At 62.2% G+C, this 47574-nt stretch carries 43 protein-coding genes; 33 read left to right on the forward strand and 10 right to left on the reverse strand.

What is annotated here, in order from left to right:
- The coding region (locus Q8O80_RS01020; protein WP_305575998.1) for an autotransporter-associated beta strand repeat-containing protein at positions 1–770 on the reverse strand (770 nt) is incomplete at its 3' end.
- A gap of 813 nt (positions 771–1583) precedes the next feature.
- Here Q8O80_RS01020 and Q8O80_RS01025 point away from each other — a divergent pair.
- From Q8O80_RS01025 to arsH, 10 genes are all read left to right on the forward strand, one after another.
- Positions 1584–3074, forward strand: a complete 1491-nt coding sequence (locus tag Q8O80_RS01025) for a carboxypeptidase M32 (protein WP_305576000.1) — start codon at positions 1584–1586, stop codon at positions 3072–3074.
- Between the two features lie 329 nt (positions 3075–3403).
- Entirely contained in the window at positions 3404–5011 is a 1608-nt protein-coding gene (locus Q8O80_RS01030; protein WP_305576002.1) for an ABC-F family ATP-binding cassette domain-containing protein, read from the forward strand.
- 94 nt (positions 5012–5105) lie between these two features.
- Positions 5106–5537 (forward strand): curlin, encoded by a 432-nt coding sequence (locus Q8O80_RS01035; protein ID WP_305576004.1) that lies wholly within the window; start codon positions 5106–5108, stop codon positions 5535–5537.
- A gap of 62 nt (positions 5538–5599) precedes the next feature.
- Positions 5600–5983 carry a curli-like amyloid fiber formation chaperone CsgH gene (csgH, locus tag Q8O80_RS01040; protein WP_305576006.1) on the forward strand — a complete coding sequence of 128 codons (384 nt, stop codon included), beginning with the start codon at positions 5600–5602 and terminating at the stop codon, positions 5981–5983.
- Between the two features lie 122 nt (positions 5984–6105).
- Positions 6106–6561, forward strand: a complete 456-nt coding sequence (locus Q8O80_RS01045) for a curlin (RefSeq protein WP_305576009.1) — start codon at positions 6106–6108, stop codon at positions 6559–6561.
- Between the two features lie 93 nt (positions 6562–6654).
- Positions 6655–7011 carry a helix-turn-helix transcriptional regulator gene (locus Q8O80_RS01050; RefSeq protein ID WP_305576011.1) on the forward strand — a complete coding sequence of 119 codons (357 nt, stop codon included), beginning with the start codon at positions 6655–6657 and terminating at the stop codon, positions 7009–7011.
- Positions 7004–7528 carry an arsenate reductase ArsC gene (locus tag Q8O80_RS01055; protein ID WP_305576013.1) on the forward strand — a complete coding sequence of 175 codons (525 nt, stop codon included), beginning with the start codon at positions 7004–7006 and terminating at the stop codon, positions 7526–7528. The genes Q8O80_RS01050 and Q8O80_RS01055 overlap by 8 nt, the downstream gene beginning before the upstream one ends.
- Positions 7529–7531: 3 nt before the next feature.
- The gene (gene arsB, locus Q8O80_RS01060) at positions 7532–8590 is read left to right on the forward strand and encodes an ACR3 family arsenite efflux transporter (RefSeq protein WP_305576015.1); all 1059 of its coding nucleotides are present in this window, start codon (positions 7532–7534) and stop codon (positions 8588–8590) included.
- Positions 8587–9009 carry an arsenate reductase (glutaredoxin) gene (gene arsC, locus Q8O80_RS01065; RefSeq protein ID WP_305576017.1) on the forward strand — a complete coding sequence of 141 codons (423 nt, stop codon included), beginning with the start codon at positions 8587–8589 and terminating at the stop codon, positions 9007–9009. The genes arsB and arsC overlap by 4 nt, the downstream gene beginning before the upstream one ends.
- On the forward strand, positions 9002–9709 hold the full coding sequence (arsH, locus tag Q8O80_RS01070) for an arsenical resistance protein ArsH (RefSeq protein WP_305576020.1): 708 nt from the start codon (positions 9002–9004) through the stop codon (positions 9707–9709). The genes arsC and arsH overlap by 8 nt, the downstream gene beginning before the upstream one ends.
- A gap of 83 nt (positions 9710–9792) precedes the next feature.
- Here the strand turns inward: arsH and dksA are convergent, their stop codons facing one another.
- Together dksA and Q8O80_RS01080 are read right to left on the reverse strand one after the other, a co-directional pair.
- The gene (gene dksA, locus Q8O80_RS01075; protein ID WP_305576022.1) at positions 9793–10212 is read right to left on the reverse strand and encodes an RNA polymerase-binding protein DksA; all 420 of its coding nucleotides are present in this window, start codon (positions 10210–10212) and stop codon (positions 9793–9795) included.
- Between the two features lie 153 nt (positions 10213–10365).
- A complete protein-coding gene (locus Q8O80_RS01080) occupies positions 10366–10785 on the reverse strand; it encodes a flagellar assembly protein FliX (protein ID WP_305576024.1) in 420 nt (139 codons plus the stop codon).
- Positions 10786–11031: 246 nt separating this feature from the next.
- Here Q8O80_RS01080 and Q8O80_RS01085 point away from each other — a divergent pair, with 246 nt between their 5' ends.
- From Q8O80_RS01085 to Q8O80_RS01095, 3 genes are read left to right on the forward strand one after another with little or no spacing between them, the layout of a single operon-like run.
- Positions 11032–12156 (forward strand): flagellar basal body P-ring protein FlgI, encoded by a 1125-nt coding sequence (locus Q8O80_RS01085; RefSeq protein WP_371136068.1) that lies wholly within the window; start codon positions 11032–11034, stop codon positions 12154–12156.
- Positions 12156–12497 carry a rod-binding protein gene (locus tag Q8O80_RS01090; protein WP_305576026.1) on the forward strand — a complete coding sequence of 114 codons (342 nt, stop codon included), beginning with the start codon at positions 12156–12158 and terminating at the stop codon, positions 12495–12497. Before Q8O80_RS01085 ends, Q8O80_RS01090 begins: the two co-directional genes overlap by 1 nt.
- Entirely contained in the window at positions 12494–12961 is a 468-nt protein-coding gene (locus tag Q8O80_RS01095; protein WP_305576028.1) for a flagellar protein FlgN, read from the forward strand. Before Q8O80_RS01090 ends, Q8O80_RS01095 begins: the two co-directional genes overlap by 4 nt.
- On the opposite strand, the gene Q8O80_RS01100 is transcribed toward Q8O80_RS01095, so the two are convergent.
- Positions 12945–13067, reverse strand: a complete 123-nt coding sequence (locus tag Q8O80_RS01100) for a hypothetical protein (protein WP_305576030.1) — start codon at positions 13065–13067, stop codon at positions 12945–12947. The two genes, Q8O80_RS01095 and Q8O80_RS01100, sit on opposite strands and share 17 nt — an antisense overlap.
- Here Q8O80_RS01100 and Q8O80_RS01105 point away from each other — a divergent pair.
- From Q8O80_RS01105 to flaF, 5 genes are all read left to right on the forward strand, one after another.
- The gene (locus Q8O80_RS01105; RefSeq protein ID WP_305576032.1) at positions 13066–13407 is read left to right on the forward strand and encodes a hypothetical protein; all 342 of its coding nucleotides are present in this window, start codon (positions 13066–13068) and stop codon (positions 13405–13407) included. The two genes, Q8O80_RS01100 and Q8O80_RS01105, sit on opposite strands and share 2 nt — an antisense overlap.
- A 271-nt stretch (positions 13408–13678) precedes the next feature.
- A complete protein-coding gene (locus Q8O80_RS01110; RefSeq protein WP_305576034.1) occupies positions 13679–15475 on the forward strand; it encodes a flagellin in 1797 nt (598 codons plus the stop codon).
- A 263-nt stretch (positions 15476–15738) separates the two neighbouring features.
- On the forward strand, positions 15739–17514 hold the full coding sequence (locus Q8O80_RS01115; protein WP_305576036.1) for a flagellin: 1776 nt from the start codon (positions 15739–15741) through the stop codon (positions 17512–17514).
- A gap of 116 nt (positions 17515–17630) precedes the next feature.
- Positions 17631–18047 carry a flagellar biosynthesis repressor FlbT gene (flbT, locus tag Q8O80_RS01120; protein ID WP_305576038.1) on the forward strand — a complete coding sequence of 139 codons (417 nt, stop codon included), beginning with the start codon at positions 17631–17633 and terminating at the stop codon, positions 18045–18047.
- Complete coding sequence (gene flaF, locus Q8O80_RS01125; protein ID WP_305576040.1) at positions 18007–18372, forward strand: flagellar biosynthesis regulator FlaF; 366 nt, start codon at positions 18007–18009, stop codon at positions 18370–18372. Before flbT ends, flaF begins: the two co-directional genes overlap by 41 nt.
- An 81-nt stretch (positions 18373–18453) precedes the next feature.
- On the opposite strand, the gene Q8O80_RS01130 is transcribed toward flaF, so the two are convergent.
- The 3 genes from Q8O80_RS01130 to Q8O80_RS01140 form a co-directional block, all read right to left on the reverse strand.
- Positions 18454–20526 carry a hypothetical protein gene (locus Q8O80_RS01130; protein ID WP_305576042.1) on the reverse strand — a complete coding sequence of 691 codons (2073 nt, stop codon included), beginning with the start codon at positions 20524–20526 and terminating at the stop codon, positions 18454–18456.
- Between the two features lie 14 nt (positions 20527–20540).
- Positions 20541–22424 (reverse strand): flagellar hook-associated protein FlgK, encoded by a 1884-nt coding sequence (gene flgK, locus Q8O80_RS01135; RefSeq protein WP_305576044.1) that lies wholly within the window; start codon positions 22422–22424, stop codon positions 20541–20543.
- Positions 22425–22494: 70 nt separating this feature from the next.
- A complete protein-coding gene (locus tag Q8O80_RS01140) occupies positions 22495–24279 on the reverse strand; it encodes a flagellar hook protein FlgE (protein ID WP_305576046.1) in 1785 nt (594 codons plus the stop codon).
- A gap of 227 nt (positions 24280–24506) precedes the next feature.
- Between Q8O80_RS01140 and Q8O80_RS01145 the strand changes: the two genes are divergently transcribed.
- The 5 genes from Q8O80_RS01145 to Q8O80_RS01165 all read left to right on the forward strand — a co-directional run bounded on the left by Q8O80_RS01145 (position 24507) and on the right by Q8O80_RS01165 (position 30319).
- A complete protein-coding gene (locus tag Q8O80_RS01145) occupies positions 24507–25373 on the forward strand; it encodes an ATPase (protein WP_305576049.1) in 867 nt (288 codons plus the stop codon).
- A gap of 68 nt (positions 25374–25441) precedes the next feature.
- A complete protein-coding gene (gene metA, locus Q8O80_RS01150) occupies positions 25442–26362 on the forward strand; it encodes a homoserine O-succinyltransferase (protein WP_305576051.1) in 921 nt (306 codons plus the stop codon).
- Positions 26363–26446: 84 nt separating this feature from the next.
- Positions 26447–27898 (forward strand): YcjX family protein, encoded by a 1452-nt coding sequence (locus Q8O80_RS01155; RefSeq protein WP_305576053.1) that lies wholly within the window; start codon positions 26447–26449, stop codon positions 27896–27898.
- Positions 27895–28917, forward strand: a complete 1023-nt coding sequence (locus Q8O80_RS01160; protein ID WP_305576055.1) for a YcjF family protein — start codon at positions 27895–27897, stop codon at positions 28915–28917. The genes Q8O80_RS01155 and Q8O80_RS01160 overlap by 4 nt, the downstream gene beginning before the upstream one ends.
- Before the next feature lie 223 nt (positions 28918–29140).
- Complete coding sequence (locus Q8O80_RS01165; protein WP_305576057.1) at positions 29141–30319, forward strand: MFS transporter; 1179 nt, start codon at positions 29141–29143, stop codon at positions 30317–30319.
- A 283-nt stretch (positions 30320–30602) separates the two neighbouring features.
- Here the strand turns inward: Q8O80_RS01165 and Q8O80_RS01170 are convergent, their stop codons facing one another.
- A complete protein-coding gene (locus Q8O80_RS01170; protein ID WP_305576059.1) occupies positions 30603–35747 on the reverse strand; it encodes a hypothetical protein in 5145 nt (1714 codons plus the stop codon).
- Between the two features lie 356 nt (positions 35748–36103).
- Here Q8O80_RS01170 and Q8O80_RS01175 point away from each other — a divergent pair, with 356 nt between their 5' ends.
- The 10 genes from Q8O80_RS01175 (at position 36104) to Q8O80_RS01220 (ending at position 46240) form a co-directional block, all read left to right on the forward strand.
- Positions 36104–36496, forward strand: coding sequence for an Hpt domain-containing protein (locus Q8O80_RS01175; protein ID WP_305576061.1), 393 nt, complete (start codon positions 36104–36106; stop codon positions 36494–36496).
- A 171-nt stretch (positions 36497–36667) separates the two neighbouring features.
- Complete coding sequence (locus tag Q8O80_RS01180; protein WP_305576063.1) at positions 36668–38269, forward strand: peptide chain release factor 3; 1602 nt, start codon at positions 36668–36670, stop codon at positions 38267–38269.
- On the forward strand, positions 38266–39444 hold the full coding sequence (locus Q8O80_RS01185) for an SAM-dependent methyltransferase (RefSeq protein ID WP_305576065.1): 1179 nt from the start codon (positions 38266–38268) through the stop codon (positions 39442–39444). Before Q8O80_RS01180 ends, Q8O80_RS01185 begins: the two co-directional genes overlap by 4 nt.
- Positions 39445–39636: 192 nt before the next feature.
- Positions 39637–39957 (forward strand): 2Fe-2S iron-sulfur cluster-binding protein, encoded by a 321-nt coding sequence (locus tag Q8O80_RS01190; protein WP_305576067.1) that lies wholly within the window; start codon positions 39637–39639, stop codon positions 39955–39957.
- Between the two features lie 210 nt (positions 39958–40167).
- Entirely contained in the window at positions 40168–41568 is a 1401-nt protein-coding gene (gene cysG, locus Q8O80_RS01195; RefSeq protein ID WP_305576069.1) for a siroheme synthase CysG, read from the forward strand.
- A 4-nt stretch (positions 41569–41572) separates the two neighbouring features.
- Positions 41573–41896: a DUF2849 domain-containing protein gene (locus tag Q8O80_RS01200; RefSeq protein WP_305576071.1), complete on the forward strand. Its 324-nt coding sequence runs from the start codon at positions 41573–41575 to the stop codon at positions 41894–41896.
- Positions 41883–43541 (forward strand): nitrite/sulfite reductase, encoded by a 1659-nt coding sequence (locus Q8O80_RS01205; RefSeq protein WP_305576073.1) that lies wholly within the window; start codon positions 41883–41885, stop codon positions 43539–43541. The genes Q8O80_RS01200 and Q8O80_RS01205 overlap by 14 nt, the downstream gene beginning before the upstream one ends.
- Entirely contained in the window at positions 43528–44802 is a 1275-nt protein-coding gene (locus Q8O80_RS01210; RefSeq protein WP_305576075.1) for a phosphoadenylyl-sulfate reductase, read from the forward strand. The genes Q8O80_RS01205 and Q8O80_RS01210 overlap by 14 nt, the downstream gene beginning before the upstream one ends.
- 92 nt (positions 44803–44894) lie before the next feature.
- Entirely contained in the window at positions 44895–45920 is a 1026-nt protein-coding gene (locus Q8O80_RS01215) for an NAD(P)/FAD-dependent oxidoreductase (RefSeq protein WP_305576077.1), read from the forward strand.
- A complete protein-coding gene (locus Q8O80_RS01220; protein ID WP_305576078.1) occupies positions 45920–46240 on the forward strand; it encodes a 2Fe-2S iron-sulfur cluster-binding protein in 321 nt (106 codons plus the stop codon). Before Q8O80_RS01215 ends, Q8O80_RS01220 begins: the two co-directional genes overlap by 1 nt.
- Positions 46241–46322: 82 nt before the next feature.
- Here Q8O80_RS01220 and Q8O80_RS01225 read toward each other — a convergent pair whose 3' ends face one another.
- The gene (locus Q8O80_RS01225) at positions 46323–47123 is read right to left on the reverse strand and encodes a UDP-2,3-diacylglucosamine diphosphatase (RefSeq protein WP_305576079.1); all 801 of its coding nucleotides are present in this window, start codon (positions 47121–47123) and stop codon (positions 46323–46325) included.
- Positions 47124–47226: 103 nt separating this feature from the next.
- On the reverse strand, positions 47227–47574 hold a 348-nt coding region (locus tag Q8O80_RS01230), incomplete at its 5' end, for a glycoside hydrolase family 3 N-terminal domain-containing protein (protein ID WP_305576081.1).

A 47574-nucleotide genomic window follows, 5' to 3' on the forward strand; every position in this document is an offset into this window, starting at 1 on the left:
TTGAATATCAGCGTCCCCGCATTGGCGACGGGGCCGGTGATAGTGCCTTCGGTGCCGCCATTGCCGATCTGCAGAGTGCCACCGTTGATTGTCGTTCCGCCGGTATGAGCAGCGTTGCCGGTCAAGATCAGCGTACCAGCCCCGGACTTTGTCACAACACCGGTGCCGCTGATATTGCCGCCGAATGTCGAGGTGTCACTGTGGTCAAACGCCAGGGTGCCGGAATTGGCAACATTGCCCAGTATGGTGCCTGCGGCGCCGCCCTCTCCGACCTGCAGGATGCCGGAACTGGAACTGGTCAATGCGCCGTTCCAGGTCCCGATATTGACGATCGTGCCTGTATTGGCCAGCACATCACCATTCCAGGTTCCGGTATTAAGGATGGTGCCGGCATTGGTCTGGACATCGCCGTTCCAAATGCTCTCGGCATAATAGTTGGAAATATAGTCATCATTGCTGACTATATTGCCCTCCCATCGTCCGCCATTGAATATGTCGTCGGCATTGGACCAGATATCTCCGATCCATATGCCCTCCAGATCGTAATTATCGATAACGGAGCTGTTACTGTGGATATTACCGATCCAGATACTGGTGTCCGCATTGACGATGGTGCCCGTGTTTTCCCATATATCACCGTTCCAAGTGCTGTTTAACCGAGATTCGATGTAGTCGTTATTGAGCTCAACATTTCCGCACCAGTCACCGCCCTCCTGTTTTAACACGCTATTATTGACCAGCACGTGTTCGATACGCTGAGGTCGTGCCATATCGCCACTCACGGCTGCCGACTGCGGTGCGCTCGAGGTGCACGTTTGTGCCCGCGCGCCGTGGACGCCTGAGAATAGGGCAGTGCCAGCGATGCCCACCAATAGTGCAATGAGCAGGGGTGTCGGAGTGCGGAATTGTGCAGGCAATACGGGCAGTTGCTTGAAAGATGGCACGAAAACACCGCACTTTGAACGAATCGGCGGCGACTTTGTGGTCAGCAGTCCATCGTGGCAATGCCGAAAAGCCGTGGAGGGCATTTTGCCCTGTATGGTAATAGTATGTCGCCAGCTTTTAACACGCGGCGATAATGACATTGATGACGTGCCTCACTGGGCGCTCAGTGTATCAAGTGTCCGCTTGTCCAATTTCGCCACCAAAAGCCGCCAGTCCCCTTCCCACCCCATTTTTGACATGCAGCAGGCCTTCACCTTGCCCCTGCCTGCATATGGGAAGGAGCGATGGCAATCCTGGCTGATTTATCCCCGCCCCTCGAACCGCGCGCATACTCTGCCCATCACCCCGCATGGGCGGCCTGCAGGCGAACAGTGGCGGGGTGAGCCGGGTGTGGTCTTTGCCTGCCGCACAGGTTCCAGTCCGGCCGTGTGGGGGCGAGCGATCCCCGTGCCGCCGTACAGTTCCAAAAACCGGCGCCCCGAGGCGGTTTCGTCTCACTATTTTTACTTTACCAGAGGCGAAAGCCGTCTCGGGGTCCGCTCGCTTGTGACAACCGCATTTCAGGCGGCGCCTTGGCGTGCTTGCCCCTCGCCGCCAGCTATGGAACACCTTGGTCCTGTTCTGTTCGGAGTCTGACCTTGTCCTTCCAAAAACTCGACGATCTTGGCCGCAAACTCGAATCGCTGGAACATGCCCTCTCCATTCTGGGCGCTGACGAGGCCACCCACATGGCGGTCGGTGGCGGCGAAAAGCGGGCCGAAGCCATGGCCAATCTGGCCGGCATGTATCACGCCCAGGCCACCGCGCCCGAGATCGCCGACTGGATCGAGGCCGCCCGCCCCGAAACCGAAGACCAGACCCTGGCGCTGGCCGAATTCCGGCGCCAATACATCAACGCCACCTGCCTGCCCACCGAATTTGTCGAGCGCCGCACTGCCGCCACCATGCGTTCCGAACAGCTCTGGCGCGAGCTGCGTCCCAAGGGCGATTGGGACAGCTTCCTGCCGGCGCTGGAAGGCGTCGTTGCCCTGGTGCGCGAAGAGGCCCAGCTGCGCGCCGACGCGCTGGGGCTGGCCCCCTATGACGCGCTGATGGATCAGTATGACCCCGGCAACCGCACCGCCGATCTCGACCCGGTCTTCGCCGATCTCAAGAGCTTCCTCACCGGCTTCGTGCCGCAGGCGCTCGACGCCCAGGAGGCCCGCCTCGCCAGACGCCCGCGCAAGCCGCTGAACGGCCCCTACCCGATTGATAGGCAGCGCGAACTGGGCCTGGCCGCCATGCGCGCCGTCGGCTTTGATTTCACCCATGGCTCGCTCGCCGTCTCGCACCACCCCTTCTGCGGCGGCGTGCCCACCGATGTGCGCATGACCACGCGCTATCGCACCGACGAGTTCCTCAGCGCGCTGATGGGCGTACTGCACGAAACCGGCCACGCGCTTTACGAGCAGGGCCTGCCCAAGGCCTGGTCGCACTGGCCGCTGGGCAAGGCACGCGGCATGGGCATCCATGAAAGCCAGAGCCTGTTCGTGGAAATGCAGCTCGCCCGCAGCCCCGAATTCTGGGAATTCGCCCTGCCGCTGGTGCACCTGCATCTGGGCGAGGACGCCATCCCCGGCTGGCAAACCGCCGATATCCTGAGCGAGGTGAACTTCGTCCAGCGCGGCTATATCCGCGTCGACGCCGACGAGGTCACCTACCCGCTGCACGTCATCCTGCGCTACGAACTGGAGCAGGATCTGGTCGCGGGCCAGCTCGAGGCCAGCCAGATCCCCGAGGCCTGGGACGCCAAGATGACCCAGTATCTCGGCCTCTCCACCATCAACGACCCCAAGGACGGCCCGATGCAGGACGTGCACTGGCCCGGTGGCGCCTTTGGCTATTTCCCCAGCTACACCCTGGGCGCCATGATCGCCGCCCAGCAATGGGCCGCGCTGGAAAAGGCCCAGCCCAACCTGCGCGCAGACATCGCCAGGGGCGATTTCACCGGCGTCAATCAGTGGCGGGCCGAGCATATCTGGAGCCAGGGATCGCGCTGGTCGACCCCCGAACTGATCACCAAAGCGACGGGTCAGCCCCTCAACGCCGACATCTTCAAGGCTCATCTGAAGGCGAGGTACTTGGCGTAAGTCTGGATGTTTCAGTCGACACCCTCCCCCTTGCGGGGAGGGATCAAGGGTGGGGGTGGTTTGGCCCGAATATCGGGGCTCACAACACCCCCTCCCAACCTCCCCATCCAGGGGAGGGAGGCGCCAGTTCCGATGCCAGTGCTCATCGCCTCCCTCCCCTTGCGGGGAGGGATCAAGGGTGGGGTGACGGGCTGAACACCGGATACCCAAACTTGACATCCTGGCCCCGCTGCCTATCTTCCCATCACCCGCAGCACTGACCGGACGGTACCCCATGGATAGCACGATGACCGACTGCCTCGCCCGCATCGCTCATCTGGAATCCGTCCATGCCCGTCTCCGTTTCCCTGCACCAGCTCTCCTGGTCCACGCCCGATAACCAGCCGCTTTTCACCGATCTCGAGCTCTCCTTCGGCCCCGGCCGCACCGGGCTGATCGGCCGCAACGGCACGGGCAAATCCACCCTGCTCCGCCTCATTGCCGGACTTGTCCCCCCCGCCGCCGGATCGGTTACCCTTGCCGGAACACTCGGCATGCTGGAGCAATCGGTACAAGTGGAACATGACGCGACCGTCGCCGACCATCTTGGGGTTTCCCAGGCCATGGCTTTGCTCGACCGGCTCGAACAGGGCCGGGGCAGCGTCGAGGATGCCGGCGAGGCGGACTGGTCCCTGCCTGGCCGCATCCAGGCGGCGCTGCAGCAGGTCGGCCTGCCCGAATTCGCCCCCGACCGGCGCCTCGATACGCTCAGCGGCGGCCAGCGCACCCGCCTGTCGCTGGCCCGGCTGATCCTGGCCCAGCCCGATATCATCCTGCTCGACGAGCCGACCAACAATCTCGACGCCGATGGCCGCGAGGCCGTGGCCAACCTGCTGCGGGACTGGCGTGGCGCCGCCATCGTGGTCAGCCATGACCGCGCTTTGCTGCGCGAAATGGACGCCATTGTCGAACTGACCAGCCTGGGCGCCCGCACCTATGGCGGCAACTGGGATCTCTACGCCGAACGCAAGGCACTGGAGTTGGCCGCGGCCGAGCACGATCTGGCCAGTTCGGAACGCAAAATTGCCGAGATCGACCGCAAGCTGCAGGCCGTGGCCGAGAAAAAGGCACGCAAGGACGGCGCGGGCAAGCGCAAGGCGGCCAAGGGTGACATCCCCCGCATCATGCTGGGCGGCATGAAGGAGAATGCCGAAAATACCAGTGGCGAAGGCGCCCGCCTCGCCGACCGCCTGCGCAGCCAGGCCGCCGAGGCCGCCAGTGCCGCCCGCGCTCGGGTGGAAGTGCTCACGCCGTTGACCGTGACCCTGACCCCCACCGGTCTGCCCCAGGGCCGCACCGTGCTGCAGGCCGATACGCTCAGCGGGGGTCCCGATCCGCTCGGCCCAGTCATCCGCGATTTTTCCCTGCATCTGGCCGGGCCCGAGCGCGTCGCCATTACCGGCCCCAATGGCGCGGGCAAGACCAGCCTGCTGCGCCTGCTCACCGGCGACCTGCCGCCCGTGTCCGGCACCGCCCGCATCCACCTGGCTTTTGCCCTGCTTGACCAGACCGTCAGCCTGCTCGATCCGGCCCTGAGCATTCGCGACAATTTCCGCGCCCTCAATCCCGCAGCCGACGAAAACACCTGCCGCTCGGCTCTGGCCCGCTTCATGTTTCGCGCCGATGCGGCGCTGCAGCGCGTCGGCACGCTCAGCGGGGGCGAGACCTTGCGGGCGGGTCTCGCCTGCACCATTGGCGGCAATGCCCCGCCGCAACTGCTGATCCTGGACGAACCGACCAACCATCTCGACATCGAGACCATTGCCCAGGTCGAAGCCGGGCTGCGCGGCTACGATGGCGCCCTGCTGGTGGTCAGCCATGACGCGGCTTTTCTCGACGCCATCGGCATTACCCGCACCATCGCTCTGGGCCCTGCCCCCATCCTGAACCCAGGCTGAATTGCGGGTTCAGGCTCGGTTCGACGGCACGGGTCTATCTCTGGGTCATCGGCAAGAAGCGCTTCGCAGGAAGTGCAGCCAGCAGGAGAGACCCATGCAGCGCACCATCGTCACCACCGCAATCGCCGCCATCATCGCCATCACCGCCCTGCCCGCCATGGCCAATGACGTCTTGATCGACCAGTCCGGCTACAGCCACAGCGCCGGCGGCAGCCAGACCGGCTGGTACAACCGCCTCGGCGTGCAGCAGAGCGGCAGCTGGAACACTGCCACCGGCCGCCAGACCGGCGACCGCAATATTGGCGCCATTGGCCAGCAAGGTCGCTACAACCGGGCCGAAACCATCCAGCGCGGCAATCGCAACGCCGCCGGCATCGGCCAGTTCGGCGACAACCACAACGCGATCATCAGCCAGGACGGCAATGGCAACATCACCGCTGGCGTGCAGGTGGGCAATGGCTGCAACGCCAATGTCGTCCAGGGCGGCAGTGGCAATGTCACCGCCTTCGTCCAGGTCTGCGACTAATCCCCGTCACCGCAGCTGACACTACAATGCCAGCCAGCCGCATTCACCAGGAGGATATGCCAATGACCTCGTTCACCCGGGCCCTGCCCCTGCTCCTTGGCCTCGGCATGGTGGCCGGCGCTGCATCCGCCGGCATGGCCAATGCCGACACCCCCGCGCCCCGCTGCACCATTGTCGAGCACACTCAGAATGGCATGCGCAGCATCGAGGGCTCCGTGCTGAGCCCCAGGGCAGTCACCGGCGAGTATCGCCTTGCCATCAAGACCCGCACAAACGGCAATTCGTCCAGCGTCAGCCAGGGTGGGGTCTTTGCCGCACCCGCCGATGAGCCGGTCTCGGTCGGCCAGGTAATGATCAATGCCGAGGCCCGCTACAGCGTGGATTTTTCCATCGCCGTGGGCGGCCAGACCATCGAGTGCGCCCAGCCCGACGCGCGCTTCACCTGAGGCGCCGCCGCTTGGCGCCGGCTGAACCGGAAATGAAGGCACCGCTCCAAACCGGTTCAGCCAGCCTCCTTCAATCTCTGTCCACTGCCTGCAAAGCATCAGCGTCAAACGGGAGAAACGCCATGACCACAAGCATGACCACCAGCAAGACCACCAGCATCACCACCAAACTGCTCAAGCTATTCGTTCCCGCTGCTACCGCCCTGGTCATTGGCGTGGCCGGCATGACCACACCGGCCACCGCTGGCGGCCAGTTCACCTTCAGCTATGCCCCCCAGGGCAGCGAGCAGCAGCAGGTGCTTAGTCTGGGCCTGTTGGCGCTCTCGCTGGTCAATGGCGTGTCCGATCCCGGTGCCAATGTGCGCCAGCACGGCAGCTTCAACAGCGCAGGGGTCAATCAGGGTGGGCGCAACAATAGCGGCCTGATCGTGCAGGAGGGCAATGGCCATCACGGCACCATCGAACAGCGCGGCGACAACAACAATTGCGCCCTGCTGCAGTTCGGCGAAAACACCCATGGTCAATGCGCCCAGTTCGGCAACAATCAGACCGGCCTGACCACCGTCTTCGGTTTTTGATCAGCGCCGCGGCAACACACCAGCGGGGCCAGCCGGCCCCGTTTGGCGTTTCAGGGCTTTACAGCCGCTCAATCCATCGATAAATCTCGATATATGGAATCCAATCAGGCTATCGACGTCTTCGCCGCCCTCTCCCAGGCCACCCGTCTCGACGCCTTCCGGCTTGTCATGGCCCATGAGCCGCAGGGCCTGCCCGCCGGCGAGATCGCCCGTCATCTCGACGTACCGCAAAACACCATGTCGACCCATCTGGCCATCCTGACCCGCGCCGGTCTGATCGAGGCCGAGCGCCAGGGCCGCTCCATCGTTTATCGTGCCGTGATTGAGCGCGTGCGCGAGATAACGAACTTCCTGGTGCAGGATTGCTGCGGCGGCCGCCCCGAACTGTGCGACCCGCTGATTGCCGATATCACCCCCTGTTGCAGCCCCAAGGAAGCGCACCATGCCTGATCGCGTCTACAATGTCCTGTTCCTGTGCACCGGCAATTCGGCCCGTTCCATCATCGGCGAGGCCTTGATGAACAACCTCCCTGATGGCCGCTTTCGCGCCCATTCTGCGGGGTCCACGCCCAAGGGAGAAGTGCACCCCCTGACGCTGGAAACCCTCGCCAAGGCCGGTATTGCCACCTACGGCCTACGCTCAAAATCCTGGGACGAGTTCGCGACCCCAGACGCGCCAGACCTGGATTTCGTTTTCACCGTCTGTGACAACGCCGCTGGCGAGGCCTGCCCGCTCTGGCCCGGCAAGCCCATCACCGCCCATTGGGGCATCAGCGATCCTGCCGCTGAAGCCGGCACCGCGTTCAAGCAACGCGCGGCTTTCGAAGACACCCTGCGATTTATGCGCAACCGCATCAACGCCTTTGCAAGCCTGCCGCTGGCCTCGATTGATCGGATGACGCTAAAGTCCCGGCTCGCTGACATCGGCGCCATGCCGGGCGCCACCGGCAACCAGGAAACCGCCTAGATCATGTCCATTTTTGAACGCTATCTCTCCGTTTGGGTGGGCCTCGCCATCATTGCCGGCATTGCCCTGGGGCAGTTTCTGCCCGGCGTCTTCTCCGGCCTGGCAGCCCTCGAAATCGCCCAGGTCAATCTGCCGGTCGCGGTCCTGATCTGGGCCATGGTTTACCCCATGATGATCGCCGTCGATCTCGGCAGCCTGCACCGCATTGCCGAACAGCCCAAGGGCCTGGTGGTGACGCTGGTCGTCAATTGGCTGATCAAGCCCTTCACCATGGCCGTGCTGGGGGTCTTCTTCTTCAAGAGCGTGTTCGCCGACTGGATTCCAGCTGCCGACGCCGAGGGCTATATTGCCGGGCTGATCCTGCTGGGGGCGGCGCCCTGCACCGCCATGGTATTTGTCTGGTCCCAACTGACCCGCGGCGACGCCAACTACACCCTGGCCCAGGTCAGCGTAAACGATCTGGTCATGGTGTTTGCCTATGCCCCGATTGTCGCACTGCTGCTGGGCGTTACCGATATTCCGGTGCCCTGGGGCACGCTCATCCTGTCGGTCCTGCTCTATGTCGTGGTGCCGCTGGCCGCCGGCGTACTGACCCGCCGCTATCTCCTGGGCAGCGATGGCAACACCACCCGGCTTGACGGCTTTATCGCCAGGCTCAAGCCCGCCTCGATGGTCGGCCTGCTCGCCACCGTCGTGCTGCTGTTCGGCTTCCAGGGCAATGTCATCCTGGCCCAGCCGCTGATCATCGCCCTGATCGCGGTGCCCCTGCTGATCCAGTCCTATGGCATTTTCGCCATTGCCTATGCCGCTGCCTGGGCACTGCGGATCCCGCACCGCATCGCCGCCCCCTGCGCCATGATCGGCACCTCCAACTTTTTCGAACTGGCCGTGGCGGTGGCCATCAGCCTCTATGGATTGTCCTCGCCCGCCGCGCTGGCAACGGTTGTCGGCGTGCTGGTCGAAGTGCCCGTCATGCTCTCGCTTGTGGCCCTGGCCAACCGCACCCGCACGGCCTTTGACGACAATGCCGCCAGAAACCAGAAGGAAAAGCCGGCCCAATGACCGTCACCATCTATCACAATCCCGACTGCGGCACCTCGCGCAATACCCTGGCCATGATCCGCCAGTCCGGCGTCGAGCCGAAGGTCATCGACTATCGCGCCAACCCTCCATCGCGCGCCCGCCTCGAGCAGTTGATCGCCGATGCCGGCCTTTCCGTGCGCCAGGCGATCCGGCAGAAGGATACGCCCTATGCCGAGCTGGGCCTCGATGACCCTGCCCTCTCCGATGACGCCCTGCTCGACGCCATGCTGGCCCATCCCATCCTGATCAACCGGCCCTTCGTCGAGACGCCGCGCGGCGTCCGGCTCTGCCGCCCCTCCGAAGCGGTGCTCGATATACTGCAGAACCCCGAGATCGGGCCGTTCACCAAGGAAGACGGCGAAGTCATCATCGACGCCGGGGGCCGGCGCCTTGTCTGATCTCCCCAATATCGTTGACGCCGCCTTTGCCATCCCCGACCTGACCCGGCTCTCGGAACGTCCCGCCGGTCACAAGCCGCGCATCCTCATGCTCTATGGCTCCTTGCGCGAGCGCTCCTATAGCCGCCTGCTGACCTTTGAGGCCCAACGCCTGCTCGAAGCCTTTGGCGCCGAAGTCAGAATCTTCCACGCCAACGGCCTGCCCCTGCCCAATGACGCCCCCGAGGATCATCCCAAGGTGCAGGAACTGCGCCAATTGATGCTGTGGTCAGAAGGCCAGGTCTGGACCAGCCCGGAGCGGCACGGCGCCATGAGTGCGGTGCTCAAGGCCCAGATCGACTGGATTCCCCTGCCCGGCGGCGCCATCCGGCCGACCCAGGGCCGCACGCTCGCCTTGATGCAGGTGTCGGGCGGCTCGCAATCCTTCAATGCCGTCAACCAGATGCGCATTCTCGGCCGCTGGATGCGCATGCTCACCATTCCCAACCAGTCCTCGGTCGCCAAGGCCTGGCAGGAATTCGACGCCGACGGGCGCATGAAGCCATCATCCTATTATGATCGGGTAGTCGATGTGATGGAGGAACTGGTCAAGTTCACCCTGCTCAATCGTGGCAATGCCGATTACCTGACCGCGCGCTACAGCGAGCGCAAACAGGCGCTCCTCAGCGCGCGCGAACCAGTCGATGCCAGCGCGGTCTGATTTCCCTGGCGCAATGGGCCGCGCAAGCGCCGTTAACGAAACAGGCCCGCATCGCTGCGGGCCTGTTGCAAGTTTGGTGCGCTCTATTCGTCGCGATAGACCTTTTCACGACGCTCGTGCAATTCCTGGGCTTCCAGGCTCAGCGTCGCAATGGGTCGCGCATCGAGGCGCGCCAGACCGATCGGATCGCCAGTCTCCTCGCAATAGCCGTAGCTGCCGTCTTCCAGCCGCTTCAGCGCCGAATCAATTTTGGCAATCAGCTTGCGCTGACGATCGCGCGTCCGCAGTTCCAGTGACCGGTCACTCTCCGAACTGGCCCGATCAGCCATGTCCGGATGGTTCTGGTTCTCTTCCTGCAGACTATCCAGCGTCCCCCGGCTTTCGCGCAGAATATCGTCCTTCCACGCGTTCAGCTTGGCTCGAAAATATTCCCGCTGGCGCGGATTCATGAACGGCTCGTCGTCACTGGGCCGGTATTCAATCACTTCAGCAATCGAAGACATCAGCAGACTCAACTCCAATGTGCCCTTTAGGCGGACTGTATATGCGTGCGAGCGCCCCCCCGCAAGCGCACAAATTTACCGGTGATTAACATGTGATTTCGCCTGCGTGTCAGTCCCATAGGCGCTTATCGACAACATTTTGATGAATGTCGCTCACAGCGCGGGATAGCGGCCCAGCTTGGCGAGCTCGACCCGCACCCGCAGGTCGATGTCGTCCAGCACCGCGTCGAGCGCCGGCTCGGAGCGCTCCCGCAGCTGGCTCAGCATCGTCGTCAGGGCGTCGAGCCGTTCCGCGCTCACCTGCCCCACCAGCAGGTCGGCCTTGATTTCGTCCAGCGCGTCGAGCAGCGCCCGACCGCGGCGCAACGCCTTCTTCTTGCCCTCCAGCGGTCCGCCGACCGCCTGCAGCGCCAGGATCGCCTCAATGCCCGTCGTGCTGGCCACCGGCGCCGCACCGGCAACACGGCTCGGGCCATCGACACCAGCCGGCACAAAGTCCGCCCGGGCGCCGGCGCGTCCCGAAGCCCCGGCCTTGCCGGTGCCCGAAGTGCGATTATGGGTGTCGATGCGCAACAGCTGGACTCAATTCAGTTCACTTCCTACCGGCAAAATCTGCCGCAGACCCTTAACAAGGCCTTAACGCACCCGGCAAGAAATGCAGGGCCAAGCCCGCTCAGCCCCCGATCAATCCCGATATTACCAGAAAAAATCTTTACTATCAAAGGCGTAGCCTGCCCAATTCAAACTGGCACAGTTTTCGCAATGTGATCCCCGAATGCCGCACCATGGGGATGGCGCGGCCCGAATACGGGGACGATAATGACCAGACCATGGATGCACAGACTGATCGCTGCGGCACTATGCGCCGTGTTGACGCTCATGCCTGCCCTCAATGCCCATGCGGCGGCGGCCCGGATCAAGGACATCGTCAACTTCGAAGGCGTGCGCGACAACCAGTTGGTCGGCTACGGCCTTGTGGTTGGCCTCAACGGCACCGGCGACAGCCTCAACAACTCCCCCTTCACCAAGCAGTCCCTGCAATCCATGCTCGAACGGCTCGGCGTCAACACCGCCGGCGAAAACGTCCGCACCGCCAATGTCGCCGCCGTCATGGTCACCGCCAATTTGCCGGCCTTTGGCACCCAGGGCTCCCGCATGGATGTCTCGGTTGCCGCGCTCGGTGATAGCGACAGCCTGCAGGGCGGCACCTTGCTGGTAACCCCCCTGCTCGCCGCCGATGGCGACGTCTACGCCATCGCCCAAGGCCCGGTGCTGATCAACGGCTTCAGCGCCGGCGGTGACGCGGCCAGCATTGTCTCGGGTGTCCCCACCACCGGTCGCATCGCCTCAGGCGGCCTGATCGAGCGCGAGATCGATTTCCAGCTCGGCGCCCAAACCTCGCTGCGCCTGGCGCTGCGCAACCCCGACCTGACCACCGCCCGCCGCATTGCCATGGCGGTCAATGATTTCATTGGCGCACCCACCGCCACCCCCGAAGACCCCGCCACCGTGCGTGTCACCCTGCCGCCCGGCTTCAACGGCAATATTGTCGACCTGCTCACCGACATCGAACAGTTGATGGTGGAAACCGACCAGACCGCCAAGATCGTCATCGACGAAAACTCCGGCATCATTGTCATGGGCAAGGATGTGCGCGTCTCCAGCGTTGCCGTCGCCCAGTCCAATCTGACGGTCACCATCGCGGAAAACCCCGAAGTGGTGCAGCCCCTGCCCTTCGCCAATGGTCAGACGGCGGTCGAGCCCAACACCACCATCAACGCCAATCTCTCCGATACCGCGCTCTCTGTCGTCAATGAATCCGTGACCCTGCAGCAACTGGTCGATGGTCTCAACGCCCTGGGCATCTCGCCGCGCGATCTCATCGCCATCCTGCAGGCCATCAAGGCCACCGGGGCCCTGCAAGCCGAAATCGAGGTGATGTGATGCCGGCGCTGAACCAGATCACCAGCGCTGACCGCGCCGGTTCCAGCCTCACCCCCGCGCAAACCGCCCGGGTCTGGCAGCAGGCCGAAGAATACGAGGGCGTTTTCCTCAATACCCTGACCCGGCAGCTGTTCTCCAGCATCAAGACCGACAAGGACGCCATGGGTGGCGGCTTTGGTGAGGAAACATGGCGCTCCATGCAGGCCGAACAGCTTGCCGGCACCATGGCCCAGAACGGCGGCCTGGGCATTGCCGAACAATTACTGCCCGACCTGCTCGCCATGCAGGAAGCGGCCAATAACCAGAACAAGATCATGCCGACTATGGGAGCCTACAAGTGACCGCTGCAGCCCGCCTCAATGCCCTCGACACCCTGCCCGCCGACGAATTGTGCCAATTGGCCGCGACGGCTCTGGCCGCCCTGGTCGATGTCATGAACCAGGAAACCACCCTGCTCCGCGCCGGGCACCTCCGTCAGGCCAGCGTCCTGACGCCCGACAAGGCACGGCTGGCCCAGGACTATGTCGGCTTCGCCCGCTCCGTGCAGCGCCAGACCGAGCGGCTCAAGCGCGATGCCCCCCAGGCCATTGACCGCCTGCGACACGGCCACGAAGCCCTCGCCACCCAGATGGCGGAAAACCTGCGCGTCCTGGCCACGGCCCGCAACGTTACCGAAGACATCCTCACTGACGTCGCCCAGATTGTCGGCCAGCAGAACAAGGCCAGGGCCTACGGTCGCGCCGGCACGATAACAGCAGATCCGGCCAGCTCGGCGCGCGGCATCGCAGTCAATCGCGCGCTGTGATTTGTTCTTTATTTGATTTAACTGCGATAACCTGAAGTAATCGAAAACAAGAACCTTTGTCGCAACGCTGTCCGATGGTATTTTGCTGATGCAGGGACAGCGTCATGATCACTCCAGTAATGCCCGTCGCGGCCTTATCGGGTACTATCAATATTACGGAGCTCCGGCCGCGGCCCGCCGCCGCCGAGCGCCCGCTATTGGCTGACAGCACACCGGCAGTAGCAAGGACGCCCACCTCCAGCAGTAACGGTGAGTTTCCGCGCCAGCAGCCAGATCCCCGCCTGCAGCCCCAGCCACAACGGGACCGCAGTTCGACATTTGCGGCCGCCGTGATTGCCGGCGCCCTGTCGCCAACGCCCAAGACCATGGAACAGTTGATCGCGCGTATCGGCGCCAGCACCATCCCCGAGGAATCCCTGGCGCGCCTCAAGGATCTGATGGCCTGACGCAGCCGCAAACTCGACGACCGCAATAGGCCAACCCACCGCGGTTTTACGCCTCCAATGCGTTAACAAAACCTCACCAGGATCTCGCGCCGCCCCCCGCAATTCCCCGGATTCCGGGCGTTTTTCTATGACGGACGCGACCACGCCCCCTCAAAACTAGTCGTGATTTTCGTCCGCCACTTAACGCTTCTTTAGCGGCTCCCGGATGAAGGTGAGCGTGCCTCAGGAAGAGGCATCGTTGTTAGCGTATTCCCAGAAAAGGACTAGTAACATGGGTGATATTTCCCTTTCGAAAGCCGTTCGTTCGAACCTGCTTTCCCTCCAGAGCACCGCGACCATGATGGCCAAGACGCAGGAGCGTCTGTCCACCGGCAATAAGGTGAACTCTGCTCTCGACAACCCGACCAACTTTTTCACCGCTTCGGGCCTGAATTCCCGCGCCGGTGACATGGGCCAGCTGATGGACTCCATGGCCAATGGTATCCAGACCCTGGAAGCCGCTGACAATGGCCTGACCTCGATCACCAAGACCCTGGAATCGATGCAGTCTACCCTGCGTCAGGCTCGCCAGGACAAGTCGTTCCAGACCCAGTCGTTCTCGCTCGACGCGACGACGGTCGGCTCTGCTTCCGCCGAAGTATTGACCTTCAGTGGCGGCGCTTTTGACGGCAGTGCCACGACCAAGCTGCACAACTCGGCCAAGACCGGTAACAACGGCTTCGCTGGCACTGGCGGCACGGTCGGCATCAACGGCACCGTGACCATTCAGGCCGACAGCCTCAATGGCGGCACCGCCCTTTCGGTGGACGCCGTGAAGACCGATACGGCAGCGACCCTGGCCGCCAAGATCAATGACGAACTCAGCCAGGTTGGCAGCGGCAATGGCGGCGTCAACGCTTCAGTTGTCGATGGTCAGCTCAAGATCGTCAGCACCAAGGGTGAAAACCTGACCGTTGCCGGCACCGCCGCCCAGTATGTCGGCCACTCGGCCGCCGCAGCCACCACGCAAGCTGACTCCAGCCACACCGGCACTGGCGGCACTGCCGATCTGACGGCCGATCTGACTGCTCTGGCCGGCAAGACCATCACGCTGCGTTCCGGCGGCGCTTCGGTAGACTATACCTTTGCCGGCGCTGCTGATCAGAGCCCTGATTTGGTGGCCGCACTCAGTGCCGAGGGCTTCACCGTTACCGATGGTGCCGCCGGCCTTGACATCAGCCGCGCTGACTCTGCCGACTTCACCATTGAAACCAGTGACGCTGCGCTGGGTACCGCCATGGGCATTGGTGCTGTGACGAGCTTGGCCGTCACCAACGGTAACGTCGCTTCCGGTACGGTCACTACCATCTCCCAGGCAAACGAGGTGAAGACACTCGATCAGCTGGTGAGCGACATCAACGGCGATGCCGCTCTGCAGGGCAAGATCCGTGCCTCCAACGACAATGGCAAGGTGCGTATCGAAAACCTGAGCACCAAGGCTCTGGATATCGACGGCATCAACTCCTCGGGTGCCATCGATGGCGGTAGCACCGGCGCTGCCAAGATCCTCGGCAACAGCGTTCGCGCCGATCTGGCCGACCAGTTCAACGAACTGCGCGACCAGCTCGACAAGACCGCCGACGACGCCTCGTTCAACGGTATCAACCTGCTGCGCGGCGACAACCTGAAGATCACGTTCAACGAAACCGGAACGTCCTCGATCGACATCTCGACCAAGAACAGCGAGCAGGTCAACGCTGCCAACATGGGCGTGTTCGACATCAAGGCAGAAGACCTTGACAGCGATGCGACCATCGACCAGCTTCTGGGCGACCTCAAGAGCTCGCTGAACAGTGTGCGTTCGCAGTCGTCGGCCTTCGGTTCGAACCTGTCGATCGTGCAGAACCGTCAGGACTTCACCAAGAACATGATCAACACGCTGCAGACTGGCGGCGCCAATCTGACGCTGGCTGACATGAACGAAGAAGCCGCCAACCTGTTGGCCCTGCAGACCCGCCAGTCACTGTCGAGCTCTTCGCTCTCGCTGGCTTCGCAGGCTGACCAGTCGGTCCTCCAGCTGATCCGTTAATCGGTTCAAGCGACTCAAAGAATCGGAAAGGCGGGCTTCGGCCCGCCTTTTTTCGTTTCGGCGCTTCATCGGCAAATTTCATCCACCCCCGCCCTCCCCTGAACGGGGAAGAAAGCCCGGATTACCGGGCACCTCCAAGTTTATGGTTGATGAGATCTCAACCAGCATGGTTAACGCGGCGTTAGGATTTCATGCGTTAAGACTACGTCAACCTCAACTAGAGGCTTGCGCCGCCGGGTCGGCACCGTAGTGAAGGAACCATGATGTCCGATATTTCTCTTTCGAAGGCCGTTCGGTCGAACCTGCTTTCGCTCCAGGACACGGCACGGATGATGGGCCGCACCCAGGAGCGTCTGTCCACCGGCAACAAGGTGAATTCGGCGCTGGATAACCCGACCAATTTCTTCACCGCGTCCTCGCTGAACAGCCGAGCCGGCGATCTCAAGTCCCTGATGGACTCGATGGCCAACGGTATTCAGACGCTGGAAGCGGCGGATAACGGCCTGACCTCGATCACCAAGACGCTGGAATCGATGCAGTCGACACTGCGCCAGGCCCGCCAGGACAAGTCGTTCCAGACCGATTCCTTCTCGCTGGACCCCGAGACCATCGGCGTCGGTCTCGCCCGCAAGCTCGACTTCACCAATGGTGCCTTCGAAACACCCGGCAGCATCGACCTGCACAAGAATGTCGTTGTTGGGCAAAACGGTTTCGCCAATGGTGGCACAGCCGGCAAAGCCGGCACGGTGGAAATCACCACCCCCAGCCTTAACGGCGGCACCGCAATCACCGTGGCCTTCACCGCCGCCGACACCGTCGAGACCTTTGCCGCCAAGATCAATGCCCATATTGGGACCCTGGACGATAGTGGCGGCGTTAGCGCTCGCGTGTCCAATGGACAGCTCGAAATCGCCAGCGCCAAGGCTGAAGCCATCACCCTGGGCGGCACGGAACTCGAATATATCGGCCTAGGCGGCGCAGACGAAGCGGCAACGCCGGCAACCCGCGATGGTAGTGGCGCTGTCGCTGCGGGCGCCATTGGCGCCTTCTCTTTCACCATCAACGGGTTGACGGTCAATGTTGGCGCCGTCAACAACGTTGCGGCAACAGACAACGGCGACGACATCGTCGACCAGATCAACAATTCTTCTGCAGCGCAGGCCGCTGGCGTGGTTGCCGTCAACAACGCTGGCACAGTCGAGCTGTCCAACGCCGACGGCAAGAACTTCACGGTAAACGGCACCGGTCTCGGCACACTCAATATCACAGCCGGCGTCACCACTGATGGTATTCCGGCCTCTGGCACCGCAGTCCCGCCGGTCCCGGCCTTTGCAGTCAAGACCGTCGATGAACTGGTACGCGAGATCAATCGGGACACCGACCTCAAGTCCAAGATCCGCGCCAGCAACGACAATGGCAAGCTGCGCATGGAAAACCTGTCCACCCAGGACCTTGATGTCGCCGGCGTTACCTCGTCAGGCATCGTTGACGGCACCTCATTTGGTGCGGCCAAAATCGCTGGCAACTCCGTGCGCGGCGACCTGGCCGGGCAGTTCAACGAGCTGCGCGATCAGCTCGACAAGCTGGCCGACGACGCTTCGTTCAACGGTATCAACCTGTTGCGCGGCGACAATCTGAAGATCACCTTCAACGAAAACGGTACATCCTCGATCGATATCCAGTCCAAGAATGGCGATGCGCTGAGCGCCGCCAATCTCGGCCTGTACGACCTGGTCGCCAAGAACCTCGATGCAGACACCGACATCGACACCTTGCTCGGCGAAGTGAAAATGGCACTGGGCAATGTACGCTCCCAGGCGTCGTCCTTCGGGTATAATCTGTCGATCGTGCAGAACCGGCAGGATTTCACCAAGGAAATGGTCAATACGCTGCAGACTGGCGCCGCCAATCTGACACTGGCTGACATGAACGAAGAAGCCGCCAACCTGCTGGCCCTGCAGACCCGCCAGTCGCTGTCGTCCTCCTCGCTCTCGCTGGCCAGCCAGGCCGATCAGAGCGTGCTGCAGCTGCTGCAGTAAGATTGTTCGGGCAACGATCCAGTATGTAAGGCGGGCCATGGCCCGCCTTTATTGTTTTCGCCGCCATCACAGGCTAGACCAGTCTTTCCGATTGCGGAGTCGCGGAGACATACCAAATGGCGCTCAAGGTCGAACTCAAGCCCGGCGAGAAATTACTGGTCGGCAATAGCATCATCACCAATTCTGATCAGCGTACGCGATTGTTTATTGCGGGCCGCGCACCAGTGCTGCGCGAAAAGGACATTCTCACCGCCGAAACAGCCAACACCCCTGCCAAGCGCATCTATCTGGCCGTGCAACTGATGTATATCGAGGACGATATCGGCACGACCCGCGATGCCTATTTCCTGCTGGTGAACGAATTTATCCTGGCTGTCCCCTCCGCTACCGAGCTTGTTAACCAAATCAACAACGAGATATTAACCGGACAGCTATACAAAGCACTCAAGGCCTCTCAACGGCTTATCGAATACGAACAGGATCTGATATCCCATGCACCAACAAGGCGCCCAGGCTTACCAACAGACCGCTAATGTCGTAGCATCGTCGCGTGAACGTGAATCCGCGCTGCTCATGAAGGCAGCCGCTGGCCTGCAGAAAATCAAGGACGAGTGGCCCGACAGCTACGATGACCTGAAGCCCGCGCTAACGTTTAACCGCAAGCTTTGGACAATTTTCGCTGCCTCGGTGACCAGGGACGACAGCCCGCTGCCCCATGACGTGCGCGAGAATGTTGCCAATCTGTGCATCTTTATCATGAACCAGACCCGCGAAGTGCTGCTGGAGCCACGGCCCGAAAAGCTGGAAGTCCTGGTGCGCCTGAACCGTCAGATCGCCTCGGGTTTGCGCGGCATGTAGCCCAGCCAGCCCCCGACATACCAAAAACCCCCGCATCACTGCGGGGGTTTTTGCTTGTGATCCGTGCTGGCTGGTGAGCCGCTACATATATTTTGACAGGCTCAGCTGGCTCACCATGGAAGTTACCTGATAGCTCGCCTGTAGCCGCGTCTGCAGCGCCAGGATTTCCATGGCCACGTCTTCCTTGCTCACCGTTTCCACATCGCTGAGCAGATTGTCCAGTTGCGCCTTGTAGTCGGTGTGCCGCGCTGTTGCGCTCTGCAGCCCGTTATGGGCCACCGCCAGTTCCATCGTCAGTATCTGTACCGAACCACGCTCGGCATTGTGCGAGGCGGACAATTGCGCCTGCTGCCGGCTGGCCATCGCATCAAATCGCCCATTGGCGCTGCGACGGTCGGCCGTGACGGCCTTTTCATAGTCAGCCAGGGCGGCAGCGCGCAGCGCTGGATCAGTCTCAGCCATGGCCGCCAGCCGCATCGGCTCACGCGAGGCAAGAATGTTCTCTTCGGTGGGGTAGGTCTCCACCGACAGGGAGGCCATCGTCCGCACCAGCCGCAACAGCCCCGATTCATTGCCTTGTATGCCGTAGGCAACGCGCGTGTTGTCATCAATCTGGGCGGTCACGCTCTGGCGTGGATTGCCCTCTGCCTCAATCGCCGCCTCGGACGCCACGACATTGAGCGCCTTGGCAAAATTGGCTGCGGTTTCAGTGGGGTCCGCGCCGATGGTAAATTGCCCCACGCCTGCCTTTCCCGTTACCGCCGTGAGCGTCAGGGTGCGCGTGATGGTGCTCGGCGCCGGCTCCTGCAGTGTTACCTCAACGGTCTCATCAGCTGCCAGGCCAGCGCCAAACGTCGCGGAGACCGAGCTGCCGGCAGTTGGCGTGGCGGCATTGTAGGTCGTATCGATATTGGCGGTATCAGCAGAGACGCCAGTGATCTTGAAGCCGTGCTGGGCCGAAACAGGAAAGTCCCCCGTCAGCGTGGCGGTATCGCCGAGCGAACCAATCTGCATGCGGCCCAGGCCTTCTGCGGCGACGGCGGGCGACTGCCCCTGATACCACATGACCGTATCAGTATGGTCAGCCACCCGCAGAGCGGTGGCGGTTGCCGGGTCGCCGTCCACCCGCAGCACTGGCTCGCCTGCACCGTTAAAGAAGTTTTCGGCGGCGGCGAAATTTGATGCCCCGGCGAGTTCGGTTTCACCCACAGCCACCAGTTTGGCGTTGAGCGCGGCCTGGAAGTTGGCGGCCGTCTCCCCCGAGTCGGCACCGATAATGAACTCATCCACGCCGCCATTTGACTCGGCAGCAGTGGTGGCCCGCAACGTGATCTGCGTCTCGCTACCGTCCGGCAGGGTGAAACCCAGCGTCACTGTCTGGCCTGACTGGATTTGCTCGGCCGGGTCAGGTTCAAAGGTGACGCTGAGGCTTTTGGCCGTGGGCGGATTGGTCACCACTGGCGTGGTATAGCTCAAGGCCGTGGCGGACGCGGTTGTGGAGATATTGGACAGTTTGAAGCCGAACGGATGCACCCCATCCTCGGTCAGTGTCACTACCGATTCTGTTGCAGGACCGGGGATCGCGGGATCCCCAACCAGCAGGGTTGAACCCAGGCGTCCCTGCCCGTCCAGCCCCGCATCAGCGGCCTTGCGCTCATTGAGGACGGTCTTGAAGCCCGCTTTGCCGCCCTGCCCATCCAGCAGCACATTGGTATCGGGGACCGGCGCACTGTCGGTATTGGTGCCGCCAAACAAATAGCGGCCCGCAACATCGGAATTGAGCAGCGTCACAATTTCATCCAGCCGCGCCTTGGACAGGCTCGGCAGCGTCGCCATGTTGATATTGTTGGTGCCGTACTGACCTTGCACCGTCGCGTTCCGGCCTTCGCTTTCGATTTTCTGCAGGCGCGTCATGGTCTTGTCGAGAAAGCTCAGGCGCAGATCAACCGTCGCGATATTGGCGGCAAAGCCCTCGATCTTGCCCAATCGGGAGCGCACCGACAGCGACAGCGGCAGATCGCGTCCCATGCCGGCAAGCGTCGAGGTCTTCATCCCCGTGCCCAGTTGCATTTGCAGATCAGCAAAGCGGCCTTGCATCTTGGAGATGACGCCGAAACCGGTCTGCAGCGGGAACATCGACTTGTTGACGATCATCTCACGCTACTCCTTCAAACCGCACCAAGCAGGGCATCAAGTAGTTCCTTGACCACCGAAACCACACGGGCATTGGCGGAATAGGCGTTCTGCAATTCCATCAGGCGGGCCATTTCCTCGTCCAGATTGACGCCATATTCGGTCTGCATCTGGTCCGAAATCGTGTCCAGCGTCAGTTGCCGGTCGTCCGCTTTGGTCAGGGCTGCATTGATGGTTGAGCCCTGAAAGCCGATCACCTGACCAATCACTTCACCCAGCTTGCCGGTCAGCTGGAACTTGTCAGCATTGGCTGCCGGATTGCCGCCAGAGGTGAAACTCATATTGGCAAGCTGATCGATGACGTAATTGGCCCGGTCGGCATCGCCCAGGGTGCCCCCGACTTCATGCTGCACCATCAGCTTGTTGTTGGCCACAACCGCGGAATTGACCGAAATTCGGGCTGCAAAGCCCTGCTTTTGCGGTGGATCACCATCCAGATCATTGGTGTAGGCCGCATTACCCTGGTCGACGAACAGATTGAACGCCAGGCCGGCGCCCTGCAGCCCCGTTGAGGTTGAGCGGACAGTGGCCGATTGGACATCGGTGTTTCCCACTGCGCCGTCATCGAGTATGCGCAGATTACCCGCACCAGTGCTGCTGATCGTCAGCCCGCTGAACTTGGCATTCAGCGCCGCTGCGGCAGCTGCGGCCGCAGCGGTCTTGTCGCCCGGCGGAAGGCTCTCTTCGCCCGACAGATCAATGCCGATGACACGCTGGCCCGAAGCATCCAGGTAATCGACCGGATCGGTCGAATTGACTACCCGCACCTGCCTGCTCACCCCGTTTTCCGAATAGCTGAACAGCACGTCATTGCCGGGCTTGAGATTGCTCAGATCAAGGTCAAAACCCGTGGCAGGTGTGACGGGAACGCCGTCGCTCGCCGCCACACCAGGGTTTTTCACTGTCGAGAAAGCAAGCGCCAGTCCCGACGCGATTTCGTCGAGCTGATCCTGCGCTTCGACCAGTGTCTTGTCCCGCAGCGTGACCAGACCGCCCAGTTCGCCGCCCTGCAGCACGCCCTGGGTTACCAGATCGATCGTCAATCCGGATGGCGTCGTCAGTGTCAGCTGGCCGACCTTGGTCTCCGACGACAGCGGGTCAAACACCGAGTTGGCAGAGAGGCTGCCAGCGCTTTCAAACTTGAAAGTCGATACGCCATTGTCAAGCAAGCCGACGCCCGAGCGGGTCATCAGCGCCACAGTCCCGTCGCCACGATAGTCAGCGCGCACGTCGATAAGCTCGGCCACGGAGCCGACCAGACGGTCGCGCTGATCGAGCAGCGATGCGCGGGCGCTGTCGGTCATGCCCAGATCAAGCATGCGGTTATTGACCTCGGCCAGCGAGTTCAGCATGCCGTTCATGTTGTGAACATCAGCGGCGATCTGCCCCTCGGTCTCCTGCCGCATTCCCTGAATGGTACTTGAGAGCCGGTTCAGGGTCTCCGCCATGGTCTGCGCCGACGCCACGGCGTTTGACCGCGAGGTATAGTCGTCGGGGCTGGTGGCAATCCCCTGCAGGGCGTTCTGCAGGTCGCTGAACAGGGTATCGAGCGACCCCGTCGATCCCGGCTTGCCCAGGAAGCCCTGCATTCGGTCGAGATAACTCGCCTGAATGGAGGAATTGGCAGTATCCGATACCTGCCGGTTATAATAGGTTTGCAGGCTGGAGTTGAAGGCGCGATTGGCCCCGATGCTGCGTGCATAAGTGCTCGATTGTGCATTGTAATCGACGACATTCAACGACTGCCGGTGATAGCCCGGCGTCCCCGAATTGGCGATGTTCTTGCTGACGAGCGCCAACGAATCCTGATTGACCCGCAGACCAGACACAGCGTTGGTAAGTGAAGTCGTCAGACCCATATCCTGGGGGCTCCTCAATCAGGAATTACGCCCGGGACACGCGGCCCCGAGCCTTACGAGCAGACCCGCCTCAGCGGATCATATTCAACGCCTCTTGCAGCATCTTGTCGGCCGCACTGACGATACGCGTGCCAGCTGCGTAGGCCTGCTGCGTGACAATCAGCTTGGTGAACTCGTCGGAAATGTCGGTGTTGGAAGCTTCCAACGCGCCACCGAGAATGCCGCCACCGGACATATCCAGAATGGCCTCACCCGATTCCGACGTCGACGAGAAGACGCCGCCATCCAGCCGCTTGAGCTGGTTGATGGCGCTGAACTGCGCCGTGACCACCTGCGCCATGTCGATACGTTCGCCATTCGAATAGGTGGCAACAACACGGCCGCTGTCATTGATGGCCACAGAGACGAACTCGCCGGCGCCATAGCCGTTCTGGTTGAGCGTCGACACGTTCACGGTGCCGTTGACATCAGCAAACTGGGAGACGCCATTGGTGTCGTGCTTGAGTTCGACATCACCAATGGCCACACCATTGATGGTCAGATTGGATAGAGTTGTCGATGTGATGCCGGGCGCGACCAGCGAGCCATCGGCGCCGAAGGTGTAGGCCTGGCCCGTACTGGTCCACATCGGCGAACCGCCCGTGGCGGAACTATCTGACATATAGAACAGGTTCCAGGTGTCGTTGCCGCCCGACGCGGCACTGTCGACCTTGGCCCAACGCATCTGAACGTTCGCCGGAGCGCCGTTTGATGCATAAACGGTGATGGCACCGCCAGCGACCGAGTTGGACTTGAACAGCGCGTCATCACTGGCAGCGATTGTGGTGATCGGATCACGAAGCGGCGCGCTCGAGGTGCTTGGATTGGTCAAGCCGACGTTTGTCAGAAGACCCCCGGTACCACCAGTAACCCTGAATTGGGCATGATAATCCACACCAAGATCAATGCTTAGCGCGCCACCAGCAAGCGTAACATTGGCAGTTGCCGCGGCCGGGCCACCGGACGAGCGCAGCGCCGCCTGCATCTCCGCCCGCACGGTCCCCACAGTGGCAGGGGCGGAGATATCGATGGCCTGATTGCCGGTCCCCGTCACAGTGCCATCATTGGTAAATTCAAAGGTGACGGCTGTGCCATTGACGTCCAGGCTAAGCGTGTCCCCATGCGCAAACCGAGTAGCGCTTTCAGCAGGGTCAGCGTCAGCCCAGGTAGCATTCGTGCCCGCCATCGAAGACGTGGTCGACGTCCCCGCATAGCCCGCGTAGTCAACCGCGTTGATCAACTCGCTATTGTAAACCGTTGCGTTATACGCGGTCGTCTTGGGCAATTGCGGCAGGTTGGATTGATAGTTGATCCTGTTGGTTTCCTGCGCCGGCAGGAAGGCATTGGAAAGCCGGATAACCTCAGGCACCGAGCCCGAAATATTGCCAGTCGTGGTATCGATCGGCAGACCTTTGAGATAGTAGCCGGCGCCGTTGACCAGCATACCATCCTTGTCGATCTCGAAATCGCCACGCCTTGTGTAGAAATTGGTACCGGCAAACACGGAATTGCCGTCCGACTGACCAACCTTGGGCTCAACCACAAAGAATCCGCTAGAGTTCAGCGCGATGAAGGTTTCATTTGACACCGTCTTGATGTCGCCCTGCACATCATTGGTCCCGCGCGACTGCGCCAGCACGGCACCAGGCACCTGACGCTTGATCGGCGCGTCGGGGATCAGGTCGATGAAATCGGTCTCGATACGCTTGTAACCCGTGGTCTGCGAGTTCGCGATGTTGCCCGAAATGTTTTCCAGGGCGTGCGCCTGAGCCCGAAGACCCGTCACTGCACTGGAAAGAGCGCCATAAATGCCCATGAGATACTCCGTAAGCCCCGTTGCGCCGTCCGACGCGTTCCCCTCCCTCAATGCAAGCGCAATGCCAACTCGCTTGGACGTTGAATTTATTGGCTAATTCAATAATCTGGGGTCCGATCACTCCCGGCAACCGGCAATAGAGTCCGGGCGGGCGGCACAAATTGCCGCCCGCTTGTGAAGCGGGGGCCGTTGCCGTAATGGAATTGGCCAGAGAATTGGGGCGTTTTATGCTGTTCAAGTCTGCCGACGAATTCATCAACTCGCCACGCCGGGCCGTGACGGTGTTCGGCATGGCCGGCGTCGGCAAGACGCGCCTGTCCGCCATGCTGCGGGCGTCGAACTGGTTTCACTATTCGGCCGATTACCGCATCGGCACCCGCTACATGGGCGAGGCCATTGTCGACAATTTCAAGCGCGAAGCCATGAAGGTGCCCTTCCTGGCCGAATTGCTGCGCTCGGATTCGATCTACATCTCCTCCAATCTGACCTTCGAAAATCTCGATCCGCTCTCGAGCTATCTGGGCACCCCGGGCGATCCGGACAAGCATGGCCTGCCGCTGGCCGAATACCAGCGTCGCCAGGAACAGCACCGCATCGCCGAAATTGCTGCCCTGCACGATGTGCCGCACTTTATCGAGCGCGCCAAACAGCTCTACGGCTATGACAATTTCATCGCCGACACCGGCGGCTCCCTGATCGAGGTGGTCGACCCCACCGACCCCGAGGATCCGGTGATCAAGGCGCTCGCGGGCTCAACTGCCCTGCTCTACATTCGCGGCACCGGCACGGACGCCGCCGAACTGATCCGGCGCTACAAGAAAAGCCCCAAGCCAATGTACTATCCGCCCCAGTTTCTCATCGAGAAATGGGCGGAGTACAAGCTGATCCACGGCATTCTCGACGACAATGATGTCGATCCGGCCGGCTTCGGCGCCTGGGGCTTTGAGGCCTTGCTGCATGACCGCCTGCCCCGCTACCAGATGCTGGCCGACAATTTCGGCTATGTCGTGGAGGCCTCGGACCTTGCTGTGGTTCGCGATGGCGATGAGTTTATCGATCTGATGGCCGCGGCGATCGAGCAGCGAATGCGCTAGCGCGCTTTCCACTTGGAGGCGCGCATCGCTTGCATTGCTCTGTGATCATCGCCAGCTAAGAGGCTGCCATGCCAATCCGAATTCCCGACAATCTGCCCGCCCGCAAGACCCTTGAGGCCGAGGGCGTCAACGTCATGGATTCCACGCGCGCCGCGCGCCAGGATATCCGCCCGCTCGAAATCGGCCTGCTCAACTTGATGCCCAACAAGGAGCGCACCGAAACCCAGTTTACCCGCCTGATCGGCTCGACGCCGCTGCAGGTGGAATTGACCCTGGTGCGGGTGACCGAGCATCGTTCCAAGAACACATCCGAAGACTATCTAAAATCGTTCTACAGCACCTGGGACGAGGTGCGGAACCGCAAGTTCGACGGCTTCATCGTCACCGGTGCGCCCATTGCCAATATCCCGTTTGACCAGGTGCGTTACTGGCCCGAAATGCTCGATATCATGGATTGGACGCAGACCAACGTGCACCACACCATGTTCATCTGCTGGGGCGCCCAGGCGGCTCTGCACCATTTCCACGGCACCAAGCGTTACCGCATGCCCAGCAAGGCCTTCGGGGTGTTCCGCCACGAGGTGGTCAACACCCGCTCGCCTTTCCTGCGCGGCTTTTCCGATGGCCCGATGATCCCGGTGTCCCGCTACAACGATATCGACCGCACCACATTGGGGCCCGATCTCGAAGTGCTGATCGACAATCCCGACATCGGCATCTCCATGCTCGGCGACGCCAGCCATCGTGCTGTGCACTTCCTCAATCATCTCGAATACGACAATCGTTCGCTTGCCGACGAGTATGACCGCGATATCGCCGCCGGTCTGGCGACCCCGCCGCCGGCCAATCTGTTTCCCGGTGACGACCCCACCGCCACCCCGGAAAACAGCTGGCGCAGCCATGCCCATCTGCTGTTCCAGAACTGGATCAACGAGATTTACCAGAGCACGCCTTACGATCTCGCCGAGATCGGCACCAAATCCTCCTAGCCGCCTCTGGCCCCGCCGCTTTGGCGGGGCCATTGAACGTGCCGCACAAATCCTTATCTTGCGGGTTAATCGAGAGACCAGCGCGTGGCCCAGACTCCAACGACCATTGTCGACGAATTGGGCATCGCCCTGGCCAATCTGGCCGACACGGCGACGGGGGCATTTACCCCAACGCTGCGCCTGGGCGTTACTGGGCTCAGCCGCGCCGGCAAGACCATCTTCATCACCGCTCTGGTGCACAATCTGCTGACCGGCGGCCGCATGCCCGGCTTTGCTGCCATGGCCGAGGGCCGTTTCATTGGCGCCCGACTGGCCGAATACCCCGACGCCACTGTGCCGCGCTTTGCCTATGAGCAGCATCTGCAATCGCTGACAGCCAAATCCCCGGTCTGGCCCGAGGGCACCCGCCGCATCTCGCAATTGCGCATCGTGCTGAAATATCAGTCCAAGCACTGGTATGCCGGCCTGCGCGGCCCCTCCACGCTCAATCTCGACATTGTCGATTATCCCGGCGAATGGCTGCTCGACCTGCCGCTGCTCGGCCTGAGCTTTGCCCAATGGAGCGCCGAAGCGCTGGAACGCGCCCGTCGCCCCGGTTCGGGCAAGGAGGCCACCCCGTTTCTCGATCTGCTCGCCGCCATTGATCCGCTCAAGGACGCCAATGACCCCGACGCCGAGCGCCTCGCCACCGCCTTCACCGACTATCTGCGGCGCAGCCGCGAGCATGGCGCCCTCTCCACCCTGCCCCCGGGACGCTTCCTGTTGCCCGGCGATCTCGAAGGATCGCCCGCGCTGACCTTCGCGCCACTGCCCCCGCCCGCACAGTCTGCGCGCAACGCCAGCCTCTACGCCATGCTCGAACACCGGTTCGAGGCCTATAAGGCCCAGGTGGTGCGTCCCTTCTTTCGTGATCACTTCGCCCGCCTCGATCGCCAGATCGTTCTGGTCGACACCCTGCGGGCGCTCAATGCAGGCCCCGCCGCCGTCGCCGATCTTGAGACCGCGCTGACCTCGGTGATCGGCTGCTTCCGCCAGGGCGAGGCCAATCCCCTGTTGCGCCCCTTCGCCCGGCGGATCGACCGCATCCTGTTTGCCGCCACCAAGGCCGATCACGTCCATCACAGCAGCCACGACCGGCTTGAGGCCATTCTCAATCGTCTGGTGTCCAATGCCAGCAAGCGTGCCCGCTTTGCCGGAACCCAGACCCGTTCCATCGCGCTGGCGGGTATTCGCGCCACCCATGAAGGTACGATTTCCGAAGCCGGACAGACGCTGAACACCATCATCGGCACGCCCCTGCAGGGCGAGGCCCTCGACGGGGTCACCTATGACGGCAAAACCGAGATCGCCTTGTTTCCCGGCGACCTGCCCGAGCGCCCCGATTCCCTGTTTGAAGATGGCAATCCCGTCGCCTTGAACTTCCTGCGCTTCGCCCCGCCGCAACAACTCGAGCGCAATGCCAGCGGCGATGTCATGCTGCCTCATATCCGCTTTGATCGTGCCATCGACTATCTGGTGGGAGATTGGCTCGCATGAAACGCCCCATTGCCCGCCCGACTGCCAACGCGAACGCCACTGGGACCGACCCGGCGCTACGCACCCCGCGCGCCTTTGCGCCGACCGCCGTGGAATTGACCGACAGCGATTTCGACCCTGCGCCGGACGAGACACTGCTTGCGCCGCCACCCAGGCCGATGGGCTGGCTGGGACGTCTGGCCTGGACCAGTGGTGGCGTGCTGCTATCGGCCGCTCTGGGCCTGGCCGCCGACCGGCTGATCCGCGATCTGTTTGCCGCCAATCCCTGGCTGGGCTGGCTGGGTCTGGGCGTGCTCGCCGGCTTCCTCGTCGCCGTGCTGGCCCTGGCGGTGCGCGAAGTCTTCGCCCTGCGCCGCCTGCTGGTGCTCGATGCGCTGCGCCGCGACGCGGCCCTGACCACGCTCGACAATGATCAGCAGCGCGGCCGGCACGTCGTTGACAAATTGGTCGCCATCTATGGCGATCGTCCCGACCAGGCCCGGGCCCGCCAGACCGTCACCGACCACCTGCCTCATTTATTCGACGGCCACGAGATCATCGCCATGGCCGAACGCAGCCTGATGGCGCCACTCGATGCCCGGGCCAAGGCCCTGACCGCTGCGTCAGCCCGGCGCGTCGCTCTGGTCACCGCGGTCTCGCCGCGCGCCCTGATCGATATTGCCTTCGTGCTCTATGAGAGTGTCCGGCTCGCCGGGGCGATTGCCGCGCTCTATGGCGCCCGCCCAGGCCTGTTTGGCTTCTGGCGGCTCACTGGTGCCGTTCTGACCCATTTGGCCGTCACCGGCGGCCTGGTGCTCACCGATGGTCTGGTTGAGCAACTCGTCGGCCAGGGCCTCGCCGCCAAGCTCTCGGCCCGTCTGGGCGAAGGTGTGGTCAATGGTCTGATGACTGTGCGGGTCGGCATCGCCGCCATGCGCGTCGTCCGCCCCCTGCCCTTCGAAACCCAGCCCCAGCCGGTGGTGCGCGACTTTATTCCCGAATTGACCAAACTGGCCACTGACAGCGCAAAGACCACCTAGAACGTTCTGCCGTTTCAGCAAAACGGTGAAACCCAAGGCCCATTGGCCCGCCAATTGTAGGCATGAGCAGCTGTTGCGACACACTTGATGAGAGCATCAATCAGGTCTGCTACACGCGCCGCCCGCAATTGCTTGACGGCAACCTGCAACTGAGGTCTTGCGTTGCGCGTCGGGCCGAGTCACCAAGGATGCTGGGCAGTGATTTGCCCGGAGTCCTGCTTGCATGTCCCTGCTCCCTTCGCGCTTTGCGAGCCCTGAAGCGCGCGCCTCATTCTTTCAGTTTACCGTCTACCTTCCCGGCGCGGTCAGCTCGGTGTTTCTTGGCATCTGGCTGAGCGAGCACGGGCTGCCGGCCGACCAGATCGGCATCGTCAACGCCATCCCCATGCTCTGCCTGCTGGCGCTCAACATGGTGATCGGCCGTATTGCCGATCGCGCCAAGGACTGGCGGAGCGTCATTCTCGTGCTGGCCATGGTCGGCGGCGCCGTGCCGTTCGGCCTGTTTTTCGTCAACGAGTTCTGGGGCATCATGCTGGTCTGGGCCCTGGTGACCATGACCAATGGCGCCATCCCGCCATTGATCGACGCCGCGTCAGTACGCATGACGCGGCGCAACGGCACTGATTTCGGCGTCGTGCGGGCCTGGGCGACGGTTGGCTATGTGGTGGGCGCTGGTGGCATTGGCATGCTGCTCATGGTGTATGGCGCGGGTGCCTTCGTGCCGCTCTTTGTGGCCATGTCGCTGCTGCGGGCCGGGTTGAGCCTGCTATTGCCCCGGTTTCGCGCGCCCGATTATGCCAAGACCCTGGCGGCGGCTCTGCCGCCCACCCGGCTCAAGGATTCGCTGCACCTGTGGTTCGTGCTGCCACTGGTCGCCTTTGCGCTGATCAATGCCAGCCATGCTCTGATCGGTGGCTTTGGCGCATTGCTCTGGCACGCGAACGGCATTCCCGACTACTACATCGGTCCGCTATTCGCCATTTCGGCTGCGGCCGAGGCCGTCATCATGTTTGCCTGGCGCCGCTTTGGCGGGCGTATCACCGCACGCAACATGATTCTGGCGGCATGCATCGCCTCGCTGGTGCGGTTCACTGCCATGGCCTTCAACCCGCCCGTGGCGGTGCTGTTCGTCGTGCAAATGCTGCACGCCGTCAGCTTTGGTGTCGGCTATTTCGGCGTGGTGCACTTCATCGCCAACTGGACCGACGAGTCCAATGCTGCCGAAGCGCAGGGCTTCGCCAATACGCTGCAACAGGGCACGGCAGTGCTGTCGCTGGCCGGCTTTGGCTGGTTGGTGGTGCAATTTGGCAGCTATGCCTTCTTTGCTTCCTCGGTCCTGGCCGTGCTGGGCATTATCTGCGTCCTGATCTCCCTGCGTATCCGCCCGCCCAAGGACGCCTAGGAGCGTTTTCAGCAAAAGCGACACCACTCTGGCGTTCGAAACGCGACCACCCAAAGACCTGAAACGATTCTGCCGTCTCAGTGAAACGGCGAGAAACTCCAGCAAACTGCGCCCAGCATGCGCCGCGCCACCCCAAGCCACGGCGCACCCCGCCCTGCCTCAACCAGCGGGGTGGCGGCGCGCCCATCATGCCAGGCGAGATTGCCCACAGCGCCCAGGAGGCGGCAAAACAAGACGGCCCCGGTTTCCCGGGGCCGTCTCTTGATCTGTTGCGCGTGCTGCCTTACGCGAGGCGGCCGCTGGCATGGGCCAGGGTAGTGTAGACCTTGCCCCGATCCGACAGCAGGTGCTCGCGGGTCTCGGCAGCCGGATGGGCGCCAGTCGCCGCGCGCTTCAGCAATTGCTCGAACTCGCTCATATAGGCGCCAGCGGTACGGGCGAACTCGGGGTCGCGCTGCAGCTTCTTGCGCACATCGTCATAGGTGCCCTGGCCGGACAGCGTATAGATCCGGCGCGAGAACACATTGGATTCGCCGGCCTGATAGCGGGCCCAGGCATCGGCCAGCGCCGCATCGTCAATCGACGCCGCGATCTCTTCGGTCAGGCCCGATAGGCCCGGCTGCACCTGCTGGGTGCTCTGCTGTTTGGCCGTGGCATTGCGCAACACATCGCGCAGCCAGCCGCCTTCGCCCGCCGCTGCCGGCTCAGCCGCTGGGGCTGCTGGCTGACGGACGGGTTCGGGCTGCGCCATCGGCTCAGGCTGACGCACTGGCTCGGGTGCGCGCTCCAGCGTGCGGATCGGATCGATCAGCGAGGACCGCATTGGCTCAGCCTGATAGGCCTCGCGGCTCGGCTCCGGCTGGCGCGCCGGTTGATACACTGGCGCCTCAGGGCGGGTTTCCGGGCGAGGTTCGGGGCGCGCGGCAAGGCGCGGCGTGCTGGCCCGGCGATCATTGAGGTCGTGCGTGGCCGGCTGGCTGCGCACGATCGCATTGAGTTCGCTCAGCGCCTCGATCTGCTCGGCGACGACACGGCGCATCGCAGCGGCGCTGGCCCGGGTTTCCTCGGGCAGTTCGTTGACGCCACGGGCCAGTTCGGCGCGGGTGGCTTCGAGTTCGCTACCCACTTCGCGAGCCGTTTCGCGCATGGCATGCGCTGTATCGTTGAAGCGCTGGGTTGCCTCTTCAATGGCGCGCTGCATTTCGACAACCATCTGCTGCTGGGCCTGCTGCAGCGCCGCATTGGCGCGACGGCCTTCGGCATCTGCCGTGCCCCGGAAGGCGCCCAGCCGCTCATTGACCTGGCCGGTCGTCTCGTCCAGGGCCTGCCGGAACTGGCCGGTATTGGCGGCAATGGCGTTGCGAACCGAAATCGAGCTGTCGTTGAGGGTTTCGGCGAGGGTGCCGGTCGTGGTGTTGAGCACGTCGGTGACATTGCCAGCGGTCGAGGCCAGGACATCGCTGATCCGATGGGCGTTTTCTTCCAGCGCGGCCGACGCCGCATCGGCGGCGCGCCGCACCACATTGTCCATCTGCGCTGCATTGCTCGACAGCGAGGACGTGAAGCGTTCATTGGTCGCGTAGAGCGCGTCATTGACCTCGCTGGTCGATGACTGGATGGCCTCGGTAATCGTCCCCGTGGTCTGTTCGAGCGTTTCCACCACCGTCCCGGTGGTCGCGCTCAGCGCTTCCTCCATGGCGCGGCGCGCGCCGATCAGGCGGCGTTCGGTGTCGTTGACCGTGTCGGCGATCGACTGGGCGAACATGCGCATGCGCCCGTCAATATCATCGGCCCGGGCAGCAAAGCTCTGCGCCAGCGAGTCCATGGCGCCGCGACGCTCTTCCAGATTGCCGATGGCATGGTCACTGGTAATGGTCAGGGCCGTGGTGGCCTGGGACATATTGGTGGTTTCGGCGTCCAGCTTGCCCAGGATCGAGGAGAACTCGTCGACCATGCCGCGAATGGTCGTCTGCAGGGCCCCCACATGCTGGCTGACCATGGAGCCGGCCTGTTCGGTCTGGCCGATGGCGTCGCGCACCGTCGCCGAATAGGTTGAGGTCTGCTGCGCCACGCTGGTTTCGAGATTGGCCAGGTTTGCCGTCGAAGCATCCAGCACCCGCTGCAGCAGCAGATTGGAATCGTTGAGCTTGCCCAGCGCCGAGGTGACATCGGTAAGAATGCGCGAACTGGAAACCGCCATGATCGCTTCGGCTTCCTTGGCATTCTCGCCCAGGGCATCGCGCAGCAGATTGCCGTGACTGTTGAGCGAGGCCTGCAGCTCTGTCGATTTTTCGTTGACCAGGCTCGCAAAGGTACTGGTGTGCTGCTCCACCGAGCGATTGATGTCGGTGAGGCGGGTTTCGATCTGGTCGACCGCGCCCACGGCCTTGACGGTCAGCAACTCGTCGATATCGGTGGCGGCCACGCGGATCTGGTCGAGCGCGGTGCGCACGGCGCTGTCCATGTGATTGGCAGTGTCGCTGATATCGGCGGCAATGTTGCGGGTTGCCGCGGTGATGCGGGTAGCAATGGTTTCCTCGATCCGGTCGGCGCCGGCTTCCAGGTCCGCCATCGACTGGGTGATCGAGGTATTGATCGACGCATTGAGGGCCGACAGCCGATCAGCAGTAATATCGGCCCGCGCGGTGATTGCCTCGGGCAAGGTGCCCAGCCGGGAATCGACCATCTCGGAAATGGCCTGCCGCGCCGAATTGACGCCGGTCTCGATAAGATCGGCGGCCTGGCGGGCGCTTTCGGCCACGGTCTGAGACGCCGATTCGATACGCGCGCTGACGCCATGTTCGGCATCGGTAATCCGCGAGATGGCACTTTCCAGCCCATCACCGAGATGGACATTCACCTCGGACACCTTGCTGACGATCATCGAGGACATCGAGTTGACATGGTCGGTCATCGTGTCGGTGGCGCTGCGCAGCGTGTCGTCAATCTTGTCGCGTGCCTCATCGCCCTGGCGCGTGATGGTATCGGCCAGTTCGCTGGTGCGCATGCCAATGGTTTCGCTGATCGAGGCTGTATGGGTGGCCAGCGTGTCGCCCAGCGCTTCGGTGCGGATATTGAGCGCCTCGGACAGTTGCTGGGTCCTGGTGCCAACGGTCTGCGCCAGTTGCTGGGTGCCCCCGTCCAGGGCGGCGCGCAGTTCAGCACTGCGGGTATCCAGTTCACTGGTCAGCGTAGTCGCGCTGGTGCCCAATTGCTCAACCAGACTGGTCGTGCGCTCTTCCAGCTGGTGGGCCAGGTCACCGGTGCGCGAGTCGATTTCGAGCGTTATGGCCATCGTCTTTTCCGACAGCGTGTCGGACAGATGCTGGGTGCGACCGGCAATCGCCTGATCGAAGGCACTGGTGCCGCCGGTCAGCTTCTCGTCCAGTTCCTGGCTGCGCACGCGAATGGCTTCGTCCATATCGCGGGCCCTGGCATCCAGGGTCTCATCGAGCGTCGCGGCGTGGGTTTTCAGCGTGCTGCCCAGCGCGTCAGTACGGGTCGACAAAACGGTGTCGAGTGCCTTGGTGCGCTCATCCAGCGCTTCGGCAATAATGCCGGCATGGCCTTCGAGCGAGTCCGACAATTCGCGGCTGCGATGGTTCAGCGTCTCGGTAATGGCCTTGGTGCGGGCGCCGAGCACATCGCTCATTTCACGGGTCCGCTCGCTGACAACGTCGTTGAAGCGCCCGGATTCTTCGTTCAGCGCCATTTCAAGCACATTGGCGCGGGCGGCAAAGCTGGTGCCCTGCTCTTCCAGGCGTGCAATCAGATGGTCACCCTTGTCACCAACCACGCCATCAAGGGCGTGCAGGCGGGCATCGAGAATGCTGGTGATTTCGCTGAGCCTGGTATCAAACTGGCTCAGCGTATCCTGGCCAGCCGAGGACAGCGTGATGCGCGCCCGTTCGGAGGTATCGTCCAGCGCCCCGTTGATCTCGATGACAGCCGACTGCATCCGGCTGTCCATGGCGTTGAGCTGAATCGACACCGATTCATCAAGCTGCCGTGTCAGCGCGCTGAGCAGCACCTCGGCCTCGCGTGAGCGCGACGAAATATCGTCGGCAATGCGCTGGCCGATCATGTCAAGCCCGCCGGTCACTTCGTGGCCGCGATCTTGCAGCTGGTTCAGCAGGGCGTCGCCGCCGTCGCTCAGCAGCGTCGACAGCGCACTGGTGCGCTCGTCAAAGGCCGCCGACAGGCGCTCCGTGCCCGATTCAATCAGGCCGGCGATCGACTGGGTACGGTCGTCAAAGGCGGTGGCAAAGCTGCTGCTGCGATCTTCGATGACCCGGGTCCGCTGATCGATAGCGTCGCCGATCTGGTTGGCGCGACCATCAAGGGCCTCGGCCAGCGCGCTGATCCGGCTATCGACACCAGCGGTCAACTGTTCGGCGCGCTCATCCAGTGTCCGGGCCATGCTGGCCGTGTGGTCTTCAAAGCTCAGCGACAGCCGTCCGGCACTTTGATCGAGCGAGGACATGAAGTCGGTGGTGCGGTTATCGACCAGCGATACAAAATTCTCGGTGCGTTCGCCAAAGGCATTGGTCAGCGTATTGCCGGCGGTTTCCAGCGCCCGGGTCAGATTGCCGCCGCTTTCGACAATAGTGCCCGAAATGCGCTGGCTGATCATGTCGAGGTCAAACACCAGCCCGGTATGGCTCTCGGTAATGGCCTCGCGCACCCGATCGGTATTGGTCAGCACGCTTTCGCGCTGGCTGGCCAGTTCGGCGATCAGGGCGCGCATCCGCGATTCATTGTCCGAATAGGTGCGCTCGAGCGCGGTGACCTCGTTGTGGATCATCACTTCCAGCTCGCCGGCGCGCGACAGAGCGCGCTCCAGACCGTCGCCCAGTGCATTGACCTCGCGGCGCACCGCCTGACCGACCGAGGCGACCTTGTCGGCAGCGGTCACTTCGGGCTCGGCCAGCCGCATGGCGGCCTGGGTGATCGAGGAAGCGGCATTGCGCAGATCCTGCGCGCGGCGGAACAGGGTGGCGATGCCGAAAAATCCAACCACCGGCACGACCATGATGGCGGCCAGCGCGATGAAGTCGATAGTGCCGACAAAGCTGCCGAAATCGCTGAACTGATCGCCATAACGCAGCCAGCCGCCGGCGCCCGAAATGGCCAGCCAGGCCAGCGAGACCAGTAGCGCGACCCAGATTGGGGCCAACGACGAGCGGTTCTGCAGGCTGTAGAGGATCTTGGAGGCCGGATAGCGATCGTCATTGGCGACCGGACCCGCCTGCTGGGCGATCTTGTCGGCCGCCCGCAACCGTTCACTGCGGCCGGTAGCGGCCGGTTTGCGTTCGGAAGCCTGTTGGGCGGCATTGTCCATGTTGAACACCGATTCCTTGAGGGCATCTTCGACGGCTGAAAACGCCAGCGCGGCGGGATCGTTCGTGGGGGTCGGGTTCTTCGCCATACTCTTTACAACTCTCGCGTCGGCTTGGCAGCAACAAGGCGGACTCTAGGAGAAGCATGCCCCCAACCCGTTTCCGGGCCCGTGGTCAAATGGAAACAATTCGATGCAAAAGCCCGTATCGTCCCCCAACCCTCGCCGCCGCGCGCTGGTTCAAAGCGCATTAATACATTCAATTTGAAGCAAACCGAATGGAATCTTACCCATAGGTTAATTTTCTGGGGAAGCCCCGGCAACAGGTGGAGCCGCAAAGCAAGGCAAAGGTGTGGCTTAATCACCTGTTCACCTGCCCATTCTAGGCTTATCCATGCAGCATTGTCCCTGTCGGACGCGTAGCTGCGTGTAACGGAGCGACCAGCATGGCCCGGAATTCGGCCCCCCTCGTACAGACCGACGCCCTCCCCACCACGCGCGCGGCGCGGCCGATCGACCTGGTGCATCTGGCCAAGCAGTGCCTTGGCGACGAGCATCTCGAATACGAGATCCTGCGCATGTATGACACCACGGTGTCGACCTATTTCGCCCGCTTGCAGCTGGCCACCAGCTATGACGATCTGGCGCTTAACCTACACTCGATCAAGGGCTCCTCGAATGGTGTGGGGGCGTTTTCGGTGGCCAGTCTGGCCAAGGCCGCCGAGTCCGAACTACTGGCCGGTCGCCCCCTCGCTCCCGAACGTCTCGACGATTTGGGCCTCGCCATCGAGGAAGTCCGCGGCTTCATCGCCCGCATGCTGGATAGCGAACCGGCTTAGGCGGCGCTTGCTATCACCTTCTCAGCAGACCTCATCCTGAGTCTCTCGAAGGACGAGGTCATGACCACGTGTCCGCCCCGGCCCGGCAGCAGTTTGACCGCTTTCCCACCATCGCTTATATAGCGGCCAACTTGCCGCGCCGATGCAGCGGCCCAACCGTCCAGCAGATCCATGTCCTTATCCAGTGCCGCCGAGGCTGCGCCCCGGTCCCTTGCCGAACCATTCCGTACCCGCCGGACCTTTGCGATCATTTCGCACCCCGATGCGGGTAAAACCACGCTGACCGAGCGCCTGCTGGCGGCGGCCGGGGCGATCCAGTCGGCCGGCGCAGTGCGCGGCAAGGCTGGCGGCCGTTCCACTCGGTCTGACTGGATGGAAATGGAGCAGAAGCGCGGCATTTCCATCACCTCCTCGGTGATGACCTTCGATTATGACGGGTTGACGCTGAACCTGCTCGACACGCCCGGCCACTCGGATTTTTCCGAAGATACCTATCGCACGCTGACGGCGGTGGACGCCGCCATCATGGTGATCGACGCGGCCAAGGGCATCGAGGCACAAACCCTCAAGCTGTTCGAGGTCTGCCGCCTGCGCGACATCCCCATCATCACCTTCATCAACAAGGTGGACCGCGAAGGCCTGGCGCCGCTCGATCTGATCGACGAAATCCAGAGCAAGCTGGCGCTCGATCTGACCCCGGTCCTGTGGCCCATAGGCCAGGGCGTGGATTTCCGCGGCTATCTCGATCTGCTCGAGAAGCGGGTGGTCAATCCGCAGGGCAAGCCGATCGCCGAATATGACGCCATCGAAGACCTGCTCGACAATGCGGCGCTGGTCGAGGATCCGGTCTTCATGACGGCGCTGGAAAACCTCGAAATGGCTACCGCCATGCTGCCGGGCTTTGATCTGGCGACCTTTCACGCCGGCCATCTCAGCCCCGTGCTGTTTGGCTCCGCGCTCAAAGGCATTGGCGTGGCCGAACTGCTGCGCACCTTGGGCGAGTGGGGCCCCGAGCCGCGCCCGCAACCGGCCATCCCGGCGCCAATCGAGCCGAGCGACAAGAAAGTCACCGGCTTCGTGTTCAAGGTGCAGGCCAATATGGACGCCAATCACCGCGACCGCATCGCCTTTGTCCGGCTCTGCTCGGGCACCTTCACCCGCGGCATGCGGCTCAAGAATGTGCGCTCGGGCAAGGACATGGCCGTCTCCAATCCAATGTTCTTTTTCGGCAATGACCGCGAACTGGCCGATTCTGCCGTGGCGGGCGACATTGTCGGCATACCCAATCACGGTACCCTCTCGGTGGGCGATACGCTGACCGAGGGCGCCAATATCAATGTGACCGGCATCCCGAATTTTGCCCCCGAAATCATCCGCCGCGTACGGCTGGGCGATCACATGAAGACCAAGCAGATGGCCAAGGCACTATCGGACCTGTCCGAAGAGGGCGTGACCCAGGTGTTCCGCCGCATGGTCGGTGCCGATTGGATCGTGGGCGTGGTTGGCCAGTTGCAGCTCGAAGTGCTCAGTTCACGTATCGAGAAGGAATATGGCGTGCCGATCACCTTTGAAAGCCTCAACTATGAGGTCGCCCGCTGGATCGAGTCCGACGAGCCGGCCGAACTGGCACGCTTCATCAGTGCGCAGAAAATGAACATTGCCGAAGACCGCACCGGCGCGCCGGTGTTTCTGGCACAGAATGCCTGGTGGGCTGATCGCGCCAAGCAGGACTTTCCAAAAATCCGCTTTCTGACCACCAAGGAACGCCATTGACCGCCCCCGACCGTATCGAAGAGCTCTTGAACGCCACCAAAACCGCGTTCATGAACGGGGAACTGGTGCGGCTGAAGCTGGGCGGTTATCACGGCGCTGAACCCGATCTGAAATCGGTCGAGGTCAAGAAGATCACGGTAAAGGATGGGGACAAGTTCTCCTTCACCTATCGCTACAAGACCCGCGACATCATCAAGAATTTCATTCAGCCCGAAGCGCTGGCGCTGCTGCGTGCCGCGCTCAAGGATGAGTTTTCCAGTGCGCAACTGGCGACCACCGGCTTCGACATGGTTTTCGAGCGCAACGGCCTCAAGATCCGCCTCAAGCGCAAGGAAGTGGCGGGGCGCGAGGCGCCCTCAACCGATCACAACCGGGCCAAGAACCGGCCGCTCGACGGCACCGACAAACCCTGGCTGAAGGCGCTCGGCATTGCCGGCAAGGACGGTATCGTACGCAATGACGCGCAGGACAAGTTCCGCCAGATCAACAAGATGGTGGAGATCTTTGCGCCGCTGATTCAGGCAATCCAGGCCGAGCAGCCGTTGATCGTCGATATGGGCGCGGGCAAGGGTTATCTCGATTTTGCGCTCTATGACTATCAGGTCAATGTCGCCCGGCGTGCGGTGGGCATTGTGGGTGTTGAGATGCGCGAGCAACTGGTGGCCGACGGCAATGCCACGGCCCAGGCATCGGGCTTTGACGGGCTCAGCTTTCAGTCCGGCAGCATCCTGGATTTTGACGCCACCGGCGCTGACGCGGTGATTGCCCTTCATGCCTGTGACACGGCCACCGATGACGCTATCTTCCAGGGGATCCGCGTCGGCGCCGCGCTGATCGCCGTCGCCCCCTGCTGTCACAAACAGATCCGCCGCCAGATGGAAGCCGGCCAGCCCGACCCCCACCTTCTCCCCATGCTCCGCCACGGCATCTTCCTGGAGCGGCAGGCCGAGATGGTAACCGACACGCTGCGGGCGCTGCTGCTGGAGCTGAATGGTTACCGTACCAGGGTTTTCGAGTTCGTGTCCGACGCGCACACACCGAAAAACAATCTGATTGTCGCCGAAAAAGATGGCCGTGTTGGCCGCGATCGCGACGCGGTCCTCAGCCAGATTGCTGCTATCAAGACCATGTTCGGCATCGAGCAGCATTACCTTGAGGGTTTGCTGGGGCTCTAGTCCGAGCGCCACCCCCCGATAGGATGTCACCCCGGCCTTGAGACGGGGGCCCATCCTGAGATGAATGACCTGCCGCAAGCTCGTTTGCCCGGACCGCCTTGCGGCTGCACAACGAGAGTGTGACAGCATAGTGGTTCCAAACCACCGCCCCATCCCCTATATCGGCTGCGAACAGCAATACCCGTGAGACCTATGACCAAAATCACCTTTGTCCAGCCGGATGGCGTCCGCGTCGAGACCGAAGCCCAGAACGGCGCCACCGTGATGGAAACTGCCATCATGAATGGCGTTCCCGGCATTATCGGCGAGTGCGGCGGCGCCTGCACCTGCGCCACCTGCCATGTCTATGTTGATGACTCTTGGACAGAAACGGTTGGCGGCCCTTCGATGATGGAAGAAGACATGCTCGACTTCGCATTTGATGTGAAGGAAGCCAGCCGCCTGAGCTGCCAGATCAAGGTCAGGGATGAGCTTGAGGGCCTGGTGGTGCATGTGCCGGGACGGCAGGGCTAACAAAAGCCTGGTTGCAGGTGGGATGCGATAAAGCAAAATTTGCTTGTCGGACCCCTCACACAGATTCTTTTAGCGGGGCTGGAGCATTCTCATCTGCCCTGTTCCAAGCCGAGCCCGCTAAGGGAAATATAAAAGCTATTGAATTTCAAAGCCTTGCTGCAAAGCCGCGGTTTCGCGTATTTTTACGAACCGGTGCAGCAGGATTTTCTCATGGGACACCTCAACACCTTCCCGTTGAGCTTCAAGGTTCGTGGTCAGCGCATCGCCATCATTGGCGGTGGCGAGGAAGCCTTGAACAAGGCCCGGCTGGTCTGCAAGACGTCTGCACAGGTTCTGGTGATTGGCCGGCAGATTGCTGCCGACTTCAGCGGCCTTGCCGTTGAACTGGTCGAGCGCGGCTTCGAACGCTCTGACCTCGATGGCGTTGCACTGGTGTTTGTCGCCGAACAGGGCGCCGATGCCGAACTGGCCAAGGCGACGGCCCGCGCCCGCAACATTCCACTCAATGTGGTCGATGTGCCGGACGAATGCGATTTCTATACCCCCTCCATCGTCGATCGCGCGCCGTTGAGCGTGGCGATTTCGACCGAGGGCGATGCGCCGGTGCTGGCACGGCTGGTGCGGGCACGCATTGAGGCCATGCTGCCCCCCGAGCTTGGCAAGATCGTGCGCCTGGCCGGTGGCCTGCGCCAGCAGGTTGAAAGCCTCATCCATCCCGGCCCCGCCCGCCGGCGCTTCTATGAAGAACTGGTGACCTGCCCGCATGTGGAGGCGGCCTTGGCCGCCAGTCCTGCAGCCGGCCAGCTTGCCGCCGAAACCCTGCTCACACAGCATCAGTCCCAGCGCGACAGCGCCGGCATTGTCTGGTTGATCGGGGCCGGCCCGGGCGCCGAAGATCTGCTCACCCTGCGCGCCCAGCGGCTGCTGCAACAGGCCGACGTCATTGTGCATGACCAGCTGGTGCCCGACGCCGTGGTGCAGATGGGGCGGCGTGATGCCGAACAGATTTCCGTTGGCAAGGCCAAGGGCCATCACTCCTTCAGCCAGGCACAGATCAATACCCTGCTGATCCGGCTGGCGCGGCAGGGCAAGAAGGTGGCAAGGCTCAAATCAGGCGACCCGATGGTGTTCGGGCGCGCCGGCGAAGAAATCGCCGCCCTGCGCAAGGCAGGCCTGGCCTATCAGATCATTCCCGGCGTCAGTGCTGCCCTGGCCGCCGCCGCCGATACAGCGACCCCGGTGACGCTGCGCAAGGTGTCGAGCGGCTTCATCATGGCGACGGCGCATGGTGCCGATGACGGCGATCTGACCCACTGGGCGGCGCTGGCACAGGCCGGTCTGACGCTAGCGCTCTATATGGGCAAGTCGATTGCATCAGACGTTGCCAGCCGGCTCGTCGCCCATGGCGCCCATCCGGATCTCCCCGTGGGCATAGTGGTCAATGCCGGGCGCCCCCGGATGACAACCTATTCGGGCAATCTGCGGTCGCTGATCGAAAGTGATGTGGCGTTCGCCGACGGTCCCGCGATCATTTTTGTTGGCGAAGCAGTCGCGGCGGGCGACTGGGCCAATGCGGCGGCGATCGCCGCCCAGAACTACAAGGTGGCGTGAGCACATGGAAATCCTGACCGGCAATGAACTGACCTCTGGCGGAACAGTTTATCTCGATAACAAGGGACTTTGGATTCAGGATCTGCAAGCCGCCCGGATTTTCGGTGCCGAGGACGTCGCCGCGCGCGACGCTGCCCTGGCCGCAACCAGGGACACCGGCCGGATCATCAGCCTGGAGATCGAGGAAGTGACACTGGATCAAGGCCTTATCGTCCCCAAGCGGCTGCGCGAACGGATCCGCGCCACCGGCCCAACGGCGCCTTTGACACTGAACGGCGCCATCTTCGACCGCCAGAAACTGGGGGAGGACGGTCATGTATCGATATGACGAATTTGACGCCGCGTTTGTCGCGGGCCGCGGCGCACAATTTGCCGATCAGGTAAACCGCCGCCTGTCGGGCGAACTGAGCGAAGACCAGTTCCGCCCGCTGCGGCTGATGAACGGGCTCTATCTGCAATTGCATGCCTATATGCTCCGCATAGCGGTGCCCTATGGCACGCTGTCGAGCCGGCAGTTGCGCAAGCTGGCCCATATCGCACGCACCTATGACCGGGGCTACGGCCACTTCACCACGCGGCAGAATATCCAGTTCAACTGGCCGAAACTAAAGGATGTTCCGGCGATTCTGGCAGAACTGGCCAGCGTCGAAATGCACTCGATCCAGACCTCGGGCAATTGCATTCGCAACACCACAACCGACCAGTTTGCTGGCGCCGCTGCCGATGAAATCATCGATCCGCGCCCCGTCGCCGAGATCATCCGACAATGGTCGAGCCTGCATCCCGAATTCACCTATCTGCCGCGCAAGTTCAAGATCGCCATGACCGGCTCACCCAATGACCGGGCCGCCATTCGCTTCCACGACATCGGCCTGCAGGCGGCGGTCAATGCAGCTGGCGAAACGGGCTGGGAAGTCTGGGTCGGCGGTGGTCTCGGTCGCACCCCGATGATCGGCAAGCTGATCAACAGCTTCGTGCCCAATGAGCACCTGCTGGCCTATCTCGAGAGCATCATGCGGGTCTATAACCGCTACGGTCGGCGCGACAACAAGTACAAGGCGCGCATCAAGATTCTGGTGCATGAAGAAGGTCTTGAGACCATCAAGGGTCAGGTCGAGGCCGAGTTTGCCGAAATTCGCGGTGGCATACTGACGCTACCGTCCGAAGAAGTTGATCGGATCACCACCTATTTTGCGCCTCCGGCCTTTACTGACCAGGCAGGCAGCAAGGTCGATGTGGCCTATCAATCCATCATTGATCCCGCCTATGGCCGCTGGCTCGACAATAACCTCAATGCACACCGCGAGCCGGGCTATGCCTCGGTGACCATTTCGCTCAAGCCTGTCGGTGGCGCGCCCGGCGACGCCACGGATGTGCAGATGGACGTGGTGGCCGATCTGGCCGAGCGCTACTCCTTTGACGAGTTGCGCGTCACCCATGAGCAAAACCTGGTCTTGCCGCATGTGGCGGTGGCCGATCTGCGCACCGTCTATGACGCGCTGGTCGCGGCCGGGCTGGCCGATGGCAATGCCGGTATGATCACCGACATCATTTGCTGCCCGGGCCTCGATTTCTGCGCCCTGGCCAACGCCCGCTCGATCCCGATTGCGCAGGAAATCACGCACAAATTCGCTGCGCCCGAGCGCCAGGCCGAAATCGGCGATCTCAAGATCAAGATCTCCGGCTGCATCAATGCCTGCGGCCACCATCATGTCGGCCATATCGGCATTCTGGGTGTCGAGAAGAAGGGCGGCGAGCTCTATCAGATCACCCTGGGTGGCGATGCCAGCGAACAGGCTTCGGTGGGCAAGATCATCGGCCCCGGCTTTGAAGCCGACGCCGTGCCTGATGCCATCGAAAAACTCGTCGACACCTATATTGCCAAGCGCCACAGCGTAGACGAGACGTTCATTCAGGCCTATCGCCGGCTCGGCGAAGCCCCATTCAAGGAGGCCCTTTATGGAACAGCCTAAGCAGGTCCAGGTGCCGGCCGGGCACGACAAGTTGCGCGCGCTGGGAATTCTGGCGCTCAACGGCATGTTCGATGAAATGGATGCCGTTGGCGTATTGCGTCAGGCGGCCGCTGATGTGCTGCCCGGTGATCTGGCGGTGGTGTCTTCCTTTGGCGCCGACTCGGCCGTGCTGCTGCATCTGGTCGCGCAGGTTGATCCGAGCCTGCCGGTATATTTCCTCGAAACCGGCAAGCACTTCCAGGAAACGCTGGATTACGTCGAGACGCTAAAGCAGCATCTCGGCCTGCTCAATGTGCACGCCATCCATCCCAATCAAGCAGACCTGGCGCGCTTTGACCCCGCGGGCACGCTGTGGGAGACCGATCCCGATAGCTGCTGCCACATCCGCAAGACCGAGCCGCTTGAGCCCATTACCGAGCTCTATGGCGGCTGGGTCACCGGGCGGAAGCGCTTCCAGACCAGAGAACGCGGGGTGCTGCCGCATTTTGAACTGACCAGCGATGATCGTATCAAGGTCAATCCGCTGGCCTATTTCCACGATAGCGATGTCAATCAATACAAGATCGACCATGGCCTGCCCGAGCACCCGCTATTCGCCAAGGGCTACAAATCGATTGGTTGCGCGCCCTGCACCTCGGTCGTGGCCGAGGGTGAAGATCCGCGCGCCGGACGCTGGCGTGGTTTGGACAAGAAAGAGTGCGGCATCCATTTCGATTTCAACGGCGCGATCGCCTCGCCCATGATGGCCGCGAAGCGACACACGCTGTGGAAAGACGGGACCTTCATCGCCGACCCCTTCCACGACTGGACCGATGAAAGCGAACCGGCCACAGCGCGCTACCAGCACGTTCCCTTGCCGGTGTTCCTGGCTCACCGCGAGGCGTTCCTCGCCAACCCGCACCCGCTCGGGCTGCTGGTGGCTCCAGGCGAGAGCGTCGAAGACGTGGCGGACGATCTCGAACGCTTCTCCTCGATCGCCATCAAATTCCCCGGCTTCGCCGACGGACGGGGCTATTCAACTGCACGTCTGGTATCTCAACGTTACCAGTATGCTAACGAGATCAGGGCGGTTGGCGACGTCCTGCAGGACCAGATTCCCCTGATGCGCCGCTGTGGTTTCAACGCCCTGGTGGTCACCCATGAGCCCACCCGCGCTGCGCTGATCGAAAACCGGCTGCCCGAAGTCGCCATCTTCTACCAGCCAGTGGGCACTGCCGAGGTACCGATTGGAACCCGACCCTTCCTTCGGCGCGCCTCGTGATATAGGTGGAGCGTCAGCCTCAGGGTTGCACGCGCCTGCCAGACTTCCTGCAATGACCGAGGGCGGTGGCCCTCCAATTGGACTTGAGATCAATGAGCACTGAAATCACCACCGATGTCGTCGTCATCGGCGCCGGCCCCTGCGGGCTGTTTGCAGCCTTCGAGCTCGGACTGCTCGACCTCAAATGCCATTTCATAGATATTCTGGATCGTCCCGGTGGCCAGTGCACTGAGCTCTACCCCGAAAAGCCGATCTATGACATTCCCGGTTTTCCGGTGGTGACAGGCCAGCAGCTCACCGACAATCTGATGGCCCAGATTGCCCCGTTCGCGCCGGAGTTTCACTTCAACCGAATGGTCAATTCCATCGAGAAGCAGGCTGATGGCTCATTCAAGCTGGCCACCGACGCCGATGAAATTTTCAACGCCAAGGTGGTGGTGATCGCGGCCGGTGGCGGTTCGTTCCAGCCTAAGCGCCCGCCTGTCAACGGCATTGAGGCGTTTGAAAACACATCGGTATTCTACTCGGTCCGCAAGATGGATGACTTCCGCGGTCAGGACGTGGTGATTGTTGGCGGCGGCGACTCGGCGCTGGACTGGACGCTGAGCCTGCAGTCGATTGCGCGTTCGCTGACACTGGTTCACCGTCGCGCGGTGTTCAAGGCGGCCCCGGCCTCGGTCAACAAGATGCAGGAACTGGCAGCCGAGGGTAAGATCAACTTCCTGACAGGCCAGATCGCCAGTCTGGACGGTGAGAACGGGCAGATCAGTCACGTGCACCTGACCACCGATGCAGGCGATTTGTCGCTGCCCGCCACCCGCCTGCTGCCATTCTTTGGCCTGACCATGAAGCTGGGTCCGGTGGCCGATTGGGGCCTTGAACTCAACGACAACACCATCGTGGTGGATACCGAGAAGTTCCAGACCTCGGTGCCCGGAATCTTCGCCATTGGTGATATCAATTCCTATCCTGGCAAGCTCAAGCTGATCCTGTCGGGCTTCCATGAAGCCGCATTGATGGCGCAGGCAGCCAAGGCCATTGTGTCGCCCGGTGAACGGATCGTGTTTCAGTACACGACCAGTTCGACCAAGCTGCAGAAGAAGCTGGGCGTGGCCTGATGAAGATTGTCGTTACTGACCAGGCCGGAGCCGACCATGAGCTTGAAGGGCTCGAGGGCTGGCGGGTAATGGAGGTTATTCGTGACTGGGGCCTCAATATCAAGGCCGAGTGCGGCGGCGCCTTGAGCTGCGCCACCTGTCATGTCTATGTCGACAAGGACTGGACAGCGGTGGTCGGTGCTCCCTCCGAAGAGGAAGAAGACATGCTCGACAGCGTTGGGGATGTGCGGCCAAACTCGCGCCTCAGCTGCCAGATTCTACTGAGCGATGCGCTGGACGGTCTGAAACTGACGCTGGCACTCAGCGCGGCAAAAGACTGATTCTTCGGGATCAGCCGATCCAGCTTGTTCAAGCGCCCTTGGCAGACCAACTTCTTCAATCGCCAACGGCGTCCCCTGCCCCTTAGCTGGCGGCCCGGCGCAGGCGGAATTTGCGCGGCGCGGTGGCCACGGCCATCTCAGTCCACTGGATCAGTTCGAATTCGCCTGCGGGCGTTTCTACGATCGCCGTGCAGCTTTCGACCCAGTCCCCGGTATTGATGTAGTGGATGCCCAGCCGGTCATGCATGGCGGCAAAATGGATATGGCCGCAGATCACCCCGTCAACGCCGGTTTCCTTGGCCTCATGCACCAGCGCTTCCTCAAAGCGGCCGATGATTGACACCGCGTTCTTCACCTTCTGCTTGGCCCAGGCACTCAGCGACCAGTATTGCAAGCCCAGGCGCCGGCGCACCCAGTTTATGGCAATATTGACGCGCAGCGCCGCATTGTAGGCCCAGTCGCCCAAATGAGCGAGCCACTTGGCGTTCATCACCACAACGTCGAACTGGTCGCCATGGATGACCAGATAGGTCTTGCCGGTGGCCGTGGTGTGCACGGTGCGATCGACGAATTCGATCTCGCCGAAATACGTACCCAGATATTCGCGCAGAAATTCGTCGTGATTGCCGGGCAGGTATATGATCCGTGCCCCGGCATTGGCCTTGTCGAGCAGCAATTGCACCAGCACATTGTACTCGCTGGGCCAGTGCCAGGCCTTGGCCAGCCGCCAGCCATCGAGAATGTCACCAACCAGATAAATGGTCTCGGCATCGTGTGCGCGCAAAAAGTCGATCAACTGTCCAACCCGGATCGGCTTCATTCCCAGGTGCACATCCGAAATGAACATGGCCCGTACCTGCCGAACCTCGCGGTCATCCGTCATCAAGCAACGACTCCTGCTTCGTGGCTGCGGACTTTATCCGCGCTTGGCTCGCGAGGGAACCTTTGGCGTCGAGAAGGTGGGGAAACCGCCAGCGATCGGGGGATCAATGGATCCGCGCCTTCAATGCCACGATGCGCGTATAGCTCTGTTCGATGCGCGCGGCAAAGGCGGGGTCATCTGCGGCCGCCGTGAGCAGAATGTCCAGCACCTCCTGTCCCAGCCCGGCACGGTAGTCGGCAGTATTGGAAAACAGCAGCACATCGAGGCCCGCCCGCACGGCCTGTGTTACCGTCTGCGCCAGGGTGAAGTGATCGCGAATGGCGCCCATTTCCAGATCATCGCTGATCACCACACCGTCAAAGCCCAGTTCGCCGCGCAGCACCCCCTCGATCCACTGTGGCGACAATGAAGACGGCGTCTGTTGGCCCGCATCGGCATAGTCGGCGTGGTA

This window comes from Devosia sp. (assembly GCF_030689745.1).
GTDB lineage: Bacteria > Pseudomonadota > Alphaproteobacteria > Rhizobiales > Devosiaceae > Devosia > Devosia alba.

Excerpts from the sequence above, each read along its gene's own strand:
- Q8O80_RS01030 (WP_305576002.1), top strand. The coding sequence starts at position 3,404 with ATGCCCGTCTCCGTTTCCCTGCACCAGCTCTCCTGGTCCACGCCCGAT.
- Q8O80_RS01035 (WP_305576004.1), top strand. The coding sequence starts at position 5,106 with ATGCAGCGCACCATCGTCACCACCGCAATCGCCGCCATCATCGCCATC.
- csgH (WP_305576006.1), top strand. The coding sequence starts at position 5,600 with ATGACCTCGTTCACCCGGGCCCTGCCCCTGCTCCTTGGCCTCGGCATG.
- Q8O80_RS01045 (WP_305576009.1), top strand. The coding sequence starts at position 6,106 with ATGACCACAAGCATGACCACCAGCAAGACCACCAGCATCACCACCAAA.
- Q8O80_RS01050 (WP_305576011.1), top strand. The coding sequence starts at position 6,655 with ATGGAATCCAATCAGGCTATCGACGTCTTCGCCGCCCTCTCCCAGGCC.
- Q8O80_RS01055 (WP_305576013.1), top strand. The coding sequence starts at position 7,004 with ATGCCTGATCGCGTCTACAATGTCCTGTTCCTGTGCACCGGCAATTCG.
- arsB (WP_305576015.1), top strand. The coding sequence starts at position 7,532 with ATGTCCATTTTTGAACGCTATCTCTCCGTTTGGGTGGGCCTCGCCATC.
- arsC (WP_305576017.1), top strand. The coding sequence starts at position 8,587 with ATGACCGTCACCATCTATCACAATCCCGACTGCGGCACCTCGCGCAAT.
- dksA (WP_305576022.1), bottom strand. The coding sequence starts at position 10,212 with ATGTCTTCGATTGCTGAAGTGATTGAATACCGGCCCAGTGACGACGAG.
- Q8O80_RS01085 (WP_371136068.1), top strand. The coding sequence starts at position 11,032 with ATGACCAGACCATGGATGCACAGACTGATCGCTGCGGCACTATGCGCC.
- Q8O80_RS01090 (WP_305576026.1), top strand. The coding sequence starts at position 12,156 with ATGCCGGCGCTGAACCAGATCACCAGCGCTGACCGCGCCGGTTCCAGC.
- Q8O80_RS01105 (WP_305576032.1), top strand. The coding sequence starts at position 13,066 with ATGATCACTCCAGTAATGCCCGTCGCGGCCTTATCGGGTACTATCAAT.
- Q8O80_RS01100 (WP_305576030.1), bottom strand. The coding sequence starts at position 13,067 with ATGACGCTGTCCCTGCATCAGCAAAATACCATCGGACAGCGTTGCGAC.
- Q8O80_RS01110 (WP_305576034.1), top strand. The coding sequence starts at position 13,679 with ATGGGTGATATTTCCCTTTCGAAAGCCGTTCGTTCGAACCTGCTTTCC.
- Q8O80_RS01115 (WP_305576036.1), top strand. The coding sequence starts at position 15,739 with ATGTCCGATATTTCTCTTTCGAAGGCCGTTCGGTCGAACCTGCTTTCG.
- flbT (WP_305576038.1), top strand. The coding sequence starts at position 17,631 with ATGGCGCTCAAGGTCGAACTCAAGCCCGGCGAGAAATTACTGGTCGGC.
- flaF (WP_305576040.1), top strand. The coding sequence starts at position 18,007 with ATGCACCAACAAGGCGCCCAGGCTTACCAACAGACCGCTAATGTCGTA.
- Q8O80_RS01130 (WP_305576042.1), bottom strand. The coding sequence starts at position 20,526 with ATGATCGTCAACAAGTCGATGTTCCCGCTGCAGACCGGTTTCGGCGTC.
- flgK (WP_305576044.1), bottom strand. The coding sequence starts at position 22,424 with ATGGGTCTGACGACTTCACTTACCAACGCTGTGTCTGGTCTGCGGGTC.
- Q8O80_RS01140 (WP_305576046.1), bottom strand. The coding sequence starts at position 24,279 with ATGGGCATTTATGGCGCTCTTTCCAGTGCAGTGACGGGTCTTCGGGCT.
- Q8O80_RS01145 (WP_305576049.1), top strand. The coding sequence starts at position 24,507 with ATGCTGTTCAAGTCTGCCGACGAATTCATCAACTCGCCACGCCGGGCC.
- metA (WP_305576051.1), top strand. The coding sequence starts at position 25,442 with ATGCCAATCCGAATTCCCGACAATCTGCCCGCCCGCAAGACCCTTGAG.
- Q8O80_RS01160 (WP_305576055.1), top strand. The coding sequence starts at position 27,895 with ATGAAACGCCCCATTGCCCGCCCGACTGCCAACGCGAACGCCACTGGG.
- Q8O80_RS01165 (WP_305576057.1), top strand. The coding sequence starts at position 29,141 with ATGTCCCTGCTCCCTTCGCGCTTTGCGAGCCCTGAAGCGCGCGCCTCA.
- Q8O80_RS01170 (WP_305576059.1), bottom strand. The coding sequence starts at position 35,747 with ATGGCGAAGAACCCGACCCCCACGAACGATCCCGCCGCGCTGGCGTTT.
- Q8O80_RS01175 (WP_305576061.1), top strand. The coding sequence starts at position 36,104 with ATGGCCCGGAATTCGGCCCCCCTCGTACAGACCGACGCCCTCCCCACC.
- Q8O80_RS01180 (WP_305576063.1), top strand. The coding sequence starts at position 36,668 with ATGTCCTTATCCAGTGCCGCCGAGGCTGCGCCCCGGTCCCTTGCCGAA.
- Q8O80_RS01190 (WP_305576067.1), top strand. The coding sequence starts at position 39,637 with ATGACCAAAATCACCTTTGTCCAGCCGGATGGCGTCCGCGTCGAGACC.
- cysG (WP_305576069.1), top strand. The coding sequence starts at position 40,168 with ATGGGACACCTCAACACCTTCCCGTTGAGCTTCAAGGTTCGTGGTCAG.
- Q8O80_RS01200 (WP_305576071.1), top strand. The coding sequence starts at position 41,573 with ATGGAAATCCTGACCGGCAATGAACTGACCTCTGGCGGAACAGTTTAT.
- Q8O80_RS01205 (WP_305576073.1), top strand. The coding sequence starts at position 41,883 with ATGTATCGATATGACGAATTTGACGCCGCGTTTGTCGCGGGCCGCGGC.
- Q8O80_RS01210 (WP_305576075.1), top strand. The coding sequence starts at position 43,528 with ATGGAACAGCCTAAGCAGGTCCAGGTGCCGGCCGGGCACGACAAGTTG.
- Q8O80_RS01215 (WP_305576077.1), top strand. The coding sequence starts at position 44,895 with ATGAGCACTGAAATCACCACCGATGTCGTCGTCATCGGCGCCGGCCCC.
- Q8O80_RS01220 (WP_305576078.1), top strand. The coding sequence starts at position 45,920 with ATGAAGATTGTCGTTACTGACCAGGCCGGAGCCGACCATGAGCTTGAA.
- Q8O80_RS01225 (WP_305576079.1), bottom strand. The coding sequence starts at position 47,123 with ATGACGGATGACCGCGAGGTTCGGCAGGTACGGGCCATGTTCATTTCG.